The 57,671-nt window shown below is 27.6% G+C and carries 53 protein-coding genes, 3 tRNA genes and 3 pseudogenes (1 of these 59 running past the window's edge); 31 read left to right on the top strand and 28 right to left on the bottom strand.

Going from position 1 to position 57,671, the window contains the following annotated elements:
- Window positions 1-822, bottom strand: partial view of a preprotein translocase subunit SecA gene (gene secA / locus BLO14_RS03540; protein ID WP_091973294.1) — the 5' portion only. The gene continues 1,878 nt to the left of window position 1, outside the view; the window shows 822 of its 2,700 coding nt (coding positions 1-822); the start codon lies at window positions 820-822; the stop codon falls past the left edge of the window.
- Window positions 823-891: 69 nt separating this feature from the next.
- On the opposite strand from secA, the gene BLO14_RS03535 reads away from it, so the two are divergent.
- The 6 genes from BLO14_RS03535 (at window position 892) to alr (ending at window position 5,699) form a co-directional block, all read left to right on the top strand.
- Window positions 892-2,028 carry an LIC_12708 family protein gene (locus BLO14_RS03535; protein ID WP_091972918.1) on the top strand — a complete coding sequence of 379 codons (1,137 nt, stop codon included), beginning with the start codon at window positions 892-894 and terminating at the stop codon, window positions 2,026-2,028.
- A 28-nt stretch (window positions 2,029-2,056) separates the two neighbouring features.
- A complete protein-coding gene (locus BLO14_RS03530; RefSeq protein ID WP_091972916.1) occupies window positions 2,057-2,485 on the top strand; it encodes a hypothetical protein in 429 nt (142 codons plus the stop codon).
- A 3-nt stretch (window positions 2,486-2,488) separates the two neighbouring features.
- Entirely contained in the window at window positions 2,489-2,905 is a 417-nt protein-coding gene (locus BLO14_RS03525; protein ID WP_200780496.1) for a hypothetical protein, read from the top strand.
- Window positions 2,906-3,049: 144 nt separating this feature from the next.
- A complete protein-coding gene (locus tag BLO14_RS03520; protein WP_091972914.1) occupies window positions 3,050-3,838 on the top strand; it encodes a S2/P23 family protein in 789 nt (262 codons plus the stop codon).
- Window positions 3,839-3,859: 21 nt separating this feature from the next.
- Window positions 3,860-4,534 (top strand): BB0158 famile outer surface lipoprotein, encoded by a 675-nt coding sequence (locus tag BLO14_RS03515; protein WP_091972912.1) that lies wholly within the window; start codon window positions 3,860-3,862, stop codon window positions 4,532-4,534.
- Between the two features lie 46 nt (window positions 4,535-4,580).
- Window positions 4,581-5,699 carry an alanine racemase gene (gene alr, locus BLO14_RS03510; protein WP_091972910.1) on the top strand — a complete coding sequence of 373 codons (1,119 nt, stop codon included), beginning with the start codon at window positions 4,581-4,583 and terminating at the stop codon, window positions 5,697-5,699.
- Here the strand turns inward: alr and BLO14_RS03505 are convergent.
- Window positions 5,691-7,292 carry an RHS repeat domain-containing protein gene (locus tag BLO14_RS03505; RefSeq protein WP_091972908.1) on the bottom strand — a complete coding sequence of 534 codons (1,602 nt, stop codon included), beginning with the start codon at window positions 7,290-7,292 and terminating at the stop codon, window positions 5,691-5,693. The genes alr and BLO14_RS03505 overlap by 9 nt on opposite strands.
- Window positions 7,293-7,368: 76 nt before the next feature.
- Between BLO14_RS03505 and BLO14_RS03500 the strand changes: the two genes are divergently transcribed.
- The gene (locus BLO14_RS03500) at window positions 7,369-7,536 is read left to right on the top strand and encodes a hypothetical protein (protein ID WP_091972905.1); all 168 of its coding nucleotides are present in this window, start codon (window positions 7,369-7,371) and stop codon (window positions 7,534-7,536) included.
- 26 nt (window positions 7,537-7,562) lie between these two features.
- Here BLO14_RS03500 and BLO14_RS03495 read toward each other — a convergent pair whose 3' ends face one another.
- From BLO14_RS03495 to malQ, 4 genes are all read right to left on the bottom strand, one after another.
- A complete protein-coding gene (locus BLO14_RS03495; RefSeq protein WP_091972901.1) occupies window positions 7,563-9,311 on the bottom strand; it encodes a hypothetical protein in 1,749 nt (582 codons plus the stop codon).
- Window positions 9,312-9,390: 79 nt separating this feature from the next.
- Window positions 9,391-10,377, bottom strand: coding sequence for a calcium/sodium antiporter (locus BLO14_RS03490; RefSeq protein WP_091972898.1), 987 nt, complete (start codon window positions 10,375-10,377; stop codon window positions 9,391-9,393).
- A gap of 27 nt (window positions 10,378-10,404) precedes the next feature.
- Entirely contained in the window at window positions 10,405-12,249 is a 1,845-nt protein-coding gene (locus BLO14_RS03485) for a putative glycoside hydrolase (RefSeq protein WP_091972895.1), read from the bottom strand.
- 118 nt (window positions 12,250-12,367) lie between these two features.
- Window positions 12,368-13,888, bottom strand: a complete 1,521-nt coding sequence (gene malQ / locus BLO14_RS03480) for a 4-alpha-glucanotransferase (protein WP_091972892.1) — start codon at window positions 13,886-13,888, stop codon at window positions 12,368-12,370.
- A gap of 140 nt (window positions 13,889-14,028) precedes the next feature.
- Between malQ and BLO14_RS03475 the strand changes: the two genes are divergently transcribed.
- Window positions 14,029-15,198 (top strand): OmpA family protein, encoded by a 1,170-nt coding sequence (locus BLO14_RS03475; protein ID WP_200780494.1) that lies wholly within the window; start codon window positions 14,029-14,031, stop codon window positions 15,196-15,198.
- Window positions 15,199-15,208: 10 nt separating this feature from the next.
- Here the strand turns inward: BLO14_RS03475 and BLO14_RS03470 are convergent, their stop codons facing one another.
- Window positions 15,209-15,586, bottom strand: coding sequence for a TraR/DksA family transcriptional regulator (locus BLO14_RS03470; RefSeq protein ID WP_091972889.1), 378 nt, complete (start codon window positions 15,584-15,586; stop codon window positions 15,209-15,211).
- Between the two features lie 166 nt (window positions 15,587-15,752).
- Here BLO14_RS03470 and infA point away from each other — a divergent pair, with 166 nt between their 5' ends.
- Window positions 15,753-15,974: a translation initiation factor IF-1 gene (gene infA, locus BLO14_RS03465; protein ID WP_002556767.1), complete on the top strand. Its 222-nt coding sequence runs from the start codon at window positions 15,753-15,755 to the stop codon at window positions 15,972-15,974.
- Window positions 15,975-16,023: 49 nt separating this feature from the next.
- Here the strand turns inward: infA and BLO14_RS03460 are convergent, their stop codons facing one another.
- Genes BLO14_RS03460 through mnmE form a run of 10 tightly spaced genes read right to left on the bottom strand, consistent with a single transcriptional unit; the run spans window position 16,024 to window position 27,291 of the window.
- Window positions 16,024-18,030 (bottom strand): SH3 domain-containing protein, encoded by a 2,007-nt coding sequence (locus BLO14_RS03460; RefSeq protein WP_091973285.1) that lies wholly within the window; start codon window positions 18,028-18,030, stop codon window positions 16,024-16,026.
- Window positions 18,024-18,611 carry a tetratricopeptide repeat protein gene (locus BLO14_RS03455; protein ID WP_091972886.1) on the bottom strand — a complete coding sequence of 196 codons (588 nt, stop codon included), beginning with the start codon at window positions 18,609-18,611 and terminating at the stop codon, window positions 18,024-18,026. Before BLO14_RS03455 ends, BLO14_RS03460 begins: the two co-directional genes overlap by 7 nt.
- The gene (locus tag BLO14_RS03450; protein ID WP_200780492.1) at window positions 18,593-19,579 is read right to left on the bottom strand and encodes a VWA domain-containing protein; all 987 of its coding nucleotides are present in this window, start codon (window positions 19,577-19,579) and stop codon (window positions 18,593-18,595) included. The genes BLO14_RS03455 and BLO14_RS03450 overlap by 19 nt, the downstream gene beginning before the upstream one ends.
- Window positions 19,576-20,577 (bottom strand): vWA domain-containing protein, encoded by a 1,002-nt coding sequence (locus BLO14_RS03445; protein ID WP_091972880.1) that lies wholly within the window; start codon window positions 20,575-20,577, stop codon window positions 19,576-19,578. Before BLO14_RS03445 ends, BLO14_RS03450 begins: the two co-directional genes overlap by 4 nt.
- Window positions 20,564-21,463: a hypothetical protein gene (locus BLO14_RS03440; protein ID WP_091972877.1), complete on the bottom strand. Its 900-nt coding sequence runs from the start codon at window positions 21,461-21,463 to the stop codon at window positions 20,564-20,566. The genes BLO14_RS03445 and BLO14_RS03440 overlap by 14 nt, the downstream gene beginning before the upstream one ends.
- A 6-nt stretch (window positions 21,464-21,469) precedes the next feature.
- Entirely contained in the window at window positions 21,470-22,342 is an 873-nt protein-coding gene (locus tag BLO14_RS03435) for a DUF58 domain-containing protein (protein ID WP_091972874.1), read from the bottom strand.
- Window positions 22,343-22,356: 14 nt separating this feature from the next.
- A complete protein-coding gene (locus tag BLO14_RS03430) occupies window positions 22,357-23,349 on the bottom strand; it encodes an AAA family ATPase (protein WP_091972871.1) in 993 nt (330 codons plus the stop codon).
- Between the two features lie 56 nt (window positions 23,350-23,405).
- Window positions 23,406-24,032, bottom strand: coding sequence for a 16S rRNA (guanine(527)-N(7))-methyltransferase RsmG (gene rsmG, locus BLO14_RS03425; protein ID WP_091972868.1), 627 nt, complete (start codon window positions 24,030-24,032; stop codon window positions 23,406-23,408).
- On the bottom strand, window positions 24,029-25,894 hold the full coding sequence (gene mnmG / locus BLO14_RS03420; protein ID WP_091972865.1) for a tRNA uridine-5-carboxymethylaminomethyl(34) synthesis enzyme MnmG: 1,866 nt from the start codon (window positions 25,892-25,894) through the stop codon (window positions 24,029-24,031). Before mnmG ends, rsmG begins: the two co-directional genes overlap by 4 nt.
- Window positions 25,895-25,896: 2 nt before the next feature.
- The gene (mnmE, locus tag BLO14_RS03415) at window positions 25,897-27,291 is read right to left on the bottom strand and encodes a tRNA uridine-5-carboxymethylaminomethyl(34) synthesis GTPase MnmE (RefSeq protein WP_091972862.1); all 1,395 of its coding nucleotides are present in this window, start codon (window positions 27,289-27,291) and stop codon (window positions 25,897-25,899) included.
- 82 nt (window positions 27,292-27,373) lie between these two features.
- On the opposite strand from mnmE, the gene BLO14_RS03410 reads away from it, so the two are divergent.
- Genes BLO14_RS03410 through csrA form a run of 5 tightly spaced genes read left to right on the top strand, consistent with a single transcriptional unit; the run spans window position 27,374 to window position 31,682 of the window.
- Window positions 27,374-27,868 (top strand): flagellar protein FlbF, encoded by a 495-nt coding sequence (locus BLO14_RS03410; protein WP_091972860.1) that lies wholly within the window; start codon window positions 27,374-27,376, stop codon window positions 27,866-27,868.
- Window positions 27,869-27,879: 11 nt separating this feature from the next.
- A complete protein-coding gene (gene flgK / locus BLO14_RS03405) occupies window positions 27,880-29,763 on the top strand; it encodes a flagellar hook-associated protein FlgK (RefSeq protein WP_091972857.1) in 1,884 nt (627 codons plus the stop codon).
- A 2-nt stretch (window positions 29,764-29,765) separates the two neighbouring features.
- Window positions 29,766-31,040 (top strand): flagellar hook-associated protein 3, encoded by a 1,275-nt coding sequence (locus BLO14_RS03400; RefSeq protein WP_091972853.1) that lies wholly within the window; start codon window positions 29,766-29,768, stop codon window positions 31,038-31,040.
- Window position 31,041: 1 nt separating this feature from the next.
- Entirely contained in the window at window positions 31,042-31,434 is a 393-nt protein-coding gene (fliW, locus tag BLO14_RS03395) for a flagellar assembly protein FliW (protein ID WP_091972850.1), read from the top strand.
- Between the two features lie 2 nt (window positions 31,435-31,436).
- Window positions 31,437-31,682 (top strand): carbon storage regulator CsrA, encoded by a 246-nt coding sequence (gene csrA, locus BLO14_RS03390; protein WP_091972847.1) that lies wholly within the window; start codon window positions 31,437-31,439, stop codon window positions 31,680-31,682.
- Here csrA and tsaB read toward each other — a convergent pair.
- The 6 genes from tsaB to infC form a co-directional block, all read right to left on the bottom strand.
- Complete coding sequence (tsaB, locus tag BLO14_RS03385) at window positions 31,666-32,319, bottom strand: tRNA (adenosine(37)-N6)-threonylcarbamoyltransferase complex dimerization subunit type 1 TsaB (RefSeq protein ID WP_091972844.1); 654 nt, start codon at window positions 32,317-32,319, stop codon at window positions 31,666-31,668. The two genes, csrA and tsaB, sit on opposite strands and share 17 nt — an antisense overlap.
- Window positions 32,312-32,725: a tRNA (adenosine(37)-N6)-threonylcarbamoyltransferase complex ATPase subunit type 1 TsaE gene (gene tsaE, locus BLO14_RS03380; protein ID WP_091972841.1), complete on the bottom strand. Its 414-nt coding sequence runs from the start codon at window positions 32,723-32,725 to the stop codon at window positions 32,312-32,314. Before tsaE ends, tsaB begins: the two co-directional genes overlap by 8 nt.
- Entirely contained in the window at window positions 32,722-32,982 is a 261-nt protein-coding gene (locus BLO14_RS03375; protein ID WP_091972838.1) for a hypothetical protein, read from the bottom strand. Before BLO14_RS03375 ends, tsaE begins: the two co-directional genes overlap by 4 nt.
- Before the next feature lie 213 nt (window positions 32,983-33,195).
- Window positions 33,196-33,543, bottom strand: coding sequence for a 50S ribosomal protein L20 (gene rplT, locus BLO14_RS03370; RefSeq protein WP_091972835.1), 348 nt, complete (start codon window positions 33,541-33,543; stop codon window positions 33,196-33,198).
- 20 nt (window positions 33,544-33,563) lie between these two features.
- Window positions 33,564-33,764, bottom strand: coding sequence for a 50S ribosomal protein L35 (rpmI, locus tag BLO14_RS03365; protein WP_091972833.1), 201 nt, complete (start codon window positions 33,762-33,764; stop codon window positions 33,564-33,566).
- A 38-nt stretch (window positions 33,765-33,802) separates the two neighbouring features.
- Window positions 33,803-34,363 (bottom strand): translation initiation factor IF-3, encoded by a 561-nt coding sequence (gene infC / locus BLO14_RS03360; RefSeq protein WP_091972830.1) that lies wholly within the window; start codon window positions 34,361-34,363, stop codon window positions 33,803-33,805.
- Window positions 34,364-34,583: 220 nt separating this feature from the next.
- Here infC and BLO14_RS03355 point away from each other — a divergent pair, with 220 nt between their 5' ends.
- Together BLO14_RS03355 and BLO14_RS03350 are read left to right on the top strand one after the other, a co-directional pair.
- On the top strand, window positions 34,584-35,237 hold the full coding sequence (locus BLO14_RS03355) for a hypothetical protein (protein WP_200780490.1): 654 nt from the start codon (window positions 34,584-34,586) through the stop codon (window positions 35,235-35,237).
- Between the two features lie 6 nt (window positions 35,238-35,243).
- The gene (locus BLO14_RS03350; protein ID WP_091972827.1) at window positions 35,244-35,984 is read left to right on the top strand and encodes a hypothetical protein; all 741 of its coding nucleotides are present in this window, start codon (window positions 35,244-35,246) and stop codon (window positions 35,982-35,984) included.
- Window positions 35,985-36,043: 59 nt separating this feature from the next.
- Here the strand turns inward: BLO14_RS03350 and BLO14_RS03345 are convergent, their stop codons facing one another.
- Together BLO14_RS03345 and BLO14_RS03340 are read right to left on the bottom strand one after the other, a co-directional pair.
- Window positions 36,044-36,853: a TatD family hydrolase gene (locus tag BLO14_RS03345; RefSeq protein ID WP_091972823.1), complete on the bottom strand. Its 810-nt coding sequence runs from the start codon at window positions 36,851-36,853 to the stop codon at window positions 36,044-36,046.
- Window positions 36,850-37,989: a tetratricopeptide repeat protein gene (locus tag BLO14_RS03340; RefSeq protein ID WP_091972820.1), complete on the bottom strand. Its 1,140-nt coding sequence runs from the start codon at window positions 37,987-37,989 to the stop codon at window positions 36,850-36,852. The genes BLO14_RS03345 and BLO14_RS03340 overlap by 4 nt, the downstream gene beginning before the upstream one ends.
- A 340-nt stretch (window positions 37,990-38,329) precedes the next feature.
- Here BLO14_RS03340 and prfA point away from each other — a divergent pair, with 340 nt between their 5' ends.
- From prfA to BLO14_RS03320, 4 genes and pseudogenes are all read left to right on the top strand, one after another.
- Window positions 38,330-39,403 carry a peptide chain release factor 1 gene (gene prfA, locus BLO14_RS03335; protein WP_091972817.1) on the top strand — a complete coding sequence of 358 codons (1,074 nt, stop codon included), beginning with the start codon at window positions 38,330-38,332 and terminating at the stop codon, window positions 39,401-39,403.
- Window positions 39,404-39,405: 2 nt separating this feature from the next.
- Window positions 39,406-40,240, top strand: a pseudogene (gene prmC / locus BLO14_RS03330) (peptide chain release factor N(5)-glutamine methyltransferase).
- The gene (gene spoT / locus BLO14_RS03325; protein WP_091972810.1) at window positions 40,224-42,227 is read left to right on the top strand and encodes a guanosine-3',5'-bis(diphosphate) 3'-pyrophosphohydrolase; all 2,004 of its coding nucleotides are present in this window, start codon (window positions 40,224-40,226) and stop codon (window positions 42,225-42,227) included. The pseudogene prmC and the gene spoT overlap by 17 nt, the downstream one beginning before the upstream one ends.
- Complete coding sequence (locus tag BLO14_RS03320; RefSeq protein WP_091972807.1) at window positions 42,217-44,487, top strand: hypothetical protein; 2,271 nt, start codon at window positions 42,217-42,219, stop codon at window positions 44,485-44,487. The genes spoT and BLO14_RS03320 overlap by 11 nt, the downstream gene beginning before the upstream one ends.
- 11 nt (window positions 44,488-44,498) lie before the next feature.
- On the opposite strand, the gene BLO14_RS03315 is transcribed toward BLO14_RS03320, so the two are convergent.
- Both BLO14_RS03315 and BLO14_RS03310 read right to left on the bottom strand, forming a co-directional pair.
- Window positions 44,499-45,587 carry a D-alanine--D-alanine ligase gene (locus BLO14_RS03315; protein WP_091972804.1) on the bottom strand — a complete coding sequence of 363 codons (1,089 nt, stop codon included), beginning with the start codon at window positions 45,585-45,587 and terminating at the stop codon, window positions 44,499-44,501.
- Window positions 45,587-47,113: a UDP-N-acetylmuramoyl-L-alanyl-D-glutamate--2,6-diaminopimelate ligase gene (locus BLO14_RS03310; RefSeq protein ID WP_091972802.1), complete on the bottom strand. Its 1,527-nt coding sequence runs from the start codon at window positions 47,111-47,113 to the stop codon at window positions 45,587-45,589. The genes BLO14_RS03315 and BLO14_RS03310 overlap by 1 nt, the downstream gene beginning before the upstream one ends.
- 114 nt (window positions 47,114-47,227) lie before the next feature.
- On the opposite strand from BLO14_RS03310, the gene BLO14_RS03305 reads away from it, so the two are divergent.
- The 7 genes and pseudogenes from BLO14_RS03305 to BLO14_RS03275 all read left to right on the top strand — a co-directional run bounded on the left by BLO14_RS03305 (window position 47,228) and on the right by BLO14_RS03275 (window position 52,551).
- Window positions 47,228-47,300 (top strand) — tRNA-Cys (locus BLO14_RS03305).
- Between the two features lie 87 nt (window positions 47,301-47,387).
- Window positions 47,388-48,627: pseudogene (locus tag BLO14_RS03300) on the top strand (hemolysin family protein).
- 52 nt (window positions 48,628-48,679) lie between these two features.
- On the top strand, window positions 48,680-49,615 hold the full coding sequence (gene hflK, locus BLO14_RS03295) for an FtsH protease activity modulator HflK (RefSeq protein ID WP_091972800.1): 936 nt from the start codon (window positions 48,680-48,682) through the stop codon (window positions 49,613-49,615).
- Window positions 49,616-50,587: a protease modulator HflC gene (gene hflC / locus BLO14_RS03290; RefSeq protein ID WP_091972798.1), complete on the top strand. Its 972-nt coding sequence runs from the start codon at window positions 49,616-49,618 to the stop codon at window positions 50,585-50,587.
- Between the two features lie 193 nt (window positions 50,588-50,780).
- A tRNA-Phe gene (locus BLO14_RS03285) sits at window positions 50,781-50,853 on the top strand.
- A 19-nt stretch (window positions 50,854-50,872) separates the two neighbouring features.
- Window positions 50,873-50,945, top strand: a tRNA-Phe gene (locus BLO14_RS03280).
- Between the two features lie 28 nt (window positions 50,946-50,973).
- Window positions 50,974-52,551, top strand: a complete 1,578-nt coding sequence (locus BLO14_RS03275) for an HD-GYP domain-containing protein (protein WP_091972795.1) — start codon at window positions 50,974-50,976, stop codon at window positions 52,549-52,551.
- On the opposite strand, the gene rsmD is transcribed toward BLO14_RS03275, so the two are convergent.
- A complete protein-coding gene (gene rsmD / locus BLO14_RS03270) occupies window positions 52,529-53,098 on the bottom strand; it encodes a 16S rRNA (guanine(966)-N(2))-methyltransferase RsmD (protein WP_091972792.1) in 570 nt (189 codons plus the stop codon). The genes BLO14_RS03275 and rsmD overlap by 23 nt on opposite strands.
- A gap of 53 nt (window positions 53,099-53,151) precedes the next feature.
- On the opposite strand from rsmD, the gene BLO14_RS03265 reads away from it, so the two are divergent.
- The 4 genes and pseudogenes from BLO14_RS03265 to BLO14_RS03250 form a co-directional block, all read left to right on the top strand.
- A complete protein-coding gene (locus BLO14_RS03265) occupies window positions 53,152-53,988 on the top strand; it encodes a UTP--glucose-1-phosphate uridylyltransferase (protein WP_091972789.1) in 837 nt (278 codons plus the stop codon).
- The gene (locus tag BLO14_RS03260) at window positions 53,975-55,723 is read left to right on the top strand and encodes a BB_0208 family protein (RefSeq protein WP_091972786.1); all 1,749 of its coding nucleotides are present in this window, start codon (window positions 53,975-53,977) and stop codon (window positions 55,721-55,723) included. Before BLO14_RS03265 ends, BLO14_RS03260 begins: the two co-directional genes overlap by 14 nt.
- A gap of 27 nt (window positions 55,724-55,750) precedes the next feature.
- Window positions 55,751-56,518: a tetratricopeptide repeat protein gene (locus tag BLO14_RS03255; RefSeq protein WP_091972783.1), complete on the top strand. Its 768-nt coding sequence runs from the start codon at window positions 55,751-55,753 to the stop codon at window positions 56,516-56,518.
- A pseudogene (locus BLO14_RS03250) lies at window positions 56,511-57,671 on the top strand (tetratricopeptide repeat protein); the annotation flags it as partial. The gene BLO14_RS03255 and the pseudogene BLO14_RS03250, both read left to right, overlap by 8 nt.

Below are 57,671 nucleotides of genomic sequence, written 5' to 3'. Positions count from 1 at the left end.
TTTCTCATCAATAGTATAATCACCATCAAGATCGTCTATTTCTAAAGGATAATCACCTGTTTTGGGATCTTTGGCACACTCTTTTAAAAACGACACAAGAGAATTAACCTCAAGATAAGCATTGGTGTTGCCCTCAGTAGGCCCTGAAATAATCAAGGGAGTCCTTGCCTCATCAATTAAAATAGAATCAATCTCGTCAATAATACAATAATTAAACTTTCTTAAAGATTTTTCATTCAAGTCATAACGCATATTATCTCTTAAGTAATCAAAGCCAAGCTCATTATTTGTAACATAAGTAATATCTTTGGCATATTGAGTTTTTCTTAGATCATAATCCATATTAGACAGAACAACCCCAACACTAACACCTAAAAGATCAAAAACCGGCTTCATCCAATTAGAATCACGCTCTGCAAGATAGTCATTAACAGTAACAATAATAACCCCATCTCCTCTTAAACTATTCAGGTAAGCTGCTTGAACTGAAGAGAGGGTTTTTCCTTCTCCTGTTTTCATCTCTATTATTTTGCCTTTGTGAAGAGCAAGCCCTGCGATGATTTGCACATCATAAGGCCTTTCTTTAAGACGTCTTCTAGCAGCTTCTCTAGAAAGAGTAAAAGCTCGCTCTAAAATATTCTCTAAAGAATTACCCGATTTTAATTCATCTTTAAGTTTTTCCGTCTCTTTTGAAAAATCTTCATCTGCTAACAACAATGCCCAACGCTCAAGCTTATTAATATTTCTTAAAATTGGAAGATAATCTTTTAAATCTCTTTTACTTTTTGAGCCAATGGTTGTCTCAAGTACTGCTTTTAACATGTTAGGCATTAATTCTCCTAAATAATTGACTTAAAGTCATTTTTCATTTTAAATGATAATATAAAAAATATGAAAAATTACTGTAAAACTTTTATATTAAGTTTACTTCTTGCAATTATATCATGCAATACTAAAACTTTAAACGAACTAGGAGAAGAACAATTTAAAATACCATTCGGAACACTTCCTGGTGCAATAATGCCCCTGGATAACAAATTTACAAATTCAAAATTTGATATCAAAACATATAATGGGTTAGTGTACATTGCAGAAATAAAAACAAATAAATTAATGATTTTTAACTCGTACGGAAAACTAATACAAACTTATCAAAATGGAATATTTAAAACAAATTCCGATTTAAAAATAAAAAAAATAGATTTTGAAGGAATTCAAGCAATATATCCTTTAAAAGATTTTATTATTGTTGCAGACAAACTAAATAACAAAAAATCAAAATTTAATCAAAAAGAAAATATTGCATACTTTATGAGGATACTAATATTAAACAAAAACTCAACTGTAGAAATTTTGGGCCAAGAAGGTTTAAACAGTACTCCATTTCCACAAATTTACGATGTTAACGTTGATGAAAATGGAAATATTGCAATAATATCAATATATAGCGAAGGCTATATAATATATTCTTATAACAAAGAATTTTCTCCACTTTATAAAATTTACGTCAATAAAAACCTACTAAAAACAATAGACACTCAAAAGAAAAAATACAATATTTCAATAGACAAGGTTTTTTTTGAAGTTAATAAAAAAACTCTTTATGTAAAAATTACTTACTATGAAAACATTGGTGATAATGAAAACATAAACGATCTTGGAATTAAAATTAAAGATCAATATATCTATAAAATGAGTTTAAAGAAAAACAAAGAATTTGAATTAATAAATAAAATCGCTCTTCCTAAAAACTTACTAGATGATAAACAAGAAAGCTTTATTAATGTTATAAAAATACAAAAAGATAAAATAATAGCATCTACTAATATGAAAAATTTATCTAACAATTTAATATGGAAATTAGACAACAAAGGCTTGATTAAAGAGCAAATAGCTTTAATTGAACCTCCAAATTTAACATTTCTCTCTGAAAGCTTATCTAAAGATGGGATACTTAGCATACTTTATGGCGGAAAAAATGGTGTTAGTGTTTACTGGTGGAATTTAAATACGTTATTAAAATTATGATTATAAAAAGGTTAGATATGCAAATCTAATGAAAAAGATTAATTGTAATCAACAACTAGAAATTGAATATCAAAAAAAATTGAAAAAACATATCATTATTGGAATAGTCTTTGTTATAATTCTCTTATTTTTTAAAATTTTACTAATTCCCAAAATTCAAAATCACGAAAATAATAAAAACAATATTAAAATGATAGTAAACTACAAACAAGAGAAAAGCAGATTATCGATAAAAATAAACATAAAAACAAAAAAAATCTCTAACCTAGGAAAAGCCAAACTAGATATTTATCTGGACAATAAATTAATTGAAAGCAATATGATTTATATAAGCAGTAAAAACTTTACAACATATGCTAAGATAATCTATCAAAATGAAAGTTTATTAAGTATAATATTAAAGAGTAATGGCAATAATAATGTTTTTTATAGCAAAAGAATAAAATCTAGAGGATAAAATATGATGCAAATATACTTTATGTCTGTTTCGCTTAACATCTTAGGAGGAATAATACTTGCATTCCCAATATTAATAGAAAAAATAAAATTTTTAAAAATTTTTGAAGATTTTGTAAATTTAATAAACGACAACAAAAAGGTAAAAAGCATTTTTGGATTATTATTTTTAATAACTAGCACCCTTGAAATAATTAGGCCCTACAAATTGCCAATAATTGGAAACTTGATTCCGGCTGTAAGTTTATTTTTAATTGGATTTATTTTGTTTTTAAAACAAAAATTACCAACAGAAGTTCAAAATAATGAAAAATATGGAAAATTTCAATCAATACTTGAGAATAATCAGCAGATAATTGGCATTATATCAATCATTATAGGAATAATTCATTTTTTAGCAGCAGAAATACCTTTATTATAGGATTAAAAATCAAAAATACAACTTTTAAAGAATAAAGATAAAAAAAACAACTTGACTTTGACATGAGTATTCTGTATTATAACTTATTGTAATTTTAATTACCGCTCAATAAAAATTACAAACGGTATAAAGGAAGAAGATGTTATGATATTTAAAACATGTAAACGCTTGAAGTTAATAATGATGCTTATGTTAATATTAGGTTGCGCTTTTTTTAAAAAACCACAATCTGTACAACAAGACAGTGATGTTGGAAAGCCAATAAGCAATGAAAAATCATCTGAAAAGCCACAACCTTTGCAGCAAGACAGTGATAGTGATATTGGAAAACCAACAAGCGATGAAAAATTACATTTACTATTGGGCAAAATTTTGAATAAAAAATTGCCAATCATAAATAGCAATCATGACGTAACTTGGATAAAAACAAAAGCAATGACAATCTTAGATGAATATGGACAAGCAATATCAGAATTTAAAAACAAATTTGGATATTCTTATATACTATCTCCTATAAAAATGGACGATAAGTATAGTAGTTTCACATCGCTATTAATACTTTTTGAAACAACTAAAAATGGAGATAAAGAATATGAAATTGAAGACATTAAATTTATAACAGCCGGTTCCAACCTAGAGCTTAAAAATCCTCTTCTAGTTGTTGAAAATTCACAAGAAGAAGGATATGTTACTGCATACCCATTTGGAATATTGATGAGCGATGAACTTAAAAATGCTTTTAAATTCACATATCAAAATGGTCATTGGAATTATATGCTTGCAAATTTAACCGTCAAAAACAAACTTACTCAAAAAACTAAAACTTATAAAATTTCCCTTAATTCAAAATTAATTATCGACTTTTTAAAAGAAGTAATAAAGGAAAATTCTATCTTAAAAGATACTAATGGGGATCTATTTGAAGATATATAAAATAAAAAAAGGAAATATTTTATGAACCTTAAAAAATTTATTTTAATTGCAATAATTCTTTCTCTAGCTAAAAATGTTTTTTCTGAAAACGAAATTAATATCTTCGAAAATAACAATTATATTGTAAAGGAAAATATAAAAACAGAAATTAAAAAACTAAAACAAAATTTTTTACTAGTATCTGTTGATATTGCAATTAGCCAACCTTACATGGAATTAGTAGATCTGAATGGAGACCTGATAAAAGAACTTGTTGGAATTAGCTATACATTTATAAATGCATTTTCAAAAATTGGATTTTCTGCCATTATTTCGTTTGACCTATCAAACGAAGCTTCTGAGAAATACAAAATTACAAAATTAGAATTCTTAAGTCCAGATAAAGGCAATTTTATCGATCATCTAAGCAGTCTTGCCAGTGGAAAGCAGCAATCAAAAAAAGAGCTCGCAAAAGATGCTTATTCTTTTGGCACACTACGAACTGAATCTCTCTCAAAAACGATTTCAGAATATTACAAGAACAACAACTGGTATTACATCTTGGCAGCAATAACAGTAGAAAATAATATAAATAAAGAAGCTAAAAAATATGAAATTAGAATTAACCCCCAAATATATAACGATTTCCAAAAAAAATTGAGATTACATTTTAAAAGCAACAAATTAAAAAAATTTCCAATACCCGTTATAGAATAAACCAAAAATAAATAGAAAAAAGATTTTACTTCTCTAAGAGCGTTAAATGTATAATAATAAAACAATGAGCAGTAATAAAACAATAATAATAAATTTAAATAATTTAGAGCATAACTTAAATTTAATTAAAAATAAAATTGGTGAAAAAGAAATAGTGGCTACCTTAAAAGCTGATGCATACGGTCACGGACTTATAAATATATTTAAATTTCTAAAAACAAAAAAGATAAATTATTTCGGACTTTCCAATATTGAAGATGCTAAGACACTTAAAAAAATTGATAAAACTATAAAAATATTAGTATACACTAAAGTAGATAAAAAAGAAATTAAAAATTTGATTAAACTTGAGCTATTACCATTTGTTGCTGATTTTGAATATCTATCTTTAATAGAAAAAGAATGCGCATTGCAAAAAAAGAAAATAAAAGTTCACTTAAAAATTGATATTGGCATGAATAGATATGGAATAGAAATAGATAGCGCCTTTGAAATAGCCACTTATATTCAAAATTCAAAATTTCTAGAACTAGAGGGGGTCTGCTCACATCTTCCAGCAACAGAAAATTTTAAAACCTCACAAAAACAAATAAAGCAATTCTTATTTTTCCTAGAAACGATTAAACAAAAAAATATAAATCCAAAATTTGTTCATATTTCTAATTCGGGACACATTATCAATTACGAAATAAATCCACAATTTAATATGGTAAGACCGGGTCTTATTCTTTACGGTTATTATCCATCACTAAAAAACAAAAAAACTACACTAAACTTTAAACCTGTATTAAATTTATTTTCAAAAGTAATGTTTATCAAAAATGTAAAAAAGGGTGAAAAAATTTCATATTCAGGTTTATTTCAAGCTAAAGAGGATATGAAAATAGGAATTATCCCAATCGGATATTTTGATGGAATACCCCAAAACATAAATAATAATTTTTATTTTTTAATAAACAATAAAAAATGTAAAATAAGGGGAAAAGTTTGCATGAATCTAACAATAGTAGAAATCCCTAAAAACCTAAAAGTTAAAACAGGTTCAAAAGTAGAAATTGTATCAGAAAAATTAAGCATAGATGAAATGAGTAAATTTTCCAAAAGAAGTCATTATGAATTATTATGTAATATAGGAAAATATGAAAACAGAAAATACTTAGATTAAATTGCCCAAAGAATCAAATTTTTGGAAATCTATTAAATTACCTCTAGCATCATAAATCCATTTATAAATTGAAAATCCCCCAACATCATCTCTTAATCTCAAATCCGGACCATGATTTGATTGTTTTGATATTTTCCCAAACTTATTATATTCGTATTTATAAACACTAACCCCATGAATATCGTCTTGCAATTGTCCCAAGCTGCCAAAATTTTTTTGAGAAATAAGTCTATTTTGCTTATCATATTCATATAAATATTCAAAAACAAAATTACAATCAGCAACCAAAACTCCATCCTTAGAATAATTTTTCTTTGAAATCATATTACCATTAGAATCGTAACTAAATTTATACTTTGAAACTCCTTCAAAATCATCTATTGGATTAACAAAATCCCCACCAAAATGTTCCTGAGCAATCAAAAATCCTTCTTTATCATAAGAGTATCTGTAAATCATCACACCTTTAGCATCAGCTATTAAATTAAAATTTTTATCAAAAAAAATATTTTCTATTAAATAAAACTTGTCGTCATATTTATAACTATAAATAGCAATGCCTTTAAAATTATCCATTATTTCATACTTTTCCTCATAAACAGTTGGAATATCTCTATTATAGTTTTTATTAATTTTATTACTATAATTTATTATTCTTTTTTCATTATTTTGGATATAAAAAATAGTCTTCTTCATGGCATAACCATTTTGACTAATTGTTAAATTATTGTTATTGTCATAATTATATTCTTTGTAATAACAATCCTTATCTTTAAAATAATAGTCATAACGATAAATTGCTACATTATTTTCATCAGGAGTTAAGTTATTATTAATATCGTAATTTAAAACCTCAATAACTTTTCCATCAATATCATAATGATATATTTTAGTAGCTACAGAAAATGGATTTGAAACAATGTAAGCTGATTTATCAAGATATTCCTCTTTAATAAGATTATGATTAGCATCATAAGTTAATCTAAACCCACAAGTACCATTTTTTGAGCTCACAATATAACCATTCTCATCGTAATACAAAACCGTTTTAACAAATTTGGAATGATCATAACTAACCCTTGTAAAATACACATTATTTAAATCTTTAATCTGAATCCCTGATTCATTAAATCTGTAAACACTAAACACCCTCTCATTATCATATAAAAAATGATAATAAGAAACATTATATCTATCTCTAACCATTTCATTAGATCTATTATAATTAAAGATATTCTTAATCCTGCCATCACTCATATACTCTATATGTTCAATGTAAACACCATTATTATTTTTAAAAGCAAGTCCCCTATTTAGAAATATGCGCCTTTCACTGTGTTTGGATCTTTCTATTTTAATTTGATTTGCATTAAAAAAAGAAGGTATTAAAATACTAAGCTTGCCAATATAATCAACGAAAATAAGATTATTATTGCGATCATAAGTAAATTTATATCCATACTCTTCCTCAGACTCTTCTTTTGTAATCTTATATTTACCTACTATATTGTAATTGACAGAATAATCCGCAAATCTATAGTAAACTTCTTTTGAAAAAAGAAAAGTGCTCATAAAAAATATGATAAATAACATGAATAAATTCCTTGATAAATCAACCTTATTTTGATAGATTTATTATACAATAAATCTATCAAAAAGGAGCTTTAAAATGGCAAAGATTTCTAAAAACGCTCAAAGAGGGGGTTCGAAAGAATTAATAAGTCGATGGGGAGGAAAAATTTTAATGAAATCAAAATTTGAAAATGGAAAAATAAAGCATTATGCAGAATGTCAAACTTCAAAAAATATAGCAAGAAAGCCAAAGGATTTATTTTAACAAATAAATCCACTTACTTATAAATGCTATTTTTTTTGTATCCTATCACTAAATTTGACCCATGCTTCATCTTGTTCTTGTTTTGTATAGTTCTTATTTACTGTTTGTTTAGTCGTTGCACCTTTTTTAGGAAAAGAATTTCTAACTTGCTCTTTTATTTCCTCTCTTTGTCTTCTAATTTTTTCCAATTGTCTTTTAACTCTTTCATTTGAATCAAAAAGACCACTGCCACTTTTATTCAAACCAACCCTAAAATCCAATCTAGACAAAGCCTCTTTATAACTTTGATGCTTGCCTGTCAAAAACAAAACAATTCTTTTAAGAAGACTTAAATCCTTATAAGCAGCATTCAAAAGCGAATACAAATCAAGTTTATATATTTTATATAAAGGCAGTAATTCATTACTATTCTTGAAATATTTAGCTGCCTCAACTTTAATCAAATCTTTAAGATGGACTTGGACACTTTGTGTTTTATAAATTCTTCTGTAATGAGAAACAATAAGGTCAAGAAATTTGACTTTATTTTTTAAACAATACTCATTCATAATATATCTAGATACCAATCTGCTAATAATTTCTTCTAAGCCTTCCTCTGTAAAAATAGAAGAAGGATCATCTCCGAAACTAAGAATTTTAAATATGCTAGCTCTCAATTCACTATTAAGAAATTGCAAAACCTTCTCATATTCTTCTAGAAAAAACTCATATGCAAAAGGTTTGTACAAATGAAAGTTTTCTTTTACTTGAAATATTTTTGGCAAAATATCATGAATTTTGGATTCAAAAAAGTACATATTAGCAACTAATAAAAAATTTTCAGGATCATTCAAGCCTTCAGAATAAACTCTTAGAATACTAGAAAACTCTTTCGCATCAATTAAACCTTTTTTAAACTCCAAAGTCTTCTCAATTGCTTTCAAAGCTTCATCAATTTTAATAGCTTCTAGAGCCTTAAGCTCTTCTAAGTCTTTTTCATTTTTAATAAAAAGATTAAGAAAATCCAAAAAAACAAAATGATTTTTTGAGAAAGTGATTCCTTTTTTGCCAAGAACTTCATCCTTAATTTCAATAATGCCAGAGATAATCTTGGAAATAGCACCAATAATATTCTTACCCTCTTCTAAAGCTCTCTCATAATCACCAAGCTTTAATCCTTTTACTCTAACGAAAACATCTTTTACAACATTATTAGAAGCAATATCGAAAAATATTTTTTTAACAAACTCAATAAAATACAAAGCCCTGTTTGATGGAATTATCAATGATTTCCAAACCAATATTTCTTTCAGTTGTGATTTTGTTTCAAAAAATTTGTAATTAATATCTGAATCTGTAATAGTTATAAATTCATTCTGAAAAACCAACAAACTAGATTCTATATTTTTAACAGTAAGCAAAGAACTAAAAAGCTCTATTCCTATATAAGTTTTCAAAAATAAATCGTCAATAGAATAATAATAAAAATCATAACTGGCCTCATCGGTCAAAATTATGCTATCTGGTAAAATTTCTCCATTCTTTGCTATTTTATTAGTAATTATTCCTCTTTTAACTTCATAAAGTTTGCGAAATAAAAAATCAAGTTCTCCTTTTAGACCTCGTATTTTTACAGAATACTCTTCTATAAAAGAAGAATAATCTATAGCGCCCTTTTTATAAGACAGAATAGTTTTCAAAATTGATTTTTGGGTATCAGAAGATATTCCTAGTTGAGAAATCAAAATATCTACTTCTTTGCTAATCATATAAAAAATTTCTGGTAATTTTTTCATACTGCTCCTTATATTACATTAAAATAATAAACCATATTACATTAAAAATAATTAACAAGCTAAAATTTAGATCATATAATCAATAAAGGTTAAATAACATTAAATTATACAAAATATATAAAAGCAAAAAAATTAAAGAAATGCCTCTGCTGAAAATCCCCTTAAATTTCACCACTAAGAACAAAACTAAAGTTATAAATACCATTATACTAAAATCTAAAATATAAATATCTTTCAACAAGATAGGTCTAAAAAAACTACTACTAGCTAAAATAAAACCGATATTAAAAATATTGCTACCAACAATATTCCCAAATGCAATGTCTGACTCTTTTTTAATTATTGCAAAAAGAGATACAACAAGCTCTGGCACACTTGTCCCAAAAGCTACAACTATAATTCCAATCAACTTTTCACTAACATTAAAAACATTATTGGCAATATAAAGAGCCCCATCCACCAATAATTTCGATCCTAAATAAAGGAAATACATACTAACAAAAAAGCTTAACGCATTAAAAAATACAAAATTTAAACTCGGATTTAAATTGATTACTCCTTCTTGAAAAGAATTTTCCAAACTGAAATGCGATTTTTCTTCTTTATAAAAGAAGAAAAGATAGGACAAAAACAAAATCAAGATACTCAATGAGCTTAAACGATTATAAGGCATTACAAAAAAAGAGTAAGTTCTCAAATCAAATGAAAGCAACAAAAGAAGAAACATTAATAAAAATAGAAACATAAAAGAAAGCTTAAGTCTTTTAAAATCTGCCTTAATCCTTAAAAATAATCCTGCTAAAGGCAGGGCAAGCAACATATTGATAATATTGCTTCCAATAACATTAGAAACAACAATTTCGTTTTTACCCCTAAAAGCTGCCACCAAACTTGTAAAAAGCTCTGGAGCGCTTGTTGAAAAAGATACTATTGTAACCCCTATTAAAAGTGTTGGAACTTTTAAATAAGTAGCAATGCTAACCGAACTTTTTAAAAGTAAATCACCACCAAGATACAATAAAAAAATACCAATTCCTACATAAAAAAATTGAATTAACTGTTCCAAATGAATCTCCTTTATAAGAAACAGTAATTAAAAAGAATCTAAATATTCTTTCAAACTACCTTTAATCATATAATAAACATTAGATGCGTTCCAAAGACTAAAGCCACTACCAAATGACTCTTTAACCCCTTTAAGCTGAAACTTCAAATACTTAAAATAAATCTCGTCATCCACAAACCTTTCTTTTCCTAACAAAAAAGCTTGAACATAAGGCCTAATGACAACCCTATCTAAAGAAAACATAAATGCTCTATCGCAACCCTCTTTATAAATCTTATAAGCTCTTTTTGTATAATAAGAATTGCTTGGCAAAAAATCATTAGTATAGTGTGAAGGATAAAACATAGGAGATATGACATCAACATAATCTGACAACATTGCAATATTTTGACCAATACTATTAGTAAGAAACCAACCGTTGTACCCATAAATATCAACAGAAATAGGAATATAGAGCTGTTCTCTTGCCATAATCAAAAAAGATTCAAGAGCATCAACAGGTCGCATCTCATACTTATTCATTCTTGAAGTTGCAAAAGATACAGGACCATCTGACGGAAATCTAATATAATCAAATTGTATCTCGTCAACTCCAAAAGATTGTATTTCTTTTGCAATAGAAATATTATATTCCCAAGTAGCAGGAGAAAAAATATCTACCCAATGCTCTGCTTGCACATATTTTACAAGACCATTAGAATCAATTTTTTTAATAAAATGAGCCCAAGGCTTATTGGTCCTTTTATTCCAAAGAGCATGCTTAAAATCATTATAATAATACAATTTTGCATCTTTAAATACAACACATCTAGCAATAACATAAATTCCAAGTTCTCTGGCTTTTTTAAGAATATAAGAAATATCAATCAAGTTTCTAACAGCTCCTAACTTATTGGGCAAAGAAAGCTTACTAGAATAAGTTAAATTGCCATTATCATCTTTAAAGTCAATCACAACAGCATTCATACCTGAATCTTTAATAAATTTAAATCTTTCATCAACTGCCCTGTTATTACGCAATGTATATGCTGTTAAATAAATAGATCCTTTATCTTTAGCAAGCCCCATCCTTTGCGATTTTTCAACAAAATCCTGATCTTGCAAAGATGATTTTCCAATAAATACCCATTGCCCATTAAAATAAGAATAAAAATGATTATCATATGTTCTAACTAAAATTTTTTCTACATTCTTGCTAGATAAATCTAAAATACGTATTATTTGCTTCTTAAAAGGAAAAGAAATTTTTTTAATAAACCCACTTTTTTGACTAATTAAAAAAATATCCCCATAAACTCCAGAAGAAAAATATAAATTATTTGTCTCTTCTTTTGAAAATTCAACAGCACTAATAATGTCGTAATACCCCGCACCTAGATAAATCTGAGGAATTAAACGATTTAAATTTTTAAAGCTAACAGCTCCATTAACACTAAGATAAATCCCATGAAACGCAGTCCCAATGGCAATACGCTTATACTCTCCTTGAGAAAAGGCACTTGATGTGATATACGCATTATTGTTAAATTTGCTAATTTCCACTAATTTTCTAAAATTTTTTGAATAATCATAAGAAACATAAAGATTATTGCTTGTAGTCAAAAATGAACTTGAAGAATAAACATCTTCATAAATAGAAGTAATTCGACTGGGAGCAAGCTTACAAAAAGGGTAAACCCACCTAGAATCTATCCCATTAACCTGAACTTTAGTTATTTTCCCATTAATATTTTTACTCAAAAATCCTTTATGGATAAAAAATAAACTATATTTTTTTAAAAATTCTTCATCGGTTATTGAATATATACTAAAAACTTTAAAAACAAAAAAAAAGAAAATAACTATCCAATAGACAAAAATTTTCATATACATTAATACATGATACTTACAAATCAAAAAATATTAAATAACAATGATTTTGATTTGACGATTGAATCTCAATTTAATTCAAAAATATTGAAATATTGCAGCAAATATAATCTTAAAAATCTTAAGCTCTGCCATAAAGTCTTGTAATAAAACTTATATTTTTACTCAAAATGGGATCCAAATCACTTTCTAATAATCTAAAAATCCAATTATCTGAAGTATTTTTTGGAATATTTGCCTTAAATTCATTTCCCAAATTAATATAATCTTGCATTGATACTATTACATTATTAGAAACACTGCCCATAGCACCTCTTATTATGTCCCAAACAACAAAATCTTCATTTGTATTTAAATAATCAAAAATGTACTTTTTATGCAAATCATCTAAAGAGTCAACAAATTCTCGTATTGTATCATTATCGTTAATTCCTGTGTAAACTATACAATTTTTAATATAATTATGGGGAAGATTCTGATTGTCCGAATCAAAATCAAAAGCAAGACTCATTATTCTCATTCCTGGAAAATTAAAAAAATCTCTTAGCCTTGAAACATCTTCAAGATCATTTCCAAAATCTTCAACCCAAATTTTTAAATCTTTAATTTCATTTAAAATAAAATTAAAAAAATCTCGTCCTGGCGACTTTACCCAAAGCCCATTAAATGCATAAGCCTCACTGGCACTAACTTCCCAAGTAGAAACAAAACCTCTGAAATGATTAATTTTAATCACATCTATATACTTTCTTAAAACCTCGATCCTTTTTGCCCACCATTCATACTTAACTTTCTTTAAAACATTCCAACTATAAGCTGGACTATCCCAAGCTTGCTCTTGCTCTAAAAAATAATCTGGAGAAATTCCTGCAACTTTATCCTTGCTTGCATCAAACCTCAACTTAAAATATTTTTGATGTGCCCAAACATCAGCAGAATCATATGCCACAAAAAGGGGCACGCTTATAACCAGCTCAATTCCCTTATCGTTCGCATAGCGCTTTAAAGCTTGAAACTGTGAAAAAAAGAAATACTGCAACACCTCTTGCACTCTGATCTCTTTTGAGAGAATATTTCTCAATTTAAATAAGTCTTTTTCATTTCTTTTAAGAATTCCTCTATCAAAAAGAACATTAAAAGCGTCCTTTGATTCTTTAAAAAAATATTCTTTAAAAGCAACAAAACTTGCAAAATCTAAAAGCCAATAAGAAGACTTTTTTTTAAACTTTTCAAAGCTTCTAACCTCATCAACTGAAGCTCTATTAATAAAATTTAAAGCAGCTTCTTTGAGAAATTTATCTTTTAAACTTAATTTTTTTAAATCAGAATACCTGGTTTCATTTTCCTTTAAAAGGCTCAAATCCGAATCTATAAATTTGCCAAGGGCTTCTAAATCAATATAATAAACATTACCAGCAAAAGCGGAAAAAATTGAATAAGGAGGAGATCTTGTAAAATCAATAGGAGAATAAGCAAACATTTGCCAATAACTTTGCGAAGATGCAAACAAAAAATCTATAAATTTATAAGCCCCTTTGCCCAAATCTCCAATGCCATATTTAGATGGCAAAGAACTTATGTTAAGCGATATACCGCTTTTTCTTTTTAAATTTAAATTAATTCTTATTTTTTCATATTTCATATAAAACCCCTATTAATTAACAATTTAAACAATTACCCACTGTGTTATAAATTATAATAAATATTAGATCAGAACAAAATGTTAAATAGCAATTTTAAGAAAAATTTAAAAATTAAATACTTTTATGATAAAATCTATTAATGGATACCAAAGCAACCATACTATTGTTGCTATTATTTTTAGTTCAAAGCTTAGCTTTGTCTTCTGAAGTCTTTGAATTCAAATACATTAAAGGTGCAAAATTTAGATTAGAAGGTATAGATAATCAAAAAATATATTTTAACGATCATTATAATTCAAGCTCTACAACCAATATTCAAATTTCAAGTGAAATAAAAGACACAAAAGAAAAATTCGCAAACATTAAAGCTTTTTTTAGAATCTTAAAAAGAGAAAATATTAATGAACCTTACCTATTAAATGAAGAATTTGAAGAAACCTTCAGCGTAAATAAGCAAGGGGAATATATAATAGGAATAAATCAAAAAAGACCCTCTGTTAGAGGCATTCCAAGATTTCCAAAAACACCTATCAAAATAAATGAAAAATGGACATATCCTGCAGAAGAATATATAGAAGCTTCAAAAATAGACAAAAGCATAAAAGATTTTATTGTAAAATTTAATGTTAACTACGAATATAAAGGCAAAGAAGAGCACAATGGAAAACATTACCACATAATTCTTTCGAATTATGAGTCACAATACAATATAAAAAACATCTCTTTTTATCAAAAAGTAAACCAAAAAATTTATTTTGACAATGAAATTGGAAATACTTATAAATACAACGATGAATATATATTTGAAATAAAGCAAAACAACAATCAACATTTTAAAATGGTTGGAAACTCTCTTGGCAGAATAGTTTCAATTGAACTTCCAAATGATAATTTCATTGAAACTGAAGTTGAAAATTATATCCAAGAAAAAAAAATAAAAGCTATTGGCGTTGAAAAAAATGATAAAGGCATTCGTTTAAGCTTCGATATTGAATTTTATCCTGACTCATTCCAAATACTACAAAAAGAATATAAAAAACTTGACCTTATAGCTAAACTTCTTGAAAAATTCAAAAAAAATAACATTCTAATAGAAGGACATACTGAAGAATTTGGATTAGAAAAAGAGATGCATGAGCTCTCTGAAAAAAGAGCTCATGCAATTGGAAATTATTTGATAAAAATGAAAGCAAAAAACAAAGACCAAATACTATTTAAAGGATGGGGATCTCAAAGATCAAAATATCCTAAATCATCCCCATTAACGGCTAAAAATAGACGAGTAGAAATTACAATATTAAATAACTAATCTAGATGCATCATCTTTTATTCTTTTTTTCTTTTTTTGTCTGACAACTAATACATAAAAAAGCATAAGGAATTGCTAAAAGTCTCTCTCTAGCAATCTCTTTTTCACAAGCCAAACACTTACCATAAGAATTTTGAGAAATTCTATAAAGAGCTTGATTTATTAAATTCAACTTTCTCTTTTCAACAAAACCTAACGCTTCAAGATTATTCCCATCCATATTGTCAAAAGCAATATCAACGACATCCTTTGGATACATATCATTATTAATGATTTCCTTTTTGCTATTTTCCACAGACTTAATAGAATCCAATATCTCTCTTTTTTCAGCTGAAAGAAATTTTTTTATCTCTTCAATAAACTCATGCTCAGAACTAGCTTTTTGCATGATACCTCCCTATAAATTACATTTTTAAAAAACTCCGTGTAATTATATACACAATTTCTTATAATGTAAACAAACAATAATGCTTTTATTCCTAAAAAGGACAATTGAAATGATATGTTTAATCATGTAAAATTTATCCTATTAGAGAAAAAATGCGGAGGTTGTCTTGAATATTAAAGAAGAAGCTATTGAAACTGAAGGAATTGTAAAAGAATCCCTTCCAAATACCATGTTTAGAGTAGAACTTAAAAACAAGCACATTGTGCTTGCTCATCTATCTGGCAAGATGCGAAAACATTTCATAAAAATAGTCCCTGGTGATAAAGTAAAAGTTGAACTATCTCCTTATGATCTTACAAAAGGTAGAATAGTATACAGGGAAAAATAAAACTAAAACATTTTAAAACATTTTTCAAATACTGAAAAATGTTTATTTTTTAAATCAAATCATCTTTTAAGGATACAATAAAATTCTTGTGAATCCAACCTTGAAGTCCATAACTTGTTTCAATAAGAACAAAATCATCTTTACTATCAAGAATATAAACACTAGCATTTCCTTTTAAAAATCTCCAACTCCTTGAAAAGTTGTCAGGAACTTTATAAAGAGAGACTAAATCACCTTTAATTATTCCTACCTCAGATTGTTGATCAGAATAAAAATAATATGTTTCAAATATGGTAAAACAAACTGCAGAAAAAAGTAAAAAAATAGTTATTTTTTTTAAATTTTTTGCCAAAAATCTATAAGAAATAGATACAACTAAAAAATTCATCAAAAATAAGCTAATAATAAAAAAAATATTAGAAAAGATAAAACTATTATTGCGAATACTGTCTGTAACTCCGTTCTTAGATTCAATCAAATCAATAACCTTATAAGGGACTTCATTATTTGGAGAAGCCAAAAATGCCTTATAGGCTGAATAAATAGCATCAAAATCTCTATCCATTTTACTTAAAACAAGAGCTCTATTTAACCAAAGTCCTGAATAATTTGGATATTTTTTAAGAATATTGTCAATCTTAATAAGTGCAGCATCATAATTTTTAGTATTATAGTTTTCAATCAAATCATTTATATTTTTTTCTGACAATAAACCATCATTTACAGCATTTAAACTAATGCCGGCAGCCAATATTAAAATGATCAGTCCAAAACTCGATGCTGCAAAAAATTTTTTATAGTTAATTAAAATAGCTAAAGATAATAAAAATCCTGGAATCAAAAGTAAATAATAGTATGGAACAAAAAATAAAAAAGTTTTATTTTTGTAATTCAAAATATCAGTGTAAGACAAAAGTTTAAAATCATCATCCAAATTACTTTGTACTTTGTTTATTCCATTAAACTCTCCTAAATATTCGTACTTCAATTTTTTCCCTTTAAGAGTATAAACTGTTCCATTATCAGGATTTAAATAATTAAAATCACCAATATTCAAAAATACACTACCTTTAGTACCAGGCTTAACTGTATAAATTTGAGAAATGCTGCCCTTGTACCCATCCTTAGAAGGCTTAAAATTATAATTTTTCTTTTTATTAAGAATTTTAGAATTATAAGTTTCAATCTCTGGAAAGTAAAAATGTGGAAAATTTCCTTGACCTGTAATTTTTATTAAAATAGTAAACATATCTTGATCAATTGCCGAATAAGTCGGGGTTTCATAATCAATTCTAAAAGTTCCCACTGCTAAAGATTTAACCTCTTTGGGAATCGGTTTAACTTTCAATAAAAGTTCGGGGGTTTCCCTAACAAGACCAGAATCAATATTAAAAGGAAAACTGGGAATCAAAACGTTTTTTGAGCCTTTAAGAGGAGTTAATACAAAGTTATAAAAAGGTACATCTAAAATTTCTTTATTATGAAAAGTTCTATATTTTATATCCCCGAATATAGGCATCTTTTCAATCATTGCATCCTTAATGGCAGGCAAAAATCCAGACATTTCATTAGAATTACCATCTGAAAGCCAATTTGAACGCAAAACAAGCCCAATGCTTTGATATTCATAAACTTCTCTTTTATCAAGATCCCAATATAGATCAACTGGCAAACCAAAAGAATTTATTTCATCAGCTCTTAGCACACTAACTTCAACCTCTGAAGATAAATAGAAATCACCTTTATAAATTACTTTTAATGGGGGAATCTTAATAAATCCTAAACTCTCAAAAAGATATTCAACTTTAATCTCGACAAAAGAAAAGCTATTATTATCAGTTGTTCTAGATATTGATAAAACATTAGAATTAGATTGAACTTCTTTATTTATTTCAACTTTTAGCAAACTTATATCAATATCTTGCAAAGGATTGTTAAGCATTACGACCTGAATAAATTTCTCACCCCTTAAAACTTTAATATTTTTAACAAAATCAATACCCGTAAGCGAATAAAGTTTTGCGATTGAAAAAAAATAAATAAAAAATATTACCAATCTTCTTTTGAAACAACTAAACTCTCGTCTATTTTTCTCAACCATACAACCCTCTCAAGATTTTCGATATATCTTAAAAAATTTTCATTACTTTCAACAAAATTTTTACTTTTTTCTATACTTAAAGAATTTAAACTATCACGCGCTGTTCGTTTTTTTATTATTGCAAGTTCAAGATTATATTTAGCATTATAACTGCCGGGATTAATTTTTAAAGCCTCCTTAAAAGCCATCTCAGCTTTATGATAAAGCCCTTGATTGTAGTATATTATCCCCTCGTTATAATTGACATTAAAATTTAAAAAAATATCATCGGTTTTCTTTGCATAAGAGAATATTCTAAGAGAACTTTCATACTCACCTAAAGAATAGTATACAATTCCAAGATTGTAATATCCCCAAGCAGAATATTTTTTATCCTCCACAAGATTGTAATAATTTGAAATTGCATTTTGATAATTTCCTCTAACATATTCATAATTACCAATAGCCATTAATGACATAGACTTAACATTTGAACAAGACCAAAAACTTAAACACAAAAAACAAGCATATAAAACTACTAAAAAGTTTCGTCCCACTTTATCATCCTGACAAATAAATACATAAAAATAAACAACAACGAAACAACCAAAAAAATTTTATACCTTGATACATCAACAAGTATAATATCATTTGAAGTTCTTCTTATTATACCATTTCTTATATCATCAACAACAAAGTTGATCCCTTTTAAATACAAGTTATAATATGAACCTTTAAGAGAAGAGGCAAGAAGAAGTAAATTTTCTTCATTTATAACATTTTTAACAAGATTCCCATTTTTATCTTTAATACTTAAGTTTTGATCAAATAAAATAGGATTACTTCCTCCAATCCCCACCACAAAACTTTCTAACTTTAAGTTATTTACAAATTTAGAAAACCTATAGTAATTACTCTCTCCCCAATCATCACCATCCGTTAAAATAACTAAAAAATTATAATAAGAATCATCCTCTAAATTAGAGATTACATTAAAAACAGCATCTCCTAAAAAACTCCCAGGAGAGCTAATTAAATCGGGCTTTATGTAATTTAACATCTTGTTTAGACTGTTTTTATCCTTAGAAAAAGGTAAAACCAATATAGACTTGCCTTTAAAAATAGTAAGGGAATATTCTGCATTCTCAAAATTGCTTAAAATTAAACTAATTATATTTTTAGCACTCTCAAGCCTATTAATAATTTTACCTTCATCCACACTTAACATGCTACGAGAAATATCGAAAATAAAAGAAATTCTCAATTTACCTCTGTCATCTTCAACAGCTCTTTGTCCCCAAGAAATATCCGAGATGGATAAAATTAAAAAAATCAAGCTAAAAATAAAAAACATTGTCATGAGAACATTTTTAATGTAATAATTTTGAATATATGAATTGTTTCCATACATAAAACTTAAGGTTTTGAAAAACGGAATATTTCGTTTAAAATCAAGCACGCAAACAAAAAAAATCCACATTAAAATTAAAAAAAAGTATAAAGCACTATAATTATTTATATTCATAGTATCTCTTTTAAGAAAATCTTTGAAAAAATAAAATAAATAAGCAATAAGCAAAACGCTGAAACTAGAAATTCTTTATAAATATCTTTATTGTCCACAGCTATTTTAATTTTTCTCTCCAAATTTTCCTTTTTTGAAAAATCTTGAATTGCAAATTGAAAAGAAAAATCATCATTAACCGAATAAAAAAGCCCCCCTGTTTTATTTGAAATCTCAACAAGCATACTAGGATCATAAACCTCTTTCAGACTTCCTTGATAAAACTTTCCAGATCTCAACTTAAACTCAACATTAAATTCCTCAGAACTTCCAATACCAATAGAATAAATCTTAACATTTAAACCTTGAGCAAGGTTAATCACTTGATCTTTATAAATCTCATCTGAATTAACAACTCCGTCTGTTAAAACCACTATTGATCTTTTAATAGCTTCAGAATACTTTAAATGAGACAATGCAATAGAAATACCCAATCCTAAAGCAGACCCATTGCCAAGATCCATAATATAAATATCATCTAACTTTTTATTAAAAAAATCTCTATCTGTTGTTATAGGCACTACTATTGAAGCATCTCTTGCAAAAGCTACTAAGCCAATATTATCATTTTCACGTTGAGAAATAAAACGTCTAATCAACTCTTTTGAAAACTCGAGTCTATTCTTAGAAGAAAACTCAACAGCGCCCATACTAGGAGATATGTCAAGAACAATAACAATGTCAGCGCCAGCACTAAGATGTATCATTTTCTTTTTTGAAATCGAAGGACCCGCTAAAGCAAACACCATAACCATTGCAGCTAGATATAAAAAAGAATAAGTAAAAAAATACATCAAATTCAATCTATAATCTTTAAGCTTTAAAGAGTTGAAATCACCATAAAGCGATATTGGAAACTTTATCTTGCCCCCTCTATTTTTAAAAAAATGATTAAAATAAATTATTAAAGGAAAAATTACCAATAAAAATAAATATAGGGGCTCATTAAAAGTTAACATTAGCGCCTCTATTAAATTCTTCAAAATTAGATGCTGCAGTTCTTAAATCATCTAAAACAAACGCCAAGCTATCAAATACTAAATCAACACCACTAAATTTACTAAAATCAGAAAGCCTTAACGTATTAATAAAAGTTGAACGAATCTCGTAAGGAACCTTAAGATCTTGCAAAATTATGGAAATTTCTGTTGTGGTAATCGCATTAAAATCGAAACCTGTTTTTTTAGATAAATAAACTCTTAAAGAAGAATTTATTAAATTATAAAATGTACTTTGATTCCCATCCTCTTTAACGTATTTAGACAAAATAACAAACTGTCTTTGCAATACTTTATAAGGTTTTCTAAGTCCATGTCTAACTATCAAGTAAATTAAAAGTCGATTTAAAAGCTTTAAAAGCTTAATAATCAAATAAGGAATCAAAAACAAAATAAGAATAAATAAAAACAAATAAGTACTTGTTCCAGGAATAAATAAAACACCTTCTATATTTTTAATTTTAAAATCAGAATTATTAGATACTAGCTTATCTGTATTAATTTTTATATTCTCTAAAACAACCTTATTTTTCTTACCATTATTAACTACATCCCCAATATAAATAGAAGGAAGAGAGCTGCTTCCAATATAAAAAGAAACAAAATTAACTATTATTTCATTTGTTACTTCATTAAAGCTAATCGAATTCACTTCAACAAATTCATCTTTAATCTCTTCAAAGTCTACAGGAAAAAACTCTTCACCATCATTTAAAACTAATGAAACTTTAAAATCAACAGAATCACCTACATAATAACGAGTTGGCATAAATATTTCATTCTTTATTTCATAAGAATGTAAAAATAAGGTTGAAAAAAGAAAAAGATTTGAAATAATTCTCTTCAAGATCTATTATCCTTTTTTAAGAAGAATTTTAAGTTTTTTAAAAACATCTTCTTTAGTATCAATCTCAATAAAACTAATATTTTTTTTAATACACTCTTTTTTCCACTTTATTTTATCAAGCGTCCAATAGTTTTTATAGCCACTTAATGTCAACTTGCTAAATCCTGAAACTAGAAAATTTTCTCCAGTTTCAATATCTTCGCAAATCAAAGTTCCAATTTTAGGAAAATTTTCATCAAAAAAATCTGAAATTCTTATAGCAACAACGTTATGTCTCTTGCTTAAAACATTTAAAGATTTAAAATAAGCATTTGCCTTAAAATCAGAAATAATTATAACCAAAGATCTTTTTTTATAATATTCTGCAGTATTTTTAAAAATATAAGCTAAGCTGCTACCCGGCTTAAGATTTCTATTGATCGTTTCACTCAATATCAATCCTAAGTGTGAATGACCTTTGCTAGAGGGTATAAACTTGTCTGTTCCACTTGAAAAAAAGGTAACTCCTATTTTATCATTGTTAAAAAATGCCATATGCGCAAAAATAGAAACCAATAAATCTTGAACATCTTTTTTATTTATCTTGTCTCCCAAACTCATGGAAAGTGAATTATCGACAAGAAGATGAAGATTCATTCCCCTATCTTCTTTGAAAATCTTTGAAAAAATGCTATCGGTTTTTGAGCTTACATTCCAATCAATAAATCTAGCATCATCAGAATCCTCATAAGGCCTAAATTCATGAAATTCAAGACCAAGTCCTTTAAAAATTGAACGATAACCACCAAAATTAAGCTCTGAAAGCATTTTCCTTGAAAAGAACTTTAAAGCCTTTATTCTAGTTTTAGTACTATTACTTATCTCGCTATCTTGTATCATTTAAAAATTATTTCCTAAGGAAGCGCTACAGCAGAAAGAAGCATCCTGATAATATCATCGATGCTCATTTCCTCTACCTCTGCCTCGTAAGATGGCGTAATTCTATGCCTTAACACATTACAAGCCACAGCTTTGACATCTTCTGGGAGAACAAATATTCGTCCCTCATAAAGAGCATTAACACGGGCACACTTTAATAAACTAAGAGAAGCTCTAGGAGATGCACCAAATTCAATATATTTGGCAAAAGGATAAGTTTTCTTATCTCTCTCACGAGATGCCGAGATTAAAGTAACAATATAAAGCATTATTTTGTCATCAACTTTTACCCTGCCAACCGTTCTTTTAATATCAGCCAAGGAATAAGCATTCATCACCTTTGCAACTTTAATATTTTCAAGACGTCCATCCACTGAAAATATCTTCAAAAGCTTTACTTCGTCCTGAACTGATGGATAATGGACATTAACTTTTAATAAAAATCTATCAAGTTGAGATTCTGGCAAATTATAAGTCCCTTCTTGTTCTATTGGATTTTGAGTAGCAAGTACAAAAAACGGATCTGGAAGCCTATGGGTTTCGTCTCCAAGAGTTACCTGCCTTTCTCCCATAGCTTCAAGAAGAGCAGACTGAACTTTTGCAGGAGCCCTATTGATTTCATCTGCTAAAATAACATTTGAGAATACTGGACCTTTTCTAACTTTAAAAGTCCCTGTAGCACTTTTATAAACCATATTACCCGTAAGATCGGACGGCAAAAGATCTGGGGTAAACTGTATGCGCTTAAATTCAAGATCAAGAACATCAGATACAGTTTGAATTGCAAGGGTCTTAGCAAGACCTGGAACCCCTTCAAGCAAAACATGCCCCTCTGTTAAAAGTCCCATTAAAATAGCATCAATCATTTCTTTTTGACCAAGAACTCTGCTTGCAACCTCTCTTCTAAACTTATTTATCAAATGCAATGCATTCTCTACTTCTGAATCTATCTGAAAACTACTCTTCATAATGCTCCTAGTCAAAATAACTCTAAAATATAAATTGAACCTAAGCGATAATAATATTATTTGTAAAACAAAACCAAATTTCTGTCTACGCTTAATTTTGAATTTAAAGCCTTTATTTCTATTTTACTAAATAAATCTTTAATTTGATTGACTTCAAGATTAATTCTATCAAATTTACCCTTATATGCCATAATCAACCCTCCATTCTTTAAAAGATTCTTTAAAACTAACGCATATTCATTCATACTTCTAAAAGCTCGAATTGTAATAAATTCATACTTCTTTTTTTCCCTTTCAATCTCATATTCTAAAATTTTTACATTTTCTAAATCAAGTTCTAATTTTATCATTTTCAAAAAAATAGACTTTTTTTTACTTCTTTCTAAAAGATAATACTTTCTAGAAGCGTCAAAAATAGCTAAAATAATACCTGGAAATCCAGCACCACTTCCAACATCAATAATTTCAGAAGGATTAATCTCTTTAATAGTAGGCAAGCCCAAAAGAGAATCTATGACGTGTAAATTAAGAATAGAATTGAAGTTGCTATTACTATTTGAAATTAAATTAAATCTGGTATTTAAAAGCAAAATTCTATTTATATATAAATTTATTTTCTTAAGATCTTTGTAAGTAAACTGAAAATTATGTTCTGACAAAGCAAGCTCAATATCACTTATCATAAAGAAAAATTTAAAACTACCTTATTTTTAGGATTTGAAAAATATATAAACAAAACAGTAATATCCGTATTTCTTATTCCAGGAATTCGACTTGCTTGAGCAAGAGTAGCTGGTTGAACCTTGGAAAATTTCTCTCTAGCTTCTCTTGAAAGGCCTTCAATAATCTCATAATTAAAATCAAATGGAAGCTTGACAAGTTCTAGATTATGAAGCTTTTTAATTAAATCTTTTTGTCTATTAATATAACCTTCATACTTAACATCTAATTCAACTTGCTCTAAAATTATTTTTGAATCACTTAAACTTGGGTCTATCTTTATTAGAGTATTTAAACTAACAGAAGGATCTTTTAAAATATGATAAAAATCCTTACTAACATGCTTTTTTAATTGTTCATCGGCAACATCTTTTAAGCTAAGACGCCTTTGCTTTAAAAGCTCCTTTATCTCTTCAACTCTCTTTTTCTTAAAAAGATATCTTGAATATCTCTCCTCATCAACAAGCCCAAGATCATATCCAATCTTAATCAAACGCTTATCACTAGTGTCATGCCTTAAATTAAGTCTATGCTCAGCCCTAGAAGTAAACATTCTGTAAGGCTCTTTGGTGCCTTTAGTAACAAGATCATCAATAAGAACTCCAATATAAGAACTAGTTCTTGTTAAAATCATTGGCTTTTTATTTTGAAGTCTAAGAGCAGCATTAATCCCAGCCATTAACCCTTGAGCTGCTGCCTCTTCGTATCCTGAAGAGCCATTGGTCTGACCTGCTATAAAAAGTCCTTTAACTCTTTTGCTCTCAAGATTTGGATAGAGTTCAATCGGATTTATATAATCATACTCAACAGCATAACCAGGCCTTGTAATAACAGCATGCTCAAGGCCTTCAATGCTGTTAATCAACTTTTGCTGAATATTTTCAGGCAAAGAAGAGCTAAGACCATTAAGATACATTTCCTCTGTATTAAAACCTTCAGGTTCAATAAAAATTTGATGCCTATCTTTATCTTTAAATTTTACTATTTTATCCTCAATAGAAGGACAATATCTTGGACCATTGCCAACAATCTCACCAGAATAAAGGGGTGACAGGTGCATATTTTTACTAATTATTTCATGAGTCCTTCTATTGGTATAAGTCACATAACATGAAAGCTGAGATTTATCTAACTTGCTATTTGAAAAAGAAAAGGGAATGATATCTGAATCTCCAAATTGAACCTCGGTCTTTGAAAAGTCTACACTTTTTTTATGAATTCTTGCTGGAGTGCCCGTTTTAAGCCTACCCATTTCAAATCCAAGGTCAAGCAAAGTTTTATCAAGCCCATAAGCAGAAAATTCAGCAAGCCTACCCATATTAGCCCTATACTCACCAATAAATATTTTACCTCGAAGAAACGTCCCCGTTGTAAGAACGACAACACTTGCTTTAAACTTATTACCTCTCTCTGTAACAACACCTTCAATTTCATTTCTCATAGAATTAAGAAGAAAGTCAACAACTGTATCTTGAAAAAGATCAAGATTGTCTTGACGCTCTAAAGTTTCTTTAGCCTTGGTTTGGTACATTAATTTATCAGCCTGAGCGCGTGGAGCTTGAACTGCAGGGCCACGACTTTTGTTTAAAACTCTAAACTGAATCATGCTAAAGTCAATAATACGACCCATTTCACCACCAAGAGCATCAATTTCTCTAACCATATTGCCCTTAGCAAGTCCACCAATAGCGGGATTGCAAGAGAGCTTACCGATTGTATCTAAATTTTGAGTAATCATTAAAGTTTTAAAATTCAACCTTGAAAGAGCAAGCGCAGCTTCAATCCCCGCGTGCCCTCCTCCAATAACAATTGCATCAAAACCCATATTTATTTCCCCAAACAAAAATTCTTAAACATATTGTCAAGAACATCTTCACTACTAACTTCTCCGGTTATTTCACCTAAGCAGTTAATAATCTCATAAGCATCAAATGCTAGCATATCATAACTTAGTTGACGATCAATTTTACTCAATAAATCCAAAATCGAATCATAAGCTTTCTCTAAAAGTTGAACCTGACGTCTTGATGATATTATTATATCATCAAATCCAACCTCTACTCTTTCATAAGAAACCAATGTCTTTATTTTGTCATAAAGAATATCTATTCCTTCTAAATTTTTAGTACTAATCATTATTAAATTGGAAGAATTTAATACATTTGAACGAACAAATTCCTCAGTAGATTTATTTATCTTTAAATCTATCTTATTTAAAACGAACAATATTTTACTATTAGATTTGTTTGAATCAATAAATAAAAAGTCATCTCTTGTTAAATTTGAACTAACATCGATCAAATAAATTACTAAAGATGCCTCCTTTATTAAAGAATTGCTTTTCTCGATTCCTAATCTCTCAACAAAATTATCAGCATCTCTAAGACCTGCTGTATCAAAAAGATTAAATAAAATACCATCAAGCTCAAAACTTGCTTCAATATAATCTCTTGTAGTACCGGGATGCGAAGATACGATTGATCTATCTTTTTTGAGAAACAAATTAAATAACGAAGACTTTCCAGCATTAACAGAACCTGCTAAAACTAAAGCAACACCATGATCAATTTTTTCATAAACCTTATAAGAATTAATTAACTTTTTAAGCTCAGCCTTGCTATTTAAAATCAAATCAAAAGGAATGTTAATCTCATGATCATCAACCTCGTAATCAAGATAAACACTAACAGCAGAGAGAAAATTCAAAATATATTTTTTTATTGTATCTATTTTAACAAATAAAGCTCCAGAAAGTTTATTAACTGCAAGAGAATAAGTTTTATTGGTCTTGGCAAAGATAATCTCATTAATTGCTTCTGCCTTTGTAAGATCAATTTTTTTAGCAAGAAATGAACGCAAAGTAAATTCACCAGGCTCAGCCATCCTAAACCCACTTTTTAAAAACAAATCTATAATCTTTTTAATTCCAATCATAGAACCATGAGCTATAACTTCAATGGCATCTTGCCCTGTAAAGCTCTTTGGCGCTCGATACAAACACACAACAACTTCATCTACTTTACAGTTATTATCATTATCTAATATATAACCATAATGAATCGTATTCCCAGATGCTGAATTAAGAGCTAAATGATTTGAAAAGATTTTAGAAAATTTAGAAATAGAAGAATCACCGCTACTACGAATCACACATAAAGCACTACTTAAAAAAGGGGTTGCAAGAGCTACAATATCATCATCTCTTTCAAAAAGCTTACTCATACTCTAACATATTATAACACAACAAAAAGACAAAGTTGATTTGTAAATATATTTATAATGACTTATAATTAATTTTATAAAAATGGAAACAAAACTTGAAATTGAACTAAGAGATGTTTTAAAAAAAGAACTCCTCTTAGTAGAAGAAATATATAGATCATACTTAAAAATAAAAGAGAACGTCGACAATAAAAATGAAATAGGACTTAAAGAGATTGTAAACAAAACAAAAATATCACTTGAAAATTTTAAAGAAATTGAAAGCAGAAGAGACCAAATTTGGAAAAAATTTACCAAAGATAAAAACTTTGGGTCAACTTACGAAGCTGTAGAAAAATTGACTACAATTTACAAAAAAGAAATATACGAATATCTACACAAATTGAAAATTGGAATACTAAATATTAAAAATTTAAACTTCATAATACAAAACTATGTAAACACATCCCTTGACACCTTGGCAATAATATTTCAAGATATCCAAGAAAGTGTGGAAAATGTAACTTACAAAAACCCTTACGGGCCAAAAAATGGATGCTTAAACGAAGCTTCCATTTTAATAAATAAAAAACTTTAAAGGAGTTTGGAGTGGATTCAACATTCTCAGGAATAGAAATTGGCAAAAGAAGTTTATTTGCACATAAAGATGCTATGAATACAGTTGGGCACAATTTATCCAATGCTACAAAGCCTGGATATTCAAGGCAAAGGGTAACAATGAAAACCGAAATTCCTCTTTATGTTCCACAACTAAACAGAGCTAAAAAGCAAGGACAATTGGGTCAGGGAATCATGGTTCAATCTATAGACAGAATAAAAGATGAACTACTCAATACAAGGATCATTGAAGAATCACACCGACTAGGATACTGGACTTCACAAGACAAGTTTATATCAATGTTAGAAGATGTTTATAACGAACCTGAGGATCAATCAATAAGAAAAAGACTAAATGATTTTTGGGAAAGTTGGCACGATCTAGCAAATCAACCACAAGGTTTGGCAGAAAGAAAGATAATTCTAGAAAGGGGTAAATCTTTTTGCGAAGCAATAAGAAGCAGATTTCATTCGCTTGAAAGAATTTACATAATGGCAAACGATGAAATAAAAATTACAACAGATGAGGCAAACAATTACATTAGAAATATTGCAAATCTTAATAAACAAATTTCGAAATCTCAAGCAATGAAAGACAATCCAAATGACTTAATGGATGCAAGAGATTTGATGGTTGAAAAATTGGGCAATTTAATAAGTGTATCAATTGAAAACAAACAGGATCCAAATGAATTTTTAATTCACTCAGAAGGAAGACATCTTGTACAAGGTTCAATTGCCAATGAATTTAAACTAAAAGCTACAAACGGACCTACTAGAACCAAATGGGATATTTTATGGACAAATAATGACAAAGTTTACCTTAAAACAGGTAAGCTGGGATCTTTGCTTGACATAAGGGATGAAGAGATTAAAAATGAAATCAATGAACTAAATAATATAGCTGTCAACATTGTAGAGATTGTTAACGAAATACATGAAGCGGGGCATGGGATGGACAAAAAAAGCGGAAGAAGCTTTTTTTCTCAAGAACTAAAACTAACTGATGATCGCGGTCGATATGACACTAATGGAAATGGCCAATTTGATTCCGTTCATATCTTCAAAATTAATAGCACAAACGAAATATTTCCAGAAGAGAAATTGGGATTTTACGGAACTCTTAAATTTGAAGCTATAAATAGCAACGAGATTATAGAAATACCTTACAATGCTCCAGATACAGTTCAAGATGTAATAAATAGAATAAACAATTCAAATGCACAAATTACAGCAAGAATCAACTCAGAAGGTAAACTTGAAATCAAAGCAATTAAAGAAAATGAAAATGAGAACATAACATTTAGAATTAAACATATAGAGGATTCTGGATTATTTCTAACAAAATATACAGGAATATTAAATGCATCTGGACCTGAGGGAGCTTATGATTACAAAAATATTGACACAACAGACAGATTAACACCCAAGTCCGCTTATTCAATTTCACCTCTAAAAAACCCTGCAGCATGGATAAAAGTTGAAGACATGATAGACTTAGATCCTTCAAAAATAGCAGCAGGAATCAAAAATCCAACAAATGAAATATCTATTGGGGATAACCAAGCAGCACTAAGAATATCCACTTTTGGAAATTCTCAAATTATGATTGGCAAAAACTTAACACTAAACGATTATTTTGCAAATACAGCATCAAATATCGCAATAAAAGGACAAATATCAGAAATCACAAAAGAAAGCCAATCTCAAATATTAAAAGATTTGACAGATCTAAGAATGTCTATTTCTGGAGTAAATAAAGATGAGGAACTTGCAAACATGATCGAATTTCAACAAGCCTTTATTGCGGCAAGTAAATTCATCACTGTTTCTGCTGAACTAATAGACACAATAATAAATAAAATGGGAGTATAAGCATGATAAATAGAGTAAGCCATCCATTAACATATGAAAATTTAAAAACCTCTGCAGCAGAGCAAGAGTCTAAAATTACAAAACTTTTAGAAAACTTATACAAAGGCGGCAAAAGAATTATAAAACTAAGAAACGATCCCACAGGCGTTAATCACGCAATAAGGCTAGATAACAACATATTTAAGCTGAATGTATATATGAAAAATATTGGCACTTCTAAGGGCAACTTACGATATGCAGAAGGATACTTACAATCCCTTACAAATATTTTAACACGGGCTAAAGAAATTGCCATTCAAGGAGCAAGCGGAACTTACGAAGCAGATGACAAAAAAATGATATCAAAAGAAGTAAATGCTTTACTCGAAGATGCTGTTGCAATAGCAAACGCTAAAGGACCTGACGGATACAGTATATTCTCGGGGACCAAAATTGATAGTGAGGCATTTAGAGTGACTAGAGAAAACAAAATAAGCAAAATAAGCAAAGACGGTGAGGGTCCCCAAATAATCAAAGTAGAATACATCGGCAACCAAGCTGAAAAAGAAACAGAAGTATACAATGGGGTGCATATCTCAAATAATTATCCTGGAAATAAAATATTTTTCTCACAAAACCAAAATATTATCTCGTCAACAAACACTAATGGGTTTACTGTAAAAGAAAATACAAAAATTTATATTGACAATGTTGAAATAGGGCTAACAACAGGGGATACTGCTCTTGACATTGTTGCAAAAATAAACGAATCTTCAGCTCCCGTTGAAGCAAGCATTGACCCCATTTTAAACTCATTGTCTATTAAAACTACAACTCCGCACCAAATTTGGATAACAGAAGCAAAAGAATCCAATGTTTTACAAACACTTGGAATACTTACTAAGAACAATGATACTAAACTACCTCCTTACAACCTTTCTAGTAATACAGAAGTTAGAAGCAGATCTATTTTCGATGCACTTATTGAGCTTAGAGACACACTCTACAATAATAAAGAAGAGCTAGTTGGAAGCAGAAGTTTGGCAGAAATTGATGAAAGTTTAAAAAGATTACTTATATCGGTTGCAGATCTTGGAGCAAAAGAAAATAAACTTGATAGAAGCTATGAAAGAATAAGTAAAGAAGCTGCAGACATGAAAGAAGATATGGTCCAATACACCGATCTTGACGTAACAAAGGCAATAACTAATTTAAATATGGCAAGCTTGGCTTATCAAGTATCTTTAGGAATCTCTGCTAAAATAATGCAAACAACTTTGTTAGATTTTATAAAATAGAATGACAAATGATAAAAGCATAGAGTTTGATTTCCTTGAAGGGATACTTGGATTTGAAAACATTAAAAAATTTATAATAAAAGACTCTAAATATAAGCCTTTTTCTATTATGCAATCCATCAATAAAGACGTAAGTTTTTTAGTGACATCTCCTTTTAATTTTCTAAGCGAATACTTACCAAATATCCAGGAAAAAGATTGGTCAGACATTAAAGTAAAAACAGAAGATGAAAAAGTCATTCTATGTATAATTAATATGCATGTTAATGATTATAAGGACATTACGGCTAACCTAAAAGCACCAATCATAATAAACAAAAAAAAATTACTCGGAAAACAAGCTATATGCACAAATGAAAAATACTCACTACACCATAAAGTTTTCAAGGAATAAAGATGCTAGTATTGTCAAGAAAAGTAAATGAAAGTATTAAAATAAACTCTAATATTGAAGTTTTAATATTAGAGATAAAAAAGGATACCGTTAAAATAGCAATTAAGGCTCCTGAAAACATTAAAATATTTAGATCTGAAATTTATGAGTTTATTATAGAAGAAAATAAAAAATCAATATTAAAAGACAAACACAATATAGGCAAAATTAAAAATCTATTTAATCATTATTTTAAGAACGAAAATTAACCTCTGCATCACTTTGCCTTATGTAAAGAGGTCCAGATAAAATATCATCACTTTTGCGATTTTTTAAATATTTAGCTATCCCAAGTTCTGTTAAAACTTTTCCAAACGAGCTTAAATTTTCAATGATTTTAAATTTACAATTAAATTCACTGCAAACATTCTCAAGATTGTTTCCAATAAGCACTGAATTTGGGTCAATCTGATTTAGATATTCAAGCAAATCTTCCTTAGAAAAACACAAAACCTTCCCTATCAATTTGCAATTTTTATAATGTCCAAGAAAATATTTGCCAGCAGTAAAAGTTAATACAATTACACTGGAATTGTTTTTAACTAAATTTGCAAAAACATCAAATGTAGAAATATTGACAAAAGGGATAGAAAGACCCAAAGCAAGACCTTTAACAAAACTTAAACTAATTCTAAGGCCGGTAAAAGAACCGGGTCCGCAAGAATTTACAATTAATTTAATTTGATTAAGATCAATGTTATTTTTAATAATAAAATCATTGAAAATTTTTGCAATACTAAAATTAAAATTTGATTTAAATTCAACTAATGAAAAATTCTTATTATTAATTCTACAATAAACTATTAATGCTTTATATGAATACTCAAATGCAAGTGCATTAATCATTAAATTCTACAACCCTGCCTGAACCGGCTATTTTGAAAGCTAAAGAAAATAATCTGCCTTTTGGAACAATACTCAAAACAATTTGGGGCCATTCAATAGCAATAATTGAGTCAAGATCCACAAGCATTTCCAATCCCCCAATAAGTTCAAATTCTTCCAAAGAAAACACCCGATATAAATCAATATGATAAAGCTTAAAATCTATAAAATCATAAACATTAACAATGTTGTAAGTTGGACTTGAAAAATAAGAAATTCCAAGATTTAAGGCAAGTCCTTTCAAAAAACTAGTTTTTCCAGATCCCATATCACCGCTTAAAGCAAATATCTTACCAATTGGCAAAGGATGAAAAAAAGATTTGGAAAAATTTATCATTTCTTTTTCTGATTTGAATTCTAAAATCAAGGAAGCTTACCTTTAAACTCCAAATCAATTACACGTCTTTTAATGGCAACCATTAACTTTAAAACGGGATAATTCAAAAGATCTACAAAATCAATAGTGATATGCTTTTCTCCTAAAGGCGTAGCCTCAATTACAAACTTTACTTTTTTAATTTCCAAGGTGTCATTATACTTATAAATAGCATCAGCAAAATATACATTTCTATAGTAAATAAAGCTCTCTTGTTTTTCAATATTATTAAGAGAAATAAGCTGCACAATAATAATCCTTAAAATAAATTAAACTCCCAAAAAGCCAACATAAGAATACTTTTATTTAGCGCTATTTTTCAAGGCGGAATTTTTATTCTTAACCTCTGAATTGCTTTTAGCTATCATTGACTAAAAACCTTCAAATTCCTAAATTTAATGAGATGTCGCAAAAAAATAACTCTAATTCTTAAAATTAAACCTCCCAGGAGTTTTGATTTTTCATTTTCTTATTTCTAAAACAATCTTTTTAAAAGCTTCATCGTCTTCAATTGCCAAATTAGACAAAATTTTTCTATTAATTTTTATATTAGACTTCAATAAACCCTCAATAAATCTTGAATAACTAACTCCAGTATCAGTCAAAGCAGCCGAAATTCTTGAAATCCATAAGCGCCTAAAGTCTCTTTTTCTGGCCTTTCTATCTCTTGTGGCATACATCATACCCTTTCTCAAGGTATCTTTAGCTTTTTTATAGTTACTCTTTTTAGTACCCCAAAACCCTTTTGTCTTTTTTAAAATTCGCTTACGCCTTGCAACGTGAACTGTGCCATTTTTAGCCCTAGCCATATTTATCTCCTAAAATTATTTTAACCATAAGGTAATAAAGTTTTAATTCTTTTAACTTCAAAACAAGAAAGATTTCCCAATTTCCTTAAATTTCTCTTACGCTTAGAAGATTTTTTTGTCAAAATATGCCTTAAATTTTGTTTTTTATACTTAACTTTACCATTTACAGTAAAAGAATACCTTTTTTTTGCACTTTTGCGTGTTTTCATTTTACTTGCCATTTTATCCCCTTTAATTTAATACTTATTTAATTTAATACTTATTTTTTGAACTTAGGAGCTACAATCAAAAACATTGTCTTGCCTTCCATTTTAGCCGCAGATTCCAAAACATAATTCACATCCCCTACTTTTTCAAGAATACTATCTAAAATACCATATCCTAAATATGTATGAGCAAGCTCACGACCTCTAAATCTTATTGTAACTTTAACCTTATTGCCATCTTTGAGAAAACTTAAAATGTTTTTTGATTTAAAATCAAGATCATGGGCATCTATCTTGGGTTGCATTCTGACTTCCTTAAGCTTAATTACCTTTTGATTCTTTTTTTGCTCTTTTTGACGCTTTTCTTGATGGAATTTATACTTCCCATAATCAATAATCTTACAAACCGGGGGAGACACATTAGGAGAAACCTCAACCAAATCAAGTCCAGCTTCTTTTGCCTTTTTAATAGCATCTTCAATCGATAAAACCTCTTGTGTTCCATCTTCAAAAATAACTCTTACCTCATGAGCCTTAATTCTGTAATTAATTTTCAATTCCTTGTCATTTGATCTGGATCTATCCCTATCTCTATTGGCATTTCTATTTATCATCTAAAAAATATATACTCCTAAAGCAATTAATAATCAACATTGATACTTAATTTTAATATACATTAACTAAAAAGTAAATTCTAAGAATAATGTTTGCCAAAAGTAATAAAATCAACAACATTAATAAAAAATAAATATACAAATCACACGGATTTTTAGCCAATCAATCTATCCAAATAGATTGATTTAAAAAACGTTTAAAAGTAGAATTGTACTTGTAATGAGTTTGTTTTTATTAACGAGTCTACCATTAATATTAAAAATATATATAAATACTCAGTTAAGACAAAATAAAACAAAAAATACCCAAGCCCATAGCTTAGCAATATTTTTTGCAATAACAATCTTTTCTTTTCTTTATTTGACTCAAGAATTTATTTTATACAGATCATTTGAATTAAATTACACATCACCAATAAGTCTAGGAATTTCAATATTTATCAAAGAACATTTATACTACTATATATTCCCACTAGTAATATTTATATTTTTTTTCACTTTAAATGAAAATTCTTCATTTAAAAAAAATTTAACAATTCTGATATATTTCGCATTTGGACTAATTTTTTCTAAAAATCTAGAAATAATAATCCTAAATAGCAAAATTTTTGGACTCTATGAATATATTCAATTGCCAATACTTAATGCAATAGAGTTGATATTTTCAGCAATAATATTTGAAAAGAAAATTAAAAAATGCCAAAAATACTCGGTAAAAGAATACAAAATTATTCTTTTACCTATTCTATTTTTAGAATTATTTACTGCAACCTTAAAAACATTAATTCTAACCAATATGGGCATTTATGCGTTAATAATATTTTCATTAATTTTAATAATTATAGCAATTAATAATAAGTATATTGGGAAATAAAATAAAATGTCTAACCCTAAAATACTTGCTATAATAGCTCTTTTAGCAGTTTTAACACAAGGATGCGAAAAATCTTCCATTATTGAAAAACAATTTGATTATGCAATAATTTTCTCGGATGTAACTGAATATTTTTTTGAAATTCAAAAAACCCCATTTATAAAAAACAAAATACTGTTTATAAATGACAAAAACTTAGAAATTGCAAAAGACAAGCTTAAAACAACAAAAAAAATACTATTAACCCATAAATCAAATAACGAAATCCTAAATAGCGAAATCCTAAAAGAAAAAATTTTTCATCTACCAAAAATAAAATTTTCTCTAGCAAAGTCTATTGATTTTCTGCTTAACGGAAAATCAATAGACTTTCAAAAAGCATTACTGTTTAGAGACAACTCTTTAAATAACGAAGACCTTGAATACTTGGAAAAAAAAGGTAAAGAAAAAAATGTTATTATTACCCTAATAAACGAAAAAAACATATCCTACATGCAAACATTTATTACTCCTAAAATAACAACAATAGTATTGTTGTCTTTAAGAGATAACAATACTATTTTAAAAAGAATATCAAATTCACCTTTTTTCAAAAATATAAGATTTGTATTAATTGGCAATACAAGAAAAGATTTAAAAATTATTAAGCTAAAATATGTAATTACTCTTAAAGAAAATGATTTGATGAAAATAGTAAAAGACGTTGAAAACAATTTTCAATATGAATTTAACATTTATAAACAATAAAAATGATTAAATTTGCAACTAATAATAAAACATGCAAACAAATAGTTACAAATAAGCAATTAATGCAACAATAAAAGATCTTTAAAGCTATTGTATACAGCAATAGCAACATCATTAACAGAGCAATTTTTAATCCTTGCAATCTCTAGACATACATATCCTAAAAACAAAGGCGAATTTATTTTACCTCTTAACGGCACTGGAGCTAAAAAAGGACTGTCCGTTTCTATTAAAAGATCGTTGGTATTTAATTTGCCAACAACAGTTCTTAAAGGTTCTGCATTTTTAAAAGTTATATTACCTGAAAAAGAAACTTTAAATCCTAAATCAATAAATTTTTTAGCATACTCATAAGTTCCTGAATAACAATGTAATATGCCCCTATTTAAAAAATTTAAAGACTTTACAATACTATAGACATCATCATAGGCATCTCTTATATGTAAAATAACTGGCTTTTTATATCTACTAGCCAAATACAATTGCTCTTCAAAAACTTTAATTTGAAATTTCTTATTATTTGCCTTAAAATAATCAAGGCCTATCTCACCAACAGCAACAACATTTTCACTAATCAAAATTTTTTCAAGCTGTTTAACATCATCTTTAAAATTATCATCTAAATTTAAAGGATGAATACCTGCTGTTAAAAACACATTAGAATATGGACTTAAAAGACTTTTTCTACTATTAAAATCGCTAGGATGCAAGCCAATGTCAAGAAAATAAGAAAATCCATTTTTAAAACATTCGCTAATAATATAATTGACATCCAAAGATCTCTTCTTTAATTCATAAAAATGAACATGGGTATCTATTAACTTATCAAAAAAGATAGATTTTTCCGTTTCAAGTAAGAAGTTCATCATTCCATTTTTTTCCTAAGAGCTGTAAGGTAGTCAATAACAACAATATTTTTCATACCAAGATGTAAAAAGCTTGATAAAATATCAACAGCGTTTCCAATCTGTCCCAATGCCTCATAGCATTCAGCAGCACTGACATATAATGCTGAATTTTTGGGATTGTTTTTAATTAAACTTTTAATAGCTACTAATGCTTCTTCATATTTGCCTTGTTCCTTTTGAAGAAGAGCAAGTCCAAGTATAGCAAACATATCAAAATCAACATCTAGGGCCTTTTTATAATAAATTTGAGAATTTTCATAATCATTCAAATAACGATAAGCATCTCCTACCCTTGTAAGAACCAAATTATTTTTTGGATCTTTTTCGATAATATCAAGCCAATATTTTAAAGCTTCTTTATATTCCTTATTTCCCCTATAACAATCAGCAAGTCCAAAAACAGCATAAAAATTGCTAGGTGAAATTTCTAAAGCTTTTTTAAAAAAATAAATTCCTCTAGTAAATTCCCTTAGCTTACGATAACAATTGCCAATTGAAGTTAACACCCTAACATCAATCTTAGATTGATTTAATTCATACATTTTAAGCCAATACTTTAAAGCCTCTTTATATTCTTTAAAGTCGTAATACAAATGACCAATTCCTACAAGCGCGTAATCATTCTCAGGCATTAATTCCATTACCTTAAGATATGTTTGCTTAGATTTTTGAAAATTTTTTAGCTTCCTGTAAGATGAAGCAACTCTTGTTAAAACCGTTATATTTTCAGGATCATATTTCAAATACTCTTCCCATATGTCTGTAGCTTTTTTATAATTATCCAAATTTCTGTAACAGTCTCCAAGTCCGAAAAGAGCATAATTATTGTTTGGATGTTTTACAAGACATCTTTGATAACAAACTATTGCTTTATCGTAATTACTCTTCTTCCTTTCAATGTCTCCAAGTCCAACAAGAGCATAATTATTCTCATTATCCTTTTCAAGGATATCAGAAAACAAACTTTCTGCCTCAGAAAGTCTTTCTTCTTTAATCAACTGATACCCTCTTTTTGATTTCTCAGTGACATCAAGAAGTTGATCATCAGAAATATTTGAGAGATCCCCTAAAGCATCCAAAATTTTTTCATTTAACATAAATACCCCTTTTAAATCGGTTTATCAAAGATATAACTTTAACTACCTTGAACAACACCACAAATAATAATACGCAAAGCTCAATTTATATACAAATACAACAAAATCCAATCTAACTTTAATATCCAACTTAATAACATTCATTATATAAAAAAACATAAAAAAATATAATTGATTTTTTTGATCAAGCTTATTCTATTTATTCCATAAAATCAGTTTCTAAAAAAGAGAATTGAAATAAAACATAAAAGCAAGCATAGTAACACAAAACTTACTAAAAAGTCTAACAAAAAAATCTAAAATTAATATAAACTATTATTATCTTTCAGGAGAAAACATAATGTTTTTAGAAAAATTAAATTCAGCAACAAGCAAGATTAAGTCGATAGAAGAAAAATTGCAAGATATAAATCTAATTAAAAATCAAAAAAAATATTCTAAAATAATAAAAGAATATACATATCTGGAAAAAATAAATACTAAAAAATTTGAATATGAAAAAATACTGAGCCAAATCAATGATAACAAAAGCATCTTGGAAAAAGAAGAGCAACAAGAAATGAAAGAACTAATAAAACAAGAGCTAATTGATCTAAACAAAAAAAAAGAAGATCTTGAACATCAAATAAAAATACTACTTTTACCTCAAGATGAAAATGATAGTAAAAATATAATAATTGAAATTAGGGCTGGAACGGGAGGAGAAGAAGCTGCTCTTTTTGCAAACAATCTTTATAGCATGTATATAAAATATTCAGAGAGAAAAAAATGGAAAACAGAAATCATAAACTTCAATGAAACAGAACTTGGAGGATTTAAAGAAATAATCTTTGAAATTAAAGGAAAAGATGTATTTAAAAAATTAAAATATGAAAGCGGCGTTCACAGGGTACAAAGAATCCCTATAACAGAGTCTAACGGAAGACTTCAAACCTCGGCTGCCACTGTAGCAGTTCTACCTAATATTGAAGAAACAGAAATTGATATTAATGAAAAAGACTTAAGAATTGATGTTTACAGATCATCTGGGGCTGGTGGACAACATGTTAATACAACCGATTCTGCAGTTAGAATAACGCATTTACCAACAGGAATTGTTGTACAATGCCAAAACGAAAGAAGTCAGCATAAAAACAAAGATCAAGCAATGAAAATATTAAGAGCAAGACTTTATGAGTTTGAAGATTCCAAAAAACAAGAGCAAAGATCAAATAACAGAAAACAACAAGTCGGCTCAGGAGACAGATCTGAAAGAATTAGAACCTATAATTTTCCTCAAAATAGAATAACAGATCATAGAGCAAACATCACTCTTTACAAATTAGAAGAATTTATGCAAGGAGAACTTGATCCACTTCTTGATCCCTTGACAATAGAGCTTCAAGAACAAACATTAAAAAACAACAGCATATAGCGATGAATGTTAACGAAGTTATAAATTATGCTAAAAGTAAAAATTTAGATACAATAGAAGTGCTACTAATACTTGAACTAATTTTAAAAATCAAAAAAGAATTAATAATTGCAAATATAAAAAAAAGCTTAACAAAAAGGGAAAAAAAACTTTTTTTTGATCAAATAGATAAAATAGAAAAAGGAACACCTATTCACTACATATTACAAAAAAAAGAATTTATGGGTATTGAATTTAACCTAAACAAGCACGTCTTAATTCCAAGATTTGATACAGAATGTTTAGTAGAAGAAGCCTTAATTCAAATTCAACAAAATGACTTTACAAAAATACTAGACTTATGCTGCGGCAGTGGATGCATAGGACTTTCTATTGCCTATTACATGAAAAAAAAAGTAATACTCTCGGACATTTCAATAAAAGCTTTACAAATAGCTGCAAAAAATACAAAAAAGCTAAAACTTGAAAAATTTGCAGAAATAATTCACTCTAATTTGCTAAACTGTATAAAGGAAAGGATTGATATAATTATTACAAATCCTCCTTATTTAAACAAAAAAGAATTAGAAATAACAAATAAAATAAAAAAAGAACCCGCAAAAGCTCTTTTTGGATTTGGAAAAGACGGGCTTAATATTTCTAGAAAAATATTAAGCCAAGCAAAAGAAAAGCTTGCCCCAAATGGACTAATAATAATAGAATCAGCTCCTTGGCAAATAAAAAATCTGAAAGATTTTGCAATTAAAAAAGGATTTTCACATTTAAAAACCATTTATGATCTTGAAAAGAGAGCAAGAGCGCTGGTATTAGGACAAAGAGCATGATACAAGCATATGAGATTGCACACTTAATAAAAATAAATGATCTTGAAAAAGCTAGAAGTATTTTCAAAAAAACTGTTGAGAATACTTACAAAGATGAATTTGAACGAAAAAACATATTCAAAGCTCTAGAAATAGCAGAACAACTTCACTATGGCCAATACAGAGAAAGTGGGGAACCTTACATTATTCATCCAATAATGGTTTCATTATTTCTTGCTAAATTTCAACTGGATTTCAAAGCAACTATCGCCGGACTACTTCATGACGTGCTTGAAGATACAAATATTGAAAAAGAAGAAATAGTAAAAGAATTTGACGAGGAAATTTTAAGCTTAATCGACGGTGTAACTAAAATTCATGATTTACACAATAAAACAAGAAGCATAAAAGAAGCTAATACTATTTCAAAAATGTTTTTTGCAATGACACATGACATTAGAATAATAATAATAAAACTGGCAGACAAACTTCACAATATGACGACTCTCTCTTATTTGCCTAAAAACAGACAAGACAGGATTGCAAAAGATTGCCTTTCAACTTATGTTCCAATAGCAGAACGCCTTGGAATCTCATCTCTTAAAACATATCTTGAAGATCTTTCATTCAAGCATCTTTATCCTAAAGATTATAAAGAGATAAAAAATTTTTTATCTGAAACAAAAATAGAAAGAGAGAAAAAATTATACAAAGGTAAATTATCAATAGAAAAAGAACTCCAAAAAAGCGGAATTGGGGCAGAAATTACAGTAAGATCAAAGCACTTTTATTCAATATTTAGAAAAATGCAAACAAGGACAAACAGGCTTACTCAAATTTTTGATACCCTGGGAATCAGAATAATTTGCAAAAAACAAAAAGAATGTTATGAAATATTAGAAATTGTTCACAGGGTATGGAAACCAATCCCAGGAAGACTTAAAGACTATATTGCAAGTCCAAAAGAAAATAAATATCAATCACTACACACTACCGTAAGAATACCTGAAGATAACCAGCTTATTGAAATACAAATTCGAACAGAAGAAATGGACAGAATTGCCAATTATGGAGTTGCAGCCCACTGGATATACAAAGAACAAATTGCACTTAAAGCTGATGATCTTTCATTTATAAACCGAATAAAAAAATGGCAACAAGAATCGGCTAACAAAAGTCAATATTCAATGAATGATATACACAAAGAGTTGTTAAATACATTTATATATGTTTACACCCCAGAAGGAGAAGTAGTAGAACTTCCTTTTGGATCAAATTCAATTGATTTTGCATACATAATACACACAGATATTGGAGACCAAGCTCTTTATGCAAAAATAAATGGAAAAATAAGTTCAATCACAAAGCCACTTAAAAACGAACAAATTGTTGAAATATTCACATCAAAAGACTCAAAACCAGATGTGATATGGCTAAACAGTGTAAGAACAAAAAAAGCCCGATCAAAAATTAGATCATGGCTTAACAAAAATGACAACACAATTTTTGTAGACAACAATATTATTGCGTATCTTGTTGGGGCAAACAAAGAACAAAGAAAGCTTTTTAGCCTATTTAAAGCTTATACTAAAAACAAAATAAAAAGAATTGCAATAGACTCTGAATGCAATCCCACAACAGGTGAAGATATTGTTGGAATAATACACAAAGATGAGATAATAGTACACAATGAAAATTGTCAAAAGCTCAAATACTATAAAAAAAATCAATTGATTGAAGTTGAATGGGAAGCAACACCAACTAGAAAAGTGCATCATATTATTTTGCTTTTAAAAGAATTGAAAGGAATATTTGGCTATCTTGAGAACATTTTTACAATCAATGACGTAAGGCTTATTAGCGAAAAAATAGAAGACTGTGGAAATGGTCATGGAATAACAAACATAATAGTCTCATCAAATGCTAAAAATATAACAAAAATAATTTCTGCCTTAAAAGAAAACCCAAATATCTTACAAATAATGCAAGTAGAAGAAGATATTAAAAATTATGACAATTAAAATATTATTATCATTATCGTTCTTATTAATTCACTCAAAAATCACCCCTATTGAATCAAATAAAATGGAAAAAAATATATCAAATTTAAACAATAAAATTGCAAACATAGAAACTGAAAAGAACATAAAAGAGCATATTAAAAAAATTCATCAACTAAGCAAAAACCAGGAAAAAATAATAAACACTTTTAATTATATAAAAAAATATTTTAATACAAATGAAATTAAATATACGGAATATTCTTTACAAGAAATTGGATTTATTGGGTATTCTCAAAAGATAATACATTCCAAAATCAAAGGTAAAAGAGCAGACATTTATAATATAATTATTCCAATTAAAATACTAAATAATTTAAAAAATAATTTAGCAATTGGAATTGCTATTGAGCTTTTAAATAAACTTAGAAATATTAACTCTGAAAACAACTTAAATTTTTTTTTTGTTGAGGATGATTCTTTAGAAGAAAATACAATAATTAGCAGCAGAATTTTACTTAGCAATAATTATTTGGGAAAAAATACAAATACGATTTACTTAATGCTAAACGAAAATAGAATAAAAAATAAAATTTACTTAGAAAATGAATCTTTCATAACAAATTCAAAAACAAATTTGGGATTTTTAAAAGCTACTATTAAAAGCTTTGAAAAGAATAAACTTGATTTTAATACAGCAAAAATAACTGAAAAAAAAATAAACAATTTATACAATATATATTGGGACGAATCTATACCCTTTTTAATAATAAATAACAATTTAAATCCTATATTAACTCAAAATAAAAATACTATTTACGAAATTTACAAATCAATTGAAGAAACATTGACTAATCAGTACAAAAGCAAAAATACTGATGAAATACACTACATTATAATTGATACGCCTTTTGAAAAAATAATAATTAATGAAATTACCTTAATAACATTAATTTATATTTGTTATAACTTAATTATAATTGTATTTATTAGAAAATTCAAAGAAGCCGGATTGGTCATGAAGAAAGTAAAAAATGATTACTATAAATTGATAAGACTATTTTTTACTTTATTTTTAAGCACATATTTATCCTTATTAATTACAAATAAGCTATTTGTAAACTATGAAAACACGACAGTTTACACTATAATAAACTCCAAGTATTTAATAACTTTTTTTGCAACTTTACTCATACATAATCTTTTGTCTCTTTTTACATACAATTTCACAATATATTTAAATTACAGACAACTTAAATACCTTGCAATATCAATCTCTATTATTGAACTAATAATATTAATGTTTATTAAAATAGAATTTATCTTAATAGTTATAATAAAAAGCATTCTACTATTAATAAAACCAAATAAAATTACTATTGTCCAAAAAATAATAGTAACAATTATTTGGACAATCAATTTTGTATTAGTAACATTAATACAAAATACTACATCAATCACAAATACACTTACGTTAAGCTATCTAATCTCAATTTGCCTTTTTTCTACCATATTTATGAATATCTCAGAACATTTAAAATCTAAACTTTCAAAAATTAAACAAAATTTAAAAAAAGCTGAAAAACTTGGTCTTGTAACTTTTTTTTTAATAACCACAATTATAATATCTAGCAATATCGATAAAAAAGGACATGTAATACAAATAGAACAAACAGTCAGCTTTCCAGAAAAAATAAATACAATAAAAATTGAATACCCAAAAGGCAATAAAAATCCTATCCAAATAATTTCAAATGACTTTAACCTAACTTTACAGGCAAACAAAAAAACATTAAAAACTAACATTAAAGCCGATGATGAGCTAATGAATATTGATTTTAAAAAAATAGATATAGCAGAAAGAGCTGTTTATAACATCAATTTGGTTACTCAAAAAATTGCAAATCAAATAGAACTACATTTTAAAAACGCATCTAAACTAATAATTTACCAAAGCAACACTCCTTATAAAATATTGGCTAATAAGATTATTTTTTCACTTAAAAACATTAACTCTAAAAAAACAACAATTGCATTTACTCTTAAATCTCAAGATGACATAGCATATGAAGCATTTGCAAATCTTCATATTAAAAAAAATCAAGTTAAAATTTACAATAAAAACAATAATAAAGAAGAAAAAAATATAAAGATAAATTACTCTTACAAGATAAAATATTCAGGAATATTGCCTAAAGCAGAAAAATATAAAAATCTTGATTACTTTAAACTAAAAAATGATAAAGAGATTGAAAATCTAAAAAATTTTATATTAAATTAAATTAAATTAAATTAATCTTCAAAATTAATCATTTTTTTTCTATTAATATAACTTTTAAAAGCATAATCAATTAAATTATCCACCAAGTCTTTAAACTGAAGACCATCATGGCTACACATTTTAGCGAACATAGATATATCGGTAAATCCCGGAATGGTATTTATTTCATTAAAATAAATTGTTCCTGATTTTTTTTCAACAAAAAAATCAATTCTTGCCATACCTCTGAGTTCTAAATTTTTATAAACAAGAAAGGCATATTCCTTAATGCTTAACAACTGATTTGTCTCAAGATGTGCAGGGATATTAAAGATAATAGAATTTCCAGGAATAACAGAATATTTAGCATCATAATCATAAAATATAAAATCCTGCACAATAACTTCTCCAGGAGAAAAGATTTTCATCTTTTCATTTCCAATAACAGAACATTCAATCTCTCTAGCTTCAATAAATTTTTCTATTACAATGGTAAGGTCATACCTTAAAGCTTCCTTAATAAAAGATTCAATCTGATTTTCACTGTAAGCTACATTTATTCCAATCGAAGAACCTAATACTGCAGGCTTAACAATAACGGGATAGCCTAGAACCTCCCTTACCTTTCTTTTTATTTCCTCTTTATCTAAAAAATAATCATATTGTCTAAACCCAATAAAAGGTACTAAAGGAATATTAAAGCTTTTAAGTAAAAGTTTGCAAAAATACTTATTGCTAGAAATAGCACTTCCTATAATACCAGCACCAACACAAGGAATGTCCATAATCTTTAAAACCCCTTGAACAGCACCATCCTCACCGGTTCTTCCATGAATAACAGGGAAAACAACATCTATCTCAAGATTTTTGTTATTTGAAAAAATTCCAAGACCGGGTAATAAACTAACAGTAGGCAAAACACCTATGTCAATGGGATTTGAAGGGTCAGAAACAGAATCCAATAAATACCAAATACCTGTGCACTTATCAATATAAACAGGATAAATATTGTATTTATTTAAATCCAAAAGGGCTAAATAAATGCTATAAGCAGATTTGCAAGAAATTTCATGTTCAAAAGAAACACCACCAAATATTAACATAAGATTTTTTTTGCACATCACTTCTCCTTTTTTGATTTTTCTAAACTTAGAATAGCATCTTTAACTACTTCTTGCTCATTCCAAAAAACTTCTCTATTTTCATAAATTATTGAACTTTCATGACCTTTGCCTAAGGCTACAACCAAATCCCCAGTCCTTGCAAGACCTATTGCTTTTTCAATAGCCTGCCTTCTATCAGGAATAAAAAATAAATTCTGATTTATAACTTTATTCACAATTCCTTTTGCAATATCTTTAATTATACACATACTATTCTCACCTCTTGGATCTTCATCACAAAGCACTATTAAATCAGAATAAATATCTGAAATTTGTCCTTGCAAAAATCGTTTTGCAATATCTCTTTCTCCTGCAGAGCCAAAAACAGAAATCAGTCTATTTGTAGCAAATCTTTTAAAAATAGGAAAAAGTTTGGAAAAAGCACCAGGGGTATGAGCATAATCAATTATTACAGAAAAATTTTGCCCTAAATTAATACTATTCATACGTCCATCAAGACCTTTAATGCAAATAAGCTTGTCAACAATATCTTGAATGTCGCTATTTAAAATTTGAGAAACTAAAATAAGAGCAGCCATTACATTTTCAACATTGAAACTCCCCAGCAGGTTAATATTGGCAAAATATTTAACCCCTTTGTGATAAAATTCAAATCTGGTAGAATCTGCTTTCTCATCAATAAAACTGACAAAAAAATCTGCTTGATTGCTTTTTAAGCTATAGGTAAAAGATTTTTTAATAGCATTCTTAAAGTCAGAAGAATAAAAATCATCAAAATTAATAACACCAAAACCAGCATCATCACTAACAGATTTAAAAAGACTTAACTTTACATTCATGTAATTTTGAATTGTACCATGAAATTCAAGATGCTCATGTCCAATATTAGTAAAAACAACCGCAAAATAAGTAATATCAATAAGTCTTGCTGTTTCAAGATCAAGCCCATGGGAAGTAGATTCAAGAATTGCATATTGAACCTCATTTTTAACCATATCGCTTAAAAATGAATGTATTTCTGTGGATTCAGGAGTTGATTGTCTGTAAGGATTTTTAATCAAATTACCACTTCCGTCATCAAAAAATACCGTCGATATAAAACCCACTTTAACACCTTTATTTTTTAACAACAGATATATATAATAACAAACAGAACTTTTGCCGTCAGTACCAGTGACCCCAATAACTTTTAATTTTTTTGAAGGCTCATCATAAAAAATATTTGAAAAATTAGACATAAATTTTCTTATGTTAAGGTCATCTACCCTAATATAAGTAACATTGGAATCGTAAAAATTCAAATCCCGTGAATATACAACAACATTACTACCCTTTTGAATTGCGATTTCAACAAAGTTATGTCCATCAAAACGAATTCCCGGAAGAGCAAAAAATACAAAGCCGGACAAAACTAATTTAGAGCTGTAAGTAACTCCGGTTATTTCTAAATCAAGAGAACCTTTTACATGTTTTATTAAATTTTGATCCAATTTTAATAAAACATCATTAAGTTTTTTATTCATACATTAAAATTTTACATAAAACCAATAAAAATAGCTAAGAAATTCAAAATTATGCTTCAATAGAAAATATATTTACAATTTTCTATTTTTTTAATAAACTAAGCAATGTTACAAGGCGCTGTACCCAAGTGGCTAAGGGAGAAGTCTGCAAAACTTTGATTCGCCGGTTCGATTCCGGTCAGCGCCTTTTAAAGTCGAGTCAAAAATATTTTTTATTGCTTAAGGATATGATTTTAAAGCATTTTTATCAAAGATAAATTAAAATAGTACATATATGATAGAATTAATCGTGATACTGTTATTTATAATATTATCTGCTATTTTCTCAGCATCTGAAACAGCTTACACTTCCTTAAGCATGATTCAGATACAAGATATAAGAAAAAAAGGAAAATCGGGAATATCGGTGTATAACTTGGTTCAATCTCCTTCAAAATTAATCACCACCATTCTTATAGGCAACAATATATCAAATATTATTGCAAGTACGCTTACAACAAAATTTGTACTTGAAAAATACGGAAACGGCGCACTTGCAATATCAACAGGACTAATAACAATAATCGTTCTAATTTTTGCAGAAATACTTCCAAAACAAATTGCAATTCTAAATAATGAAATTATTGCTCTATCTACTTCTTTTTTTTTTAAAACCATTGATTTTTATATTTACTCCATTGATATATATAATAAACAAAATAATAAAAAAAATATTAAATTTCTTTAAAATTAAGACAAGCTATAAAATGACTAAAGAGAGCATCAAAAGTATGCTCTCTTTAGCGGGAAATTTAGGTATTTTAAAAAACGACTCTAGAATATTTATGCAAAAAATGTTAGACATAGATCAAGTAAGAGCTTCTGAGATCATGACTCACAGAACAGAGGTTTTTTCACTATCAAGCTCCTCAAAGTTAAAAGATGTAATTAAGCTTATCAAAGAGGAAGGATATTCTAGAATCCCTATATACAAAAGACAAAGCAGAGAACAGATAATTGGGATTCTAATAGCTAAAGACCTCATAGAAATCAATAAAAAAGATACAAATAAAAACGTTTCTCAATTTATTAAGCCGGCTGTATTTGTACAACAAAACAAAAGAATAAAAGACATACTAGATATTATGAGAAAAAAGCAAAAAATAATGGCAATCGTAATTGACGAGTATGGCGGTTTTTCGGGAATACTTACAATAGAAGACATAGTAGAAAAAATTTTTGGAGCAATATCTGACGAATACGACATTAAAGAGGAAAAACCCCTGATTACAAAAATCAATAACAATACTTACTCAATACTTGGAGAAACTACTTTTGACGAAATTGAAGAGATAATTGGAATATCTATTAAGCATAAAGAATATACAAATACAATTGGGGGATACTTAATAGATATACTTGACAAAATACCAACAAAAGACGAAACCGTAAAAACAACTGATGGGGAATATTTTATTAAGGAAATTCAGAATAATAGAATTGAAACAATAACTTTTATCAAATACAAAAAGTAGTGATAAAATTCGCTTACAAAACAAAAATTATTGAAAAAATTGGGAGAAAAAAATGTTTGACATAAAACAAATTTTTAATAAAACTTACGAATATTTAATAATTATTATTACCTTAATACTAATATCAATAATAATTATTGCAAACATATTCATAGTTGGACCATCGGAAGAAGCAATTGTACTTCGTCTTGGCAAGCTTAACAGAACTCTTGATTCAGGAATACATATGAAGATTCCATTAATTGAAGAAAAATTTATCGTACCAGTAAAAATAGTTCAAGAAATTAAATTTGGATTTATAATATCTCCAAACGATATTAGAGAAAATAATAATGAAAGCGATGAAGGTATGATTATCACTGGAGATTTAAATATCATAAACATTGAATGGTTAGTACAATACAAAATAAGAGATCCTTACTCATTTAAGTTTAAAGTAGAAGACCCCGAGACAACAATTAAAGATATTGCAAAGTCATCAATGAATAGATTAATTGGAGATAATACTATTTTTGAAATAATAAATGACAACAGAGTAGGAGTAACAGAAGGTGTAAAATCTTCTATGAATGAAATAATAGATAATTATAATTTAGGAATTGATGTAGTGCAAGTGCAAATTAGAAATGCCCTACCCCCAAAAGGAAAAGTTTACGAAGCTTTTGAAGATGTAAACATTGCTATTCAAGACAAAAATAAATACATAAACGAAGGAAAAAGAGAATTTAATCAAATAGTTCCTAAAATTAAAGGTGAGGCGTTAAAGGTTATTGAAGAAGCCAAAGGATACAAAGAAAGCAGAATAAACAATGCATTAGCAGACACGGAAATTTTTAATGCTATACTAGATGCTTACTTAAAAAATCCCGATATTACAAAAGAAAGGCTTTACAATGAAGCTATGAGGGAAATACTTGAAAACAAAGATAATATTGAAATAATTGACAAAAACTTAAAAAATTTTCTACCATTTAAAGAGGTAAAATAAATGAAATTTATAATAAATCTTTTATTATCTACTGTAAAAATTGCAATCTTTACAATAATAGTTTGCTTGACTATTTTATCTATTTTTCAACCAATTTATATTTTAAAAGAAAATGAAATCTCAATAACTACTCGACTTGGAAAAATTCAAAGAACTGAAAATTTAGCTGGGCTTAAATATAAAATCCCATTAATTGAAAATGTACAAATATTTCCCAAAATTATTCTTAGATGGGACGGAGAACCTCAAAGAATCCCAACAGGAGGAGAAGAAAAGCAATTAATATGGATTGATACAACGGCTAGATGGAAAATTGCAGACATAAATAAATTTTATACAACAATAAAAACGATGAATAGGGCTTACATTAGAATTGATGCAGCAATTGAACCTGCTGTTAGAGGAGTTATCGCAAAATATCCTTTGCTTGAAATTATAAGGAGCTCAAACGATCCAATTCAACGCTTGTCTAATGGAGTACTCACTCCGCAAGAAACAAAAATTGATGGTATTTACAGAATAACAAAAGGAAGAAAGATAATCGAAAAAGAAATAATAGATATAGCAAACAAAAATACCAAAGATATTGGGATTGAAATTGTAGATGTACTAATAAGAAAAGTTACTTATGATCCAAGCCTTATCGAATCTGTAAACAACAGAATGATTTCAGAAAGACAACAAATAGCAGAAGAACAAAGAAGCATAGGATTAGCTGAAAAAACAGAAATTCTTGGAAGCATAGAAAAAGAAAAACTTAGCCTATTAAGCGAAGCAAAAGCTACTGCTGCAAAAATAAAAGCTGAAGGAGACCGGGAAGCCGCAAAAATTTATTCAAATACATATGGTAAAAATGTTGAATTTTACAAATTTTGGCAGGCACTAGAAAGCTATAAAGCTGTATTAAAGGATAAAAGAAAAATTTTCTCAACAGATATGGATTTCTTTCAATATCTTCACAAAAAAAATTAAAAATTTATTTGCTTGAATTTAAAAGACAAATAAAACCATTTAAAAATTAATTAAATTTCAAAATTGGCTTATTTTATTAAAATTCAAAGCTGGCTATAAATCATTTTTTTAGCACTACGTTCAAAATCTAAAATTTAAAAAGAGTTGACAAACATATATACTTATGAAAAAATTAAGATATTAGAATAAAAACGCTGCTGTAGCTCAGTTGGTAGAGCATAGGACTGAAAATCCTTGTGTCAGGAGTTCGATTCTCCTCGGCAGCATGTTAAATAAGTTGAAATTGTCGCTGTAGCTCAGTTGGTAGAGCATAGGACTGAAAATCCTTGTGTCAGGAGTTCGATTCTCCTCGGCGACATTTATTTAAAGATTGAAAGGATCTCAAAGTGGTACTTAAAGAAATAAAGCAAATAAAAGATCTAAATGAACAAGACGTAATTTTTGCAAGAATAGGAAATTTATCAAAGCTCGGCACAAGAATAAATGAAAAAATTATTAAAATACTTGTTAAAGGTAATACACCATACATTCCTGTACTTAAAAAAGAAGAAGATGAATCATATGAGGCCCTAATAAAAAAAATAAATGAAGAAATTTTAAATGATGATCTTAACTATTTGAGAGAAAAGCTAATAGACAATCTAAAAGACGTATATAAACCCTTTAAGGAAGACGACCCAATATTTTTTACCAAAGGAAAAAAACCACTCATGAAAATAAATACATTAATGGAAGCTGAACCTAATCAAATTTATTGGAAAGAAATATTGGAAGGAAGCTTTAAAATACTTCCAAGACATAAAATAGCATCTCTACAAAAAATTTTATTAGAAATATATCATTATTTTGATGTTCAAAAACTTAGAACAAAAGAAAACATTAAAGATAAAAAAACTTTAAAAAAATTATATTTATATTCTGCTAGAAGAGATTATGAATTTTTTAAAGGGAAAGTAAAAACAGAAGGCGATTCAATACTACTACATTCAGTCGACACAACAATTTATTTTTTAATTACAATTGCAAATTTGAACAAAATAAGATCTTTACAAAATGCACCTCGTTCAACTATCAAATTTTTTCTTGATAAAACTGAATACAACGAATTTACAGAATTTTTTTACGCAGAAGAAATGATACTACAAGCTGCACTTGGATCATTGCTACACTCAATAGGATTAATGCACACAACAATATTAGAAAATATAGGGGATAAAATAAGCCTTAAGGAGAAAAATTTAAAAGAACAACACAAATTAAAAATAGAACATTTGGAAAAAAATATTAACATTGCTAAGAATTTGTTTAGAATAAGAGAAGATATTTCGGCTATTACAAAAATGATAATCAATGGGCAAAAGGATTACCTTGATGCTACTGGATATCCACAATTAAAAATCAACAAATTTATTCACGAACTTGTTAGAATCTTCATCATAATAGATACTTACGATGAATTGGTAAATCCAATAATAATAAAAGAAAGCGCCAACCCTTTAGAAGCTATTAAATTCCTAATAGAAAATAGTGGAAAATACTATTGGAGCAGAAAAGAGGTAAACGAGCAAACAAAAAACAAAAAATTTGACATTAAGATGCTAGAAAATTTTTTAACAATACTTGCGCCTTTTGATTATGGACAAATAGTAAGTGTAAACAAAAAAAATAATAATGAAAATCTTTTTCAAGCCGCTGTTATTGAATATAAAATGAACATTGTGCCAAATCTATCTATAATAAACAAAAAAAACCAGACTTACAAAATAGAAGAAATAATAATAGATTCTGAAAACAAGGAAATTTTAATAAAAGATGCAAATGGAAACTACAAAAAAAATCCATTAAAAAATGTGGATGATTTTGTAATAAAAAACAATATTCCAGAATTAAATAAAAATGAAATTCAACTCATTACCTTCAACTATGAAAGAAAATCAAATCCTACAATAGTTTCAAAAAAATAAGTTTTGACCCTCCATACCTTTTCAAATTATAAACTGAAAATTTTGATGTATTTATGTCCAAGTTTTCACCAAAAGGACAATGCATAATAATATTGACTTTATCATTTGAAATATTGCCTTTTAAAATAATCTCAAGTAAATTAACCTTATTCTTATAATTGAAAGGGGGATCAAGATAAATAAAATCGTAAAAAAGATCTTTTTTACCTAAAAAATCCTCTGCCCTTTGAAAAAAAAAATTATAAAATTCCTCAACAAAGCTAAAATTTCTTACTAATGTAGTTTTGATTTTTTTATTACATTCAACAAGATGGGCAAGATTTGCTCCTCTGCTAAGAGCCTCAACAGACATTATGCCAGTCCCTGCAAAAACATCCAAAAATTTCGAGTTAATAATATCCTTGAAAATAATAGAAAAAAAGGCTTCTCTGACAAGAGACATCACAGGGCGAACAGCACCAGCCTTGGGAAACAAAATTTTTTTACCTTTATATTTACCCGAACTTACATACATAAATAAAAATTCTAAAACAATTTTAAAAAACATTGAATATATAAAATTAAATTTTTTGCTATAATCTTATTTCAAGAGAGAAAAATATGAAAGGCATTATTCTAGCAGCTGGATATGGAACAAGATTTTTACCAATAACGAAAACAATTCCAAAAGAAATGTTGCCAATTTTAAACAAACCAGCCATAGATTACATTATTCAAGAATTTATCGATTCGGGAATAAAAGACATTTTATTAATAAGCTCAAGACGAAAAAAAACTCTTGAGGATTATTTTGATAGAGAAATTGAACTTGAAAATATTTTTTTAAAAGAAAATAAAAAAAATGAATTAGAAAAGATTAAAAACAAAAAAATTAATATAAGCTTCATAAGACAAAAAGAGATGTTGGGCACAGGAAATGCACTGCTTTATGCAAAACCCTGGATAAATAGAGAACCTGTAATTGTGGCCTACCCCGACGATCTTCACGTTGGAAATCCGCCATTAAGCTTGCAATTGATTAAACTTCATGAAAAAACTGGAAAGAACATAATATCTATCATTGAAAATCCAGAAAATATAAACACATACGGAGTAATAGATCTCTACAAAGACGAAGTCCATGTAAAAAGCATTGTTGAAAAACCAGAAATTGGAAGTGAACCTAGCAATAAAGCATCTATTGGAAGATTTTTGTACAACTATGAGTTTTTTGAACATTTGGAAGAAGGATTCAAGCTGCATCAAAAAGGTGAATACTATCACATTTATGCTTTAAGAAAGCTGATGGAGCAAAAAAAAGTATTATATAAAAATATTAAGGGAAAAAGAATCGATATAGGAACTCTTGAAGGCTATTTAAAGGCAATAATAAATTTTGCAAAAAAAGATAAAAATTTAATGGAAATTATAAAAAAAGGAATAGATGAAAACGATTAAAAAGGATTCAGAATTTTATAATTCCCTTACTACATTAAAAAAATACATAATCAAATACATAGAGGAAAAAGTTTTAAAATACAGCATTTCTTCCCAACTTTACAAATTAGAAAAGCCCGAAATAATTGAACTTATAAAAATCAGCAATGATTATGAAAAAGAAAAAAATGTATTAAACACTTCACTCGAAGAATACTACTACAAAAAAACACAAAATGAAATCATTAAAAAATGGATATTAGAAATCATAAGAAATAAAAACTTCACTCAAATAAGCAAAGAAGACAACTTTAACACAAAAAAACTAGGAATAACATATAAACTGAAATCTAACAACTTTTTAAAACTAATCGAAATACAAAATAGCCCTTATTATTCCCAAGAAAAAAAAAACATTTATAAGCAAATTATATTAAATTTTTCTAGCAATATTAACATTGATAACTTAGAGCACACAATAGATATTTTAATAGCTGTAAGAAACAAAAATAAATTCAAAATATTAAATATATTAAATAAAAATTTTAAAAATCAATCGGAAAATCAAAAAGTTTTTAAATCAAGCTTAATTAATAAAGAAAGCAGACTAATAAAACTAAAAAAAATGCTAATACTTACATATTGGCCTGTTGGATGTTTAAGTAAAAGCATTTTTATCAAAATTTTAATAAAACATTATAAATACTTAGAAGAAGAAATTTTAGCGCTAAAACATAATGAAATTTTAAACTACTTGCGTGCAATAAAAACTTTAAGTCTTAATGAAATTTTTTATAAAGGTTCAAATAAAAATATTAACTTTAATTATTTTTTCAGTGATTTTACACAATACACTCCAAAGGATTTTAAAGACGCATTAAAGTGTTATTTATATATAGTCGAAAAAACAATAACAAAAAAATATTTAACTTGGTTTTTCAAAGACAAAATATCTAACAATTGGGAATCCTTCATAGATGCACTTGAATACATTGAAAAACACAAATTAATCAACATAAAAGAAAAAATCAAAGAAATTATAACCGCAAAATTTCAAACAGAAGATTTTTTTATATCTTTTGACAAAACAAATTTTAACCCTTACGAAAGCTCAACCATATTTAAAGAAAAATACATTAAAAATGCATTCATACAAAGCATTATGGACTATGTCAAAAAAAATTCTCAGAATATAGAAACTTATGGATGGATTGCATTCTATATTTATGCCGAGAATAAAGATAAAACAATTTTTTGTCAACACATGAAAGAATTTTTTAAAACTAAAACCTTTGAAATACAAAATCAAATATTTATATATTTTCTATCTTTTTATCCCAATATTGAAAATAGACATTTCAAATTTATATCAGATATACTGCTTTACCTTGACGAAAATAAAATTACAATACCTAAAAAAATAATAAAAATGCAAAAAATAAATCCCAACCAACTAGATTACCAAAAGTCATATATTTTAATAAAATCACTAAAAACAAGATCTAGAATTTTAAAAATTCTTCTCAAGAATATAAGATTTAATCTTATTGAAAAACTAGAAGATGAAAATGAGAAAAAATTATTACCTGCAATATGCTATTTAATATATTGTGAGAATCTGGTAGAATTAAAGAGCAATAAAAAGATAAAATCTAATGAAAAAAATAGTTTATTAGAATTTATTTCTTTTTTCAAAACAAAATTGAAGCAAAAAATAAATTTTAAAAAAGAACTTATGAAAACTAGAGACATTTAATCTAAATTAAGTAGAATGGAAAAAAAAATGAAAATTTATTTATTATTAGATAAAAAATGTAAAATTTTTATTTTATTTTTAATTTTAATATTTAATTCAAAATTGGCATATTCTCAAAGACTAATTAGAATCGGCAAAGAAGAAATGAAAAACAAAAATTACATTCAAGCAATTGAAACACTAAGCGATGCTATTAAAAAATATCCAAAAGTACAACTCGGCTATTACTTTTTATCAGTAGCATACAGAGAAAACAATCAACTAACAGAAGCAGAAGGTGCTTTGCTTGATGGAATTGCGGTAGGAGGTGAGATAGATTACGTACTATATTATGAATTAGGCAACATAATGTTTAACAGAGGAGAAGGATACTATCCACTAGCAATAAAATATTATTCTAATTCTATTAAAAGCAAACCCAATTATGACAGCGCCCTGCTAAACAGAGCTAATGCCTATGTTCAACAAGGCAAAATAACATCTAAAGAAAAAGAATACCAAAAGGCTTGGGACTCATATACTATGGCTATCCACGACTACTCGCAATTTATTACCCTTAGATCAAAAACAGAAAAAAAAGACAGTATTTTGCTTATAATAAGTTATTTAAGAAATGAAAAAATTAATCTTGAAAAACTTGACAAAAGTTTAAAGGGACGAACCGAGCATATTGTATACGCAAAAGAAGATAAAAATCAAATACTTAAAGATAGTTTTAAAGATAACCTAGAAACAAATTCTTTAATTGAGCTAGAAAAACTTAATTGGCAAGAGGAGTTATACATAGATGAATAAAAAACGTACAAATTTTTCGGTATTATTGCTTTTAATTTTCTTACTCATCTTATCATTTGGCGGATTTGGTTACTATATATATCAAAGCAAATTGAATGACAAAAATCGAGAAATAATGCTAAACGAAGTTAAAAATAGCGTAATAGATCGAAATTATAAAAAAGCATATTCTGTTGCAAAACTTCTGCAAGATAAATACCCGCAAAACGAAGACATTGAAATGCTTACAAATACGCTAGCAGAAATTGCCAACAGCAGTCCTTTTGAATCAAACGACTTACAAAGAGATTCTGCTAATCAAATTTTGGACAAGATCAAAGGTCAAGACAATGCAAAATCAAATGTAAACGAAAATTTTGATATTGCATTTAATAATAGATATATTAAAGACACCGCAATAACAGAAAACTACTCTGACAGAAACGATGACGTTGGCATTGAAGATGAAGACATATCTGAATTTAAAAAAAGCAAAATACCAGAAAAAATAAACTCAAACACAAAACCAAAAGAAGAAGAAGGTAAAACAATACAATTTACAAATCCCGAATTAAGTGTTAATGATCAAAAAAATTTATTTAATTTAGAAAAACTAAAAAAAAAATTAAGTGAAAAATCAAATAGTGAAAATATTTTAAACAACCCTCAAAAAATAGAAAGTGATAAGCAAAACACAAATGTTTCCAAAGAAAAAATTTCAGAGCATGTTTTAAAAAACCTAGAAAACAGTAAATATTCAAACAATGATAATAATACATCTTTAAAAAAGATTCCTTCAAATTCTAAAAAGGAAAGTGATATTTCTCCATCCAGTCAAACAATAATGGGAAAAATTAATAGACCATATAGCTACTTAATAAAAAAAGAGCTCTATGAAATATTAGACAATATTAATACTGGTAGAGTCACGCTTGGAAAAAACAGATTAAAAGAATTAATTAAAAAGGGTTTAAGTAATAAATTTCAAAAAGTAAATGAGTTGATTGAAAGTTTTAAAAATAAAGAAGCCTCCAACTTACTATTAACCTTAATAAAAAAAGATATTGAACCAAATTTAATTAATATTAATATACCAAAAGATCCTTACAGAAAAAACATCTCTCAATTAAATGAAGAAGACAAAATACAGCAATCAGAAGAACTCAAATCTAAA

It is taken from the genome of Borreliella japonica (genome assembly GCF_900099615.1).
Taxonomy (GTDB): Bacteria; Spirochaetota; Spirochaetia; order Borreliales; family Borreliaceae; genus Borreliella; species Borreliella japonica.
Note: the sequence above shows the minus strand (reverse complement) of the source record. Positions and strands in the feature narration are given on the sequence as shown.

Bases quoted from the DNA above. Each gene is read 5' to 3' on its own strand.
- BLO14_RS03350 (WP_091972827.1), top strand. From the start codon at position 35,244: ATGTCTAACCCTAAAATACTTGCTATAATAGCTCTTTTAGCAGTTTTA.
- BLO14_RS03345 (WP_091972823.1), bottom strand. From the start codon at position 36,853: ATGATGAACTTCTTACTTGAAACGGAAAAATCTATCTTTTTTGATAAG.
- csrA (WP_091972847.1), top strand. From the start codon at position 31,437: ATGCTAGTATTGTCAAGAAAAGTAAATGAAAGTATTAAAATAAACTCT.
- BLO14_RS03315 (WP_091972804.1), bottom strand. From the start codon at position 45,587: ATGTGCAAAAAAAATCTTATGTTAATATTTGGTGGTGTTTCTTTTGAA.
- BLO14_RS03445 (WP_091972880.1), bottom strand. From the start codon at position 20,577: ATGTTAACTTTTAATGAGCCCCTATATTTATTTTTATTGGTAATTTTT.
- BLO14_RS03260 (WP_091972786.1), top strand. From the start codon at position 53,975: ATGAAAACGATTAAAAAGGATTCAGAATTTTATAATTCCCTTACTACA.
- BLO14_RS03475 (WP_200780494.1), top strand. From the start codon at position 14,029: ATGGATACCAAAGCAACCATACTATTGTTGCTATTATTTTTAGTTCAA.
- mnmG (WP_091972865.1), bottom strand. From the start codon at position 25,894: ATGGGTTTTGATGCAATTGTTATTGGAGGAGGGCACGCGGGGATTGAA.
- tsaB (WP_091972844.1), bottom strand. From the start codon at position 32,319: ATGATTAATGCACTTGCATTTGAGTATTCATATAAAGCATTAATAGTT.
- infC (WP_091972830.1), bottom strand. From the start codon at position 34,363: ATGATAAATAGAAATGCCAATAGAGATAGGGATAGATCCAGATCAAAT.
- BLO14_RS03400 (WP_091972853.1), top strand. From the start codon at position 29,766: ATGATAAATAGAGTAAGCCATCCATTAACATATGAAAATTTAAAAACC.
- BLO14_RS03310 (WP_091972802.1), bottom strand. From the start codon at position 47,113: ATGAATAAAAAACTTAATGATGTTTTATTAAAATTGGATCAAAATTTA.
- BLO14_RS03530 (WP_091972916.1), top strand. From the start codon at position 2,057: ATGAAAAAGATTAATTGTAATCAACAACTAGAAATTGAATATCAAAAA.
- BLO14_RS03525 (WP_200780496.1), top strand. From the start codon at position 2,489: ATGATGCAAATATACTTTATGTCTGTTTCGCTTAACATCTTAGGAGGA.
- BLO14_RS03265 (WP_091972789.1), top strand. From the start codon at position 53,152: ATGAAAGGCATTATTCTAGCAGCTGGATATGGAACAAGATTTTTACCA.
- BLO14_RS03470 (WP_091972889.1), bottom strand. From the start codon at position 15,586: ATGCAAAAAGCTAGTTCTGAGCATGAGTTTATTGAAGAGATAAAAAAA.
- BLO14_RS03520 (WP_091972914.1), top strand. From the start codon at position 3,050: ATGATATTTAAAACATGTAAACGCTTGAAGTTAATAATGATGCTTATG.
- BLO14_RS03485 (WP_091972895.1), bottom strand. From the start codon at position 12,249: ATGTATATGAAAATTTTTGTCTATTGGATAGTTATTTTCTTTTTTTTT.
- spoT (WP_091972810.1), top strand. From the start codon at position 40,224: ATGATACAAGCATATGAGATTGCACACTTAATAAAAATAAATGATCTT.
- malQ (WP_091972892.1), bottom strand. From the start codon at position 13,888: ATGAAATATGAAAAAATAAGAATTAATTTAAATTTAAAAAGAAAAAGC.
- prfA (WP_091972817.1), top strand. From the start codon at position 38,330: ATGTTTTTAGAAAAATTAAATTCAGCAACAAGCAAGATTAAGTCGATA.
- BLO14_RS03430 (WP_091972871.1), bottom strand. From the start codon at position 23,349: ATGAAGAGTAGTTTTCAGATAGATTCAGAAGTAGAGAATGCATTGCAT.
- BLO14_RS03320 (WP_091972807.1), top strand. From the start codon at position 42,217: ATGACAATTAAAATATTATTATCATTATCGTTCTTATTAATTCACTCA.
- BLO14_RS03410 (WP_091972860.1), top strand. From the start codon at position 27,374: ATGGAAACAAAACTTGAAATTGAACTAAGAGATGTTTTAAAAAAAGAA.
- hflC (WP_091972798.1), top strand. From the start codon at position 49,616: ATGAAATTTATAATAAATCTTTTATTATCTACTGTAAAAATTGCAATC.
- alr (WP_091972910.1), top strand. From the start codon at position 4,581: ATGTATAATAATAAAACAATGAGCAGTAATAAAACAATAATAATAAAT.
- BLO14_RS03500 (WP_091972905.1), top strand. From the start codon at position 7,369: ATGGCAAAGATTTCTAAAAACGCTCAAAGAGGGGGTTCGAAAGAATTA.
- mnmE (WP_091972862.1), bottom strand. From the start codon at position 27,291: ATGAGTAAGCTTTTTGAAAGAGATGATGATATTGTAGCTCTTGCAACC.
- BLO14_RS03435 (WP_091972874.1), bottom strand. From the start codon at position 22,342: ATGATACAAGATAGCGAGATAAGTAATAGTACTAAAACTAGAATAAAG.
- fliW (WP_091972850.1), top strand. From the start codon at position 31,042: ATGACAAATGATAAAAGCATAGAGTTTGATTTCCTTGAAGGGATACTT.
- BLO14_RS03355 (WP_200780490.1), top strand. From the start codon at position 34,584: ATGAGTTTGTTTTTATTAACGAGTCTACCATTAATATTAAAAATATAT.
- BLO14_RS03255 (WP_091972783.1), top strand. From the start codon at position 55,751: ATGAAAATTTATTTATTATTAGATAAAAAATGTAAAATTTTTATTTTA.
- BLO14_RS03450 (WP_200780492.1), bottom strand. From the start codon at position 19,579: ATGAATATAAATAATTATAGTGCTTTATACTTTTTTTTAATTTTAATG.
- rplT (WP_091972835.1), bottom strand. From the start codon at position 33,543: ATGGCTAGGGCTAAAAATGGCACAGTTCACGTTGCAAGGCGTAAGCGA.
- BLO14_RS03505 (WP_091972908.1), bottom strand. From the start codon at position 7,292: ATGTTATTTATCATATTTTTTATGAGCACTTTTCTTTTTTCAAAAGAA.
- BLO14_RS03535 (WP_091972918.1), top strand. From the start codon at position 892: ATGAAAAATTACTGTAAAACTTTTATATTAAGTTTACTTCTTGCAATT.
- BLO14_RS03340 (WP_091972820.1), bottom strand. From the start codon at position 37,989: ATGTTAAATGAAAAAATTTTGGATGCTTTAGGGGATCTCTCAAATATT.
- hflK (WP_091972800.1), top strand. From the start codon at position 48,680: ATGTTTGACATAAAACAAATTTTTAATAAAACTTACGAATATTTAATA.
- BLO14_RS03515 (WP_091972912.1), top strand. From the start codon at position 3,860: ATGAACCTTAAAAAATTTATTTTAATTGCAATAATTCTTTCTCTAGCT.
- BLO14_RS03495 (WP_091972901.1), bottom strand. From the start codon at position 9,311: ATGAAAAAATTACCAGAAATTTTTTATATGATTAGCAAAGAAGTAGAT.
- rsmG (WP_091972868.1), bottom strand. From the start codon at position 24,032: ATGATAAGTGATATTGAGCTTGCTTTGTCAGAACATAATTTTCAGTTT.
- rpmI (WP_091972833.1), bottom strand. From the start codon at position 33,764: ATGGCAAGTAAAATGAAAACACGCAAAAGTGCAAAAAAAAGGTATTCT.
- rsmD (WP_091972792.1), bottom strand. From the start codon at position 53,098: ATGTTTTTTAAAATTGTTTTAGAATTTTTATTTATGTATGTAAGTTCG.